This window comes from Chloroflexota bacterium (assembly GCA_026706485.1).
Taxonomy (GTDB): domain Bacteria; phylum Chloroflexota; class UBA11872; order UBA11872; family UBA11872; genus JAJECS01.
Genome location: JAPOYR010000007.1, coordinates 1 through 57,671, shown reverse-complemented (window position 1 = coordinate 57,671; position 57,671 = coordinate 1). Strand labels below are relative to the sequence as shown.

Genomic DNA, 57,671 nt, shown 5'->3' with positions numbered 1-57,671 from the left:
CCATGGACGTGGAGTACTTCGGCCCCAACCCCGAGATCGGCGGCTGGTACCTGGCCGCGCTGCGTGCCGGGGAGGAGATGGCGGCGCACCTCGGCGAGACCGAGTTCGCCGCCGAGTGCCGCCGCCTGTTCGAACAGGGCCACGCCTGGATCGACGGCAACCTCTTCAACGGCGACTACTACGAGCACCAGATCCGGCCGCAGTCCGACCGCTCGCGCATCGCCCCCGGGCTGCGGCGACCCGAGAAGTACGCTGCCCAAAACCTCGAGGCCCCCGAGCACCAGGTCGGCAGCGGCTGCCTCGTGGGCCAGCTCGTCGGTCAGGCCGCCGCCCGCCTCAGCGGACTCGGCCCCCTGCTCGATCCCGACCACGTGGCCGCGACGCTGTGTTCCATCATGCGCCAAAACTTCCGCCCGTCGATGCGGGGCCACGTCAACCACTTCCGCAGCTACGCCCTCGCCGACGAAGCCGGTCTCGTTATCGCCGCCTATCCGCGCGGCGATCGCCCCGAGCGCCCGTTCCCCTACTGCAACGAGGTCTGGTCCGGCCTCGAGTACACCGCCGCCGTCGGCATGTTGCAGGAGGGCCAGCCGGACGCCGCGCTGCGGGTGATCGAGGCCGTGCGCGCCCGGCATGACGGCGCCCGGCGCAATCCCTTCGACGAACCGGAGTACGGCCATCACTACGCCCGCGCCATGGCCGCCTGGGGAGCGGTCGTCGCCGTCGCTGGTTTTAGCCATTCCGCGGTCCGCGGCGAGATGCGCTTCGCCGCCGCCCCCGGCACGGTCTTCTGGTCCAACGGCTCCGCCTGGGGCACCTGCACGCGCACCAGGGACGACCAAGGCTGGAATGTGCGCCTCGACGTCCTCGGCGGCGAGGTCAACCTGCGCGCCTTCGAGCTCACCAACGTGGGACGGGCGGAGTTTGTCCCCGCGCGCCTAGTCGGCGCGGGCGATCACCTGTCGCTGCACATCGAGGCCTAGTGTCGAAGGGAATTCTGGTTGCTGGTAGCCATTGTTGATCGCACCTTTAGGTGCGATAATCCGTCGTGACCAGCCGCGAGTTCATCAGGCGGGCACGGCGGTATGCCCGCGCCACGGGACAGGAATCCCATTTCGATCCGGCTCACGGTAAGGGCAGCCACGGCCGTCTCTACATTGGTTCCCGATTCACCACGGTGAAACAAGGCGAGCTGTCGAAGGGTCTGGTGGCCGCCATGCTGCGGCAACTGAACATTGACCGGGAGGAATTCTGAACCATGACCTATGCCTACCCCTGCGAGCTCACGCCGGTGGACGACGGCAGCTTGATCGCCACCTTCCCCGATGTGCCCGAAGCAATCACTGGCGGCGCGGACCGTTCCGAAGCCCTGGCGATGGCCGAGGACGCCCTCGCCGCCGCCCTGGCCGGCTACGTGCATCAAAAGCAGGAGATCCCCGCGCCCAGCGAAGCGGTAGATGGTCAGGCGTTGGTCCCCGTGTCTCCGGTCGTCGCCGCCAAGCTTGCCCTGTATTCGGCCATGCGAGCTCAGCGCATCACAAAGGTGGAACTTGCCCGCAGGCTGGGCATCAGCGAGTCGGCGGCGCGCAAGCTCACCAACCCAGACCACCGCTCCCACGTCAGCCAGGTCCACAAGGCTCTTCGAGCCGTTGGGCGCAGCCTACGAGTCGAGGTGACCACCGCCTGAGAGCGAGGGAGAGTAGGCGGCGCTAAGAGCCCTTGTATCCAACGCCGGTCGGAGTTTCGGCAAGAGCGCCAATCGGCGTGTTACGCCATGTGCAACTGCTACTGCGCTCGGTCCAGCGTCGCTAGCAGGTCATCCAAGCGATTCGGAGGAATGTTGAAGTACTTGCGCGCAACGCCTCGCCCGACGACAAGTGTCATTCCAGTCCGCGTGCCACGAATTCGCAGAGCGTGTGAGTGCTCCGGAATCCAACCGTGACTCAGGTCGCACTGGATACGTCCTGGCACTTCGTCAAGCAACTCCCACTCTTCAGCAGCCGCACGCCTTCTTGCCTCATCAGTCCAGAGCGCCATTACCAACTCCTACTAGCGAAGCCTCACCTCACTCCGGCACCGGCATCTCCGCCAGCATCTCGTCCGTGATGTAGCGGCCCAGCCCGAAGACCTTGCGGTCCGAGTACCAAAAAATCCGCTCGCCGTTCAGCTCCGTCAGGCTGGCGTACATCGAGAGCCACCATTTGTAGAACGGTGGCACGCCCACGCAGTTGGTGTCGAAGAGCAGTACCGGGTCGCTGAACCAGATCGGCTGGTGCGCGTCGGGGCGGTACTCGCCCAGCGAAATGAACTGCGGCCGGCGGCTGCTGTTCGAGTCGCCGATGCCCACCGCACCGTAGCCGTACCCGTCGTGATTCTGGAGCAGTTGGAGATAGCGTCCGTCGTTGAGGCGGTAGAGCGGCGTCGGCGACACCGGGTTCTCCATCGGCTCGCCGCCGTCCTTGTAGCGCAGCATCTCGGTGGGCCGCCACGAGTGGCCGTGGTCGTCCGAAACCGTGTACCAGATCTGTCCGTTTCGCGTGCGCATCACCGTGAACAGCCGGTCGTCGGGCAGCAGCACCGGCGCCGGTTCCTGGCAGAACGACGAGCCTTCTGGGGCCTCCGGGTCGCTTTCGAGCGGCACCGTGATCAGCTCTTCGTCGTCCGGCAGCCACGTGATTTTCACGTCGCGCGGCTCGGGGTCCTCGTCGATGTTGTCGAAGCGCATGAACTGGCAGCGGCAGTCACTGCGGTAGTACTGCACCTTGCCGTCCGGCCGGCGCACTCCGGTCACCTGCCGCGCCGCCGGCGAGGCCCACTCGGTGTAGCCCACCAGCACCCGGTCCAGCGCGTCCCGGATCGGCTTCTGCCACACGATCGAGTTCGTGCCAATGCTCGGGTCGGGATGGCTCAGGATCGTGCGTCGGTAGGAAATGTCCACGCCGCCCGGCGTCCAGGTGCGACCGTCGTCGTCGGAATAGCTGCAGCGCAGGAAGCTGGTCTGATAGCTCAGCCCGATGCCTGTCCCCTTGTTGTAGAAGGCATAGATGCGGCCCGTGCGGCTGATCACCGGAAACCCGAAGCACGACGCCTGGCCGGGTTTGGGTCCCGGCGGGTCGAACTCACCCGGCTCGGACCAGATGCGCCCGCCGTCCTCGCTGCGCGCATAGAGCACCGTGTGGTCCGAGGCGTCCGCCTTGGTGCCATAGGTCCAGATGGCCAGCAGATCGCCGCCCGGCGTCTCGGACACCAGCACGTGATCTACCGCCTCCACCCACTCGGGCGGCTGCTTGGGCAGGAAGAAGACCAGGTCAGGATTCGTGCGGCGCCAATCGTCGCTGAAGCACTCGTAGTCGCCCTCGACCGGCATGACACACCCCGCTCGCCATCACCCCGGACGCGCACCGCCCAGGTAGCCGCAGCCTAGTCCGTCCCAAGCAGCGGCGCGAACGGACTGCCATGACCTTCCAATGTCAAACGCTGCGAGCTGTGACGTCCGGATCGGCTAGAAAGACTCTGGCCGATGCTCCTCACCGCCGCAGGAACAGACCGCCTATGGCCGCTGCTGCGTCTCCCTTGAGTGCGTTGTAGTACTTCACTTGATTCGTTAGAGACTCCTGCATTCGACGAAAGTCGCCGCCCACAGGAAGTGGAACCGGTTTCTCCCCTTGCTTATGCATGAGTTTATTGATATTGACGTGCGCAGCTTGTGACTTCATATCGGCATGATATGCACACCGAAAGATCTCTCTTTGTAAGGACTGGTTGGTAATGTCAGGAAAAACTGCGCGGGCAATTGAGATTGCGGCGATTGGGATCAATAGAATCAGCCCATATCGCTCCTCAACACTTTGCAGATATATACCGGCGATTGAGAAAATGTAGAGGAGCGCAATTGGCCCATACAGTCTTCGAGCCCAGACCATCGTTACGAACCTACACCCTGTCCCCATATACAATATGGTTTGGTCGATCCGTGCCAACAGGAACCAGCTCTTTGCGAGGTGGTATAGCGTCACGATCAGCCGCAAGCTAAACCCTCGTGCAGATTGCAGTAGATGACGACTGTCGTGATTGCGCGTGCCTTACTCGACCAGATGATTGATCGGATAGATCTGGTGCCAGCTGCCCTGTTCGGGTCATGTCTGCCGCACGAACACCAGGCGCTCCCCGCCCAGATCGACATCGACGGTCTTCCACCCCGCTGCAAGCCAGCCGGAACGCGCCTCAGGATGGCTGGTGCTGTTTGCCCACCACGCAGGGTGCTTTCGGGCGGAATCACACAGCGTGAATCCAAGAACCCCTTCGACGTCGGCGAAGGTCGCTCGCCACTCGCTGTCGCGGCGGTCCGCCAGAAACTGGCGCAAGGGATCGTACTTGCTCACGGCGGCCACACCAGGAATCCGCACTCGGCACAGCCTAACCCAGACCGCCTCCTCACCATGGCTGTTTGACTGACCAGGAATCCTGCCGGCGGGTACCATGCGCGGCACGTGGTGACGGTGGCGTGGGGGTGGCGTGATGGCCCAGGACAATCGATTCGGCATCCCCGGCGTGCCGTTTCCCGTGGGGGTGGAGTACTACCGCCCGCCCACGCCCAAGCCCGAGGTCTGGGACGAAGACTTTGCGCGTCTGAGCGCCGCCGGGCTGCGCATCGTGCGCTCGTTTCCCTACTGGCAGTGGTTCGAGCCGAGCCCGGGCCACTACGAGATGGACGACATCGACCTGCTCTTCGACACCGCCGAAAAGCACGGGCTCTATGTCTGGCTCGACGTGCCCACGGCCACCCACGGCGCCGGTCCCGACTGGCTGCTGCGCCACTACCCCGACATGCAAGTCGTCAACTATCGCAACGAGCTCGTCGTCCAGGACGCGCACCCGGCCTATGCCCAGGGCGCCCAGGTCCATTGCTTCGACCACCCCGAGTTTCGCCGTCTGGCCGGCGACTTCCTGCGGCACGCCATCAACCGCTACAAGGACCGGCCCAATCTGCTCATTTGGGGCATCTGGGACGGGCCAAACCTGTCGTCGGCCTGGGCGGCCCAGGGTGAAGGCTTCCCCTGCTACTGCGTGCACACGCTCGCGCTGTACAAGGCGTGGCTGCGGGAGCAGTTCACCCTTGACGAGCTCAACGCCGTGTTCGACCGCCGCTTCCGCCGCTGGGAAGACGTCGAGCCGCCGCGATCCAACCGCAACGTCGTCGAAATGCGCTGGTACCGGCGCTTCCATCACGAGAACATCGCCAACTACCTGAAGTGGATGATGGACCTGGCGAACTCCATCGATCCGGTGCACGAAAAGCGCGCTCACGGCGGCTGGCGCCCGCAGCCCAAGGACGAATATTGCGCGCCCCTGGTGGACAGCTGGGGCATGTCCATGGCGTCCAACCACCTGCTCACGGTGGACGATCCGAACCTCATCGCCGACCGGGCGCTGGGCTTCGACTGGTCGCGCCAGGTGGGCCGCAACGGGCGGTGGTGGAACGAGGAGATCTACGCTGGCATGTCCCGCGGGGGCGTGACCTGGAACAAGCAGTCGCACCCCTGTGAGCAGACCATGCTGCTCTGGATGACGCTGATTGGCGGCGCGGCCGGCGCCATGTTCTGGCAATACCGGCCGGAGTACCTGAGCTTCGAGTCGCCCGGCTACAACATGGTGGCCCTGGACGGCGAGCCGACACCCCGCTTCCGCGCGGTGGTCGAGGCGCTGGAACAGATCGAGGGGCTGAGCGACCACCTGCCGCTGGAGGCGCCGCGCGCCGACGTGGCCATCGTCTACGACGCCCACTCGCACGAGCTGTTCCAGTTCGGCCAGCAGGACGAGCGCTTCCTGGCCGACTTTCGTGGCGTCTACCGCACGCTCTGGCTGCGGGGCATCCCGGCTGACCCGGTGACGCCCAAAATGGACTGGTCGGGCTACCGGCTGCTGGTGCTGCCGAACGTGGCGCTGATGGACGACGCGACGCGAGACCACCTGGTGCGCGCGCTGGACGAAAACCCGGAGATGCAGGTGCTCATCGAGGGCAGCTTCGGGACCTACTCGCACAACGGTCAGTCCAGCTACAACCCGCCGGAGGGCTTTGCCGACCGGATCGGCGTGCGTGTGGCAGACTTCTCGGCGGTGACCGAGAGCGACATCGCGAACGGGCGGAACGTCCTGGAGACCCCCCACGGCCCGGTGCCCATCACCACCACCTGCGGCTACGCCCTCCTCGAGCCGCAGGGCTCGACCGAAGCCGTCGCGCGAATCGGTGATCACACCGTGGCCGTGCGCAGCGGTGACGGCCGCATCACCTGGTATGGCCTGACCCTGTCGGCCGGATTCGACGACGTCGCCATTCCGGCGGTCGTGCAAGCGGCCGCTGACGCCGCGGGCGTCAGCGCCCCCGTCGCGGTTGACGGCGACCCCATCGTGCCGGTCCGCCGACGATCGAAGCAGGGCGGCTGGCTCGTCTTTGTGCAGAACCTGTCGCGGCAGGCGGCCTCGGCCACGCTGCGCCCGGCTTGGGCGGTATCGGAGGTCACGGACCTCATCGCCCACGCCCCGGTCGCCATCGTGGACAACGGCTTCCCGGTCACGATGAAGCCCTGGAGCGTCGGCGTGTTCCACTGCGACGAGGCCTAGCCCGAAACTCCGATGAGTCTGGGGCGCATGCGCGAGCCTCAGGGACGCGCACCAAGCAGGCGACTACAGTTCCGTTCGCCCTGAGCCCGTCGAAGGGCGTGGTTCGACAGGCTCACCACGAACGGGGAGGCGCTCGCGCATACCCTAGGCCCGTCGCACGAAGCTACCGAATGGAGGGCGCCAATGCCGGTTGAAGGCGACTACGCCTGCTACAGCAAGGACTGGCGGCGCACGGACCCGGACCTGGTGCTGCACCTGCCCACGCGGGTGCCCGAACACCCCGAGCACCAGGACCACGTGCTGGTCGACTACACGCCGGGCGGCGATCTGCTCGCGATCTGGACCCTGGCCTACGAGCCGGACGCCCGCGACTACGGCGTCTACTTCGCCCGCAGCTCGGACCACGGTCACACCTGGACCGAGCCCGCGCAGATTCACCCGGCCGGGCCGGCCGGCCAGGTGAGCAGCTTCGGCTTTCCCGTCATCGCGTCCAGCGGGCGCATCTACTGCTACTACAACCGCTCCGTCGGCTACGGCGAAAACGCCCTCAACGCCCACTTGCGCTGCCGCTACTCGGACGACGACGGCCACACCTGGATCGACGGCGGGGTCGACATCGAGTACCGCCGCACGCCCATCGACCACCCGGACCCCGCGGTGCCGCCGATGGGGATCGTGTGGCAGAAGCCCATTCGCGACGCCAAGGGCCGTCACGTCGTGGCGCTCACCCGCTGGGCGGCGCAGTACATCACGCCCAAGCCCTACGTGCCGCACATGGGCGACAGGCCCAACGGCATGTTTCGCGAGTTTCGCTGCGAGTTCCTGCGCTTCGAGAATATCGACGACGGCCCGCATCCCAAGGACGTGCGGATCACCTGGCTGCCCGAGGACGAGAACCTCATCCAGGTGCCGGTCAGCTTCGAGCCGCAGGCGTCCGACGGTTACACCTTCTGCGAGGAGCCGGGGCTGGTGCTGCTGCCGGATGGCCGGCTCTTCGCCGAGATGCGCACCGCCAACGGCGAGCTTTGGTACACGGTGTCCGACGATGCCGAGGCCCTCACCTGGCGCCCCACCGAGGTGCTGCGCTTCACGGACGGCGGCGAGCCGATGCTCAACCCCAATTCGCCCTCGCCGATGTACAGGCTGGAGGACGGGCGCTACCTGCTGCTGTTTCAGAACCACGACGGCTGGGGCTACGGCGGCAAGGGCCCGCTCGCGCTGGAGAGCCGCCGCCCGCAGTTCCTGGCCGTCGGCGAGTACCGCCCCGACGCCTATCAGCCCGTGTGGTTCAGCGAGCCGCTGCTGCTGTTCGACACGCAAAAGGTGGGCGTGTTCCCGCTCTACATGTGGTGGCTGTCCATGTACTCCAGCCTCACCGAGCGCGACGGGCGCCGCATCCTCTGGTACACCGACCGCAAGCTCTTCTCGCTGGGCAAGTTCATCACCGACGAGATGCTGGCGCCGCTGACAGTTCCGGAGTGACACGCCCGCGGGATTGACAGGGAGCGGCTCGGCCGGTACGCCGTAGACGCACCAACGCAGAGATCAGCGCCTGATGTATAGCCGGATCAAGCGTCGCGCCTACGAGATCGTCGAGCCGACGCCCGAAGGCGACCGCCCGAGCCACCTGTTCGACACCGCCCTTATCACGCTCATCGGCCTCAACCTGCTGGCGATCGCCCTCGAGACGATCGCGCCCTTGGGCGAGCAGGCCAGCGGCGCCTTTCTGGTGTTCGAGATCGTGTCCGTGGCGATCTTCACCGGGGAATACCTCGTGCGCGTGTGGGCGTGCACGGAAGACCCCGACTATGCGCATCCGGTGAAGGGACGGCTACGGTTCGCGGTCCAACCGTTGGTGCTGATGGACCTGATCGCCATCCTGCCGTTCTACATCCCGCTGCTGGTGACGGCCGACCTGCGCTTCGTGCGCTCGCTGCGGTTGCTGCGGGTGTTCCGGCTGGTCAAGATCACGCGCTACTCCGAGTCTGTGGAGATCATCGGCACGGTCCTCCGCAGCCGGCGGAACGCCCTGCTCTCCACGCTGTTCGTCACGTTCATTCTCCTGTTCATGGCGTCGGTGCTGATGTACCTGGCGGAGCGCGACGCCCAGCCCGAGGGCTTTTCGAGCATCCCGGCCGCCATGTGGTGGGGCATGGTGACGCTGACCACGGTGGGCTACGGGGACCTGGCGCCGGCGACGCCGCTTGGGCGAATCCTGGGCGCCGTGGTTGCGCTCTTTGGCATCGGGCTCTTCGCCTTGCCGGCCGGCATCCTGGGCTCGGCGTTCGTGGACGAACTCGAGGCCCGGCGGAGCGCGAGGCGACCGCCGGCATGCCCTCACTGCGGCAAGCCGATAACCGACCACGCAGTGTCGGAGACCTGATGGTGAGCGCGTTGGTACCCTCGGCCATCCCGCGCGTGTGAGAGATCAGCCATGACGCCTGACGCGCCGCTCGTCGTCGACGCCCACAACCACTATTGGGTGATCGGACAGTCCCACTTGCCATGGATGGACGACACGATGCCCGACACGCTGCGCCAGACCTACACCCCGTCCACGCTCAAGCCGCACATGGACGCCGCCGGGGTGCATCGCTCGGTCATCGTCGAGGCGAGCACGGCCTGGGCCGAGCAGCCCTGGTACCTGGACCTCTGCGACGAGTACGACTTTGTCGTCGGCGTGATCGCCAACCTCGATCTCACGGCCTCGGATCTTGAAGCCAAGCTGGATCAACTGGCGCTCAGCCCCTGGTTCAAGGGCCTGCGCGCCGGCGCCGAAAACATGCCCGACACCGCCTGGCTGGCCCGCGACGACGTGCGCCGCGGCATCCGCACCGTGGTCTCGCGCGGCTACATCGTGGAATTGCTGGTGAAAACGCCGCACCTGCCCCATATCCCGGCAATCGCGCGCGAAAACGACGGCGGGAAGCTGATCGTGGATCACATGGCCAAGCCGCCGTTCGAGTCGGGCGACCTCTCGGCGTGGCATGAGGGCATGCGCGCGCTGGCGCCCTATGAGCACCTGCGGGTGAAGGTCTCGGGCCTGCTCACCGAATGCCCCTCGTCGCCGACCACGGAAACCATCCAGCCGGCGGTCGACACGGTTCTCGACGCGTTCGACATCGACCGATTGATCTGGGGCAGCGATTGGCCGGTGGCTCTCATGGCCGCTCCCTACGAGGACACGTTCGAGCGGGTGACGGCCGCGCTGGGCGGGTTGAGTCCGAGCGAACGCGCGGCGCTGTTGGGCGGGAACGCGATGGATTTCTACCAACTGCGTTGAGCGCGCCGGGCACGGCCACCGTATTGGCACGACCATGCGCGCAACGGTAGCGCCGCCGTCGGCCGCGCTTGCCGGGGCGATTGCGTGTGGCATTGCCCTGCTCGCCCTGCTTGGCTTGGTCGCCTGCGGGGAAGGCGCGTCCGCCGTCAAGGCATGCACGGACGACAACCGCACGCTCACCGTTGGCTTCTACGCCTTCTTTGCCCCGGTGAGCTACAGCGCTGACGAGGACCCCAATGCCGCTGGCTTCAATACCCACCGAGGCTACGAAGCCGATCTGCTGACTGCGCTCGAAGCCATGGACGACACGGGGCTGTCGTTTGTCCGCCGCGGCATCGCCGCCTGGGACGATATCTGGCTGCAATCCGCCGGCCCCGACTATGACCTGATCGGCGGCGGGATCACGATTCTCGACTCGCGCACCCGAGACGCTGTCGGCCGGCCGGTCGTCGTCTTCACGTCCGGCCACATCACGTTTCGTCAGTCCCTGCTCGTGCGCGCCGCCGACGCCGAGCGCCTGGCCGTCTATGACGATCTGCACCGCGATGTGCGAGTCGGGGCGCTGGCCGGAACCACGGGCGAGGCCCGCCTGCTCGAGCTCACGGGTCTCGTCGACGCTCAGGGCTTACTGACCGCCGGGACGCGCGTGGAAACCCCGCGTGGCACGTTGGTTGCCGACGGCAGCGCCGCCTATACGGTCACCGCCGCCGGTGCGTCACCGAACCTCGACGGCCGCCGACGGCTCGATCCACCGTCAGACAACCTGCCCCAGGTGATCTACCTCGGCGACGACGCCGGCGAAACCGAGCTGCTCCAGGCCCTGCGTGACGGTCGGATCGATGCCATCGCCCGGGGCGAGGTTGGCAATCGCGACGCCGCCCGCGCATCCGGCGGCGCGTTCGCGGTCACCGCGCTCGACGAGAGGGTCGAGCACGGCGGTTTCACCCTCGCCGTCGAAGACGCCGCGTTGGCGTCCTGCCTCGACGAGCGAATGGCCTGGCTGACGGACAACCGGCGTCTCGGCTACGCCGAATGGCTCGACGACCCTACGGTCTTCATGCGCCGCGCCGAGATGTGGAACGCGCAGGCATAATGCCCCAAAGTCGCAGACAGCGAACCGTCAGCCGTGCTGGGCGGAAACGCCATCGACTTCTACGAACGTGCATGAGTCCTACCAGCCGCACATGACGGGTTAAGGATTGCCAGCGCGCCGGGCGCGATGAAGGCGCGCATAGGGGAGACGAAGCGATGTCATCGATGACGATGCGACTGACGAAGCGGCAGTTCCTGCGCCTGGTCGGTTCGGCCGCGGGCGTGGCGGCCACCTACCACACCATGAACACGCTGGGCCTGTTGGGCCCGGCGAGCGCGAAGGCGGACACGCCGGACCTGCCGGACGGCTCGGGCTTCGGCAAGCGCGTGGTAATCCTGGGCGCCGGCATCTCGGGCATGACGGCGGCCTATGAGCTATCCAAGGCGGGCTATCACTGCACCATCCTGGAAGCCACCAACCGCGCCGGAGGTCGCAACCTGACCGCCCGCGCCGGCGACGTGATCCACGAGGTCGACAGCCGGCAGTGGGTCGACTTCGACCACGAGGACCATCTCTACGCCAACCTCGGACCGGCGCGCATTCCCTACCACCACCGGATCATTCTTGGTTATTGCAAGGAGTTCGGCGTCGAGCTCGAGATGTTCACCAACGACAACCGCGCCGCCTTCTTTCACAACGCCGAGCGATTCGGCGGGCAGCCCGTGGTGGGGCGGCGGGTGATGACCGATCAGCGCGGCTACATCGCGGAGTTGCTGGCCAAGGCCATCAACCGCAACGCGCTCGACGACGCGCTGACCGCCGACGACAAGGAGCGCCTGCTGCCCATGCTCGTCGAGTTCGGCGGCCTGGATCCCGACTATCTCTACGCCGGCTCGAACCGCGGCGGCTACCAGGGCGAAACCGTCAACGCGGGACTCGCGCCGGGGGACGTCAACGATCCGCTGGACTTCAGCGAGCTGCTTCGCTCGGAGTTCTGGGAGTACAAGCTCCACTTCAGCCAATTCCTCGACCAGAATCCAACCCTCTTCCAGCCCGTGGGCGGCATGGACGCCATCGCCAAGGCGTTCGAGACGCGGGTCCGGCGGCTCATCCGCTACAACAGCGTCGTCGAAGAAATCCGCAAGACCGCCGACGGCGCCCGCGTGGTCCACCGGAATCAACGCAGCGGCGTCACCGAAGCCCTCGACGCCGACTTCGTGATTTGCACCATCCCCGCGCCGGTTCTGAAGGACATCCCCAACGATTTCACCTCCGAGACCCAGGCCGCCATCGAGTCCGTCGCCTTCGTGCCCGCGGTCAAGATCGGCTTCCAGGCACGCCGCCGGTTCTGGGAGGATGACCACGCCATCTATGGCGGCATCTCCTGGACCGACCAGGACATCACCCAAATCTGGTATCCGGCCAACGGGTACCACCGCGAGAAGGGCGTCGTCATGGGCGCCTACATCTGGGACGACTTCCCGGGCCAGGGCGAGCGCTGGGCGAACATGACCCCACCGGAGCGCCTGCGGACTGCCATCGCCGAGGGCGAGCACCTGCACCCCGGCTACGCGCAGGAGATCGAGGCGGGCGTCAGCCGCGCCTGGCTCAAGGCGCCCTATCAGCTCGGCGCCTGGCCCGAGAGCTATCAGCCGCCCGCTGAGATCCTCGCCCCCGACGGCGCCATCTACTTTGCCGGCGACCAGATAACCGCGCTCCCCGGCTGGCAGGAAGGCGCCGCCCTGGCGGCCCACACGGTGGTGAACTCGATCCACGCGCGAGTCATGGCGGGCTAGGTCCAGGATCAGGCCCGCCTTGGCGACAATTCAAGCGCAAGCCAGCTCTCGCCACCCGGAAGGCGCACGTGGCCCGTTCGCCCTGAGCCTGTCGAAGGGCGTGGTTCGACAAGCTCACCACGAACGGAAGTTTGGCGACCGAGTAGACGGGATTTGGCTACTAGTTCCCTGGACTGAAAACGCGAGCGATCCGCGCTCGGCGAGGGCCTGATGAGCCGCCGGCCAGTCTGGATCGGAGCCGATCCGGGCGGAACAAGCAACTTCGGCATCGCGGAGCTCTTCGCCGACGGCGCCACGAGGACCGGCTGCGTGTCATCCGCCCACGAAGCCGCCGAGTGGATCCAGGGCACGCCACAGGGCGCAGGCATCGACGCTCCCATGTGGCTGTCGTCGGCCAAGCGAGGCGACCGCAAGGCCGACCGCTGGCTTCGGTGCAAGTACGGCAACGCATCGCCCGGCAAGGTGCTCGCCATCAACTCGCTGTACGGAGCCGTTCTGGCGCAAGGCGCCATGTTCGCCGTCGAGCTGCGTTGTTGCTTTCCCGAGCTGTCCATCACGGAATCCCACCCCGGCCTGTTCCTGCGAGCCTGGGGCTGCCGTTTCGACGAGCCGAAGCGATTCGACGAGCTGAAACGCTGCTTCGGAATCCACGCCAAGCCCGGAATCAGCGATCACGAGCGGGACGCCGTGATCGCGGCGCTGGCCGCGCGAGAAGGATTCAGCGGTTGCTGGCGGCGCGACCTCGCGCTCAAGCGGCTTCCAGAGGAACAGGACCCGGCGACGTATTGGCTCGCGCCGATGCACTACTGGTGGTTCGAGTAGCCGCAGACCGCTCAGGTTGTCCAGTCCGGCCCAATCCCCAAGACGCTGCCTTAACATGCACCTGCCCACGACCCCACCCAGCCCCGGAGACGCCTGATGGAGTTATGGAACACCGTGTGGGACGCCTTCAACGCGCCCATGTTCAGCCTGGGGGAAGAGCCCATCACGCCCCTCAGCATCGTCGTGCTGCTGGTCATCCTGGCGATCACCTGGATCATCGCCGGCCGTGTGCGCTGGCTGATCGAGCGCCGCATTGGCCAGGTCGCCGACATCCAGGAAAGCACGCTGCACATCATCGGCAACCTTGGCCGGTACCTCATCATTCTCGTCGGCCTCTTCATCGGCTTTCAGTCGATCGGTCTGCAGCTGGACTCCGTCCTCATCATCTTCGGCGCCCTGGGCGTGGGCATCGGCTTCGGCCTGCAGAACATCGCTAACAACTTCGTCTCCGGCGTGATCCTGCTGGTTGAGCGGCCCGTGAAGGTTGGAGACATCATCGACGTGGGCGGTGAGCTGGGCACCGTGGAGCGCATCAGCATTCGCGCCACGACGCTGCGCAAGTTCGACCAGACCCAGGCCATAGTGCCCAACGGCGATCTCATCTCCACCACCGTCACCAACTGGACCCACGACGACCGCCGCGTGCGGGTGGACTTCATCGTGGGCGTGGCCTACGGCTCCGACACGCGCCTGGTCGAGCGCCTCATCCGCGAGGCCGTCAACGGCCACGAGAACGTGCTCGACGACCCCGAGCCGCGCATCTTCTTCTTCGAGTTCGGCGACTCGTCGCTCAATTTCCGCATCCTGTGCTACGTCGCCGACATCAGCGAGCGGTTTGCGACGCTCAGCGATTTGCACTTCCAGATCGACGAGGCGTTCCGGGAGCACGACGTCGAGATCCCGTTCCCGCAGCGCGATCTGCACCTGCGTTCGATCGACTCCGACGCAGTGATGCGGCACGCGCCCACCCCCACGAACGGCTCGCCGAAGGCGTAGGCACAACGGGCGGCTCAGGCCGGGAAGTCTGGTAGGGGCGGTTTGCGAACCGCCCCCACAGGTGTACCGACGCGCGGCCATGCCCGACCGTTGGTTGGCCCGCCTTCGGAGGCCCACGCTGCGAGTCCGGTGGCTCCCGCTGCCTGCAGCGTGGGATCGGCCGACCCCCTCACCCTAACCCTCTCCCACGGTGGGGAGAGGGGACTCGATCCGCCTGCGATGGTGTCGCCCAGGCCACGGCTGAATCTCCCAGACCGCCCGCGGCCTGGGCCACCGGAGGACTTAGTGCGGAATGCCGAGCGCGTGCATCCGCCGGTGGATGGCCTCGCGGGCCTCGTGGAACGGGCGTTCGAGAAATCCCACGTGATCGGCCTCGCCGTGGTGGTGGCTGGCGTGGCCGGCCGGATATTGGGTGCTGCGGTGGCGAATGTAGTCCAGGCTGCCGTCGATCAGCGTGAGCATGTATTGCGCCGTGGCGTCGCTCCACATGGACCACTCGGCGTCACCGTCGGCCACGTAGACCGGCGACGTGTGGGCGAACCGCTGACGGTGCCAGACGTCATGGTGCTCGGGGGCGTCGAAGTAGGACGGCCCGCCGCAGCGCGCCGTGAGCCAGGTGGGCGCGGAGACTTCAAGCGTTTCGGACAGCCGCAGTTTCCGTGCGCCGCCTGACGCCTGCGCCTCGGCCACCACCTGCCCCTCCCGCACGATCTGGAGGCTGTGTACCGGCAGAATCGACTCGACCGACGCCTCCACCGTGACGCTGCCGCCGTTCGCGTCCAGATGCAGCGTGTCGCCGGGCTCATGGCCGTCCACGCGCAAAGTGATGATCGGCCCCCCGCTGAGGAACGTGCGCCCCGCCGCCATGTTCGCGCACCACGACTCATAGCTGAACGGCTCGTCGGACGGGAGCCGCACGTAGGTGCGATACAACCCGACCGGCACCTCGGACGACATCTTGTCCGTGCCCCCGACCAGCGGCAGGCGGTAGCCGCCGTTGAGATAGCGGTAGTACTCGGTGTGCGCGAAGGGCCCTTGCGTCAGCATCTCCACCGCGTCGGCGCGCCCCGTGGCGATCAGGGCGGCCGGCTCGCCGTTGGGAAACGGCAAATGCGGGATCACCACCGTGCCCCCCTGCGCATGGCAGGCGTCGGCCCAGTGGGACAGGGTGGTCTCCATCGATCCGCCCGGCTCCGCTTCCGTCGGCCCATCGGAGCACCAGGGCATCACCGGGTCCGTAAGCCCCAGCAGCGTGAGGTGACCCAGGAAGTGCTGCCGGTTCTCCTGCGAGACGTAGACGATGGTGCGGCCGTCGTCGGACACGCGCGGCCGGCCGATGAAGTCCTCGGTGTTGGTGAAGAGCGAGCCCCACTGCGACTGCAAGACATTGACCACATTCAGGTCTTCGCCGGCGGCTTCGACGTTAGCCCCATCGCCTGACAGAAAGTGGACGTGGGTGTCGCCGCTGTACCAGCCCTGGGCGTTCATGTCGGTCCAGCGGTCGAGCTTCAGCTCGAGCTCACGCTGGCCGGGCTTGATCTCGATTGCAGCGCGAAACGGCTCGTACTCGAACCCGCGGGCCACGTCCACCAGCACGCGGCCGGTGGGCAGCCAGCCCTGACAGCGACCGTCGATGTAGGCGTAGGTGGCCTGGTCCAGCCGCAGGTCGCCGCCCACGTCGACGTGCCAGGTGTCGTGCTCAGCATTCAGGTGAGCGTGATGGCCGTGGGGCTGATAGGGCACGCCCTCGGGCGAGCGGAAGTGGATGCGGCAGGGCACGGGGCGTCCGGTGGCCGCGTCCACGACACGCGTGTGCACCCAGGCGCGACCGGTTTCGGACGCCCGCACGGTGAGCCGCTCGGATGGCGTCAGCTCGCCCTTCGCCGTCAGCTCGCCAAAGCGCACCTGTCCCAGCTCCTCGCCCTCCAGCTCCACGCGCACGGTTGCCGACGGCGTGGCCGCGATTTCGCTATAGGCGGGGCTGCTGCCCGGGTTCTTCGCCTCGCCCCAGCCGGCCGTGTCCGAGGTCAAGAAGGCGTCCGGGTCGCGCGGCAGCGGGTGCGCGTGCGTCGCGGTGCCGCGGTCGACGGCAATCTCGACGGCGAAGGGCCGGTCGGCGTCCTCCGGCTGCGGCAGCTCGACCACGACCGCCCGGCGCGCGTCCGCGCGCAGCGGATCCTCATCGACCATTCCCACGCACACGCCGCAGAGGACGACGGCACGTTCGGTGGGACGCACTTCGACCGCCGCGATCTCAACGTCCGGCCGCGGGTTGCGCCAGGGAAACAGCGAGAACGCGGGCAGCGGCGGCGTGCCGACGTCCGTCAGCGCGCGGCCCATGCCCTCGCGCTCGACCACGTCGCGCGGCGCGGCGGGCGGGTCGGCTTGGGGAAGCGCCAGGAACGGGGCGCCGACCCGGAACAAGTCGGTGGAGTGCGCGGTCACTCCAATTTCGAAGCGCTCTCGAATCTGGAGATCCTGCGTCTCGCCGTCGGCGAAGTGCACCCGGTAGACGGCAACCGTATCGCCCGGCAGGTCGCCTTCGGGGAGCCGTGACGACGCCAGCGAGTGCGCGAAGGTGAGCGTGACGGCCGCCCGACCAATTTCGACGCGCTGCGGCTCGGTGTGGCCGTCAGGACCGAACAACGCCACCAGCGAGCCCTCCGCGTCGCCGATGTCGAAGGGCAGTCCGCGCACGTCCCGGCGGCCGAGCCACTCACGGCCCTCGTCGCCGATCAAGCCGGCGTCGGCATTGCAAAGGGGAGCAATCGTCAGCGCCTCGTAGTCGGACATCGGGAACCTCGCGCGGCCGGCCGGCGTGCGGTGATGGTGGCGGTCCGGCGCGCGGGCGTCAACGCGCCCCGGCCGTGGCGGATCTCTGGCCCCTCCGGGCGGCAACACGGGCCGCCCCTACAGGAACCCCTATCCGGTGGCCCAGGCTGCGTGCAACCTGGGAGACTCACACGCAGCCGGTCCGGTCCCCTCTCCCACGGGGAGAGGGATAGGGTGAGGGGCCGGCCCCTCCCACGCTGCACGCAGCGCGGGCCACCGAATGCCCCTGGATCCCGTCAGCGCTTGAGCGGGTGGTCCTCGCCGAGCATGGCCTGGATCGGCTCCTCGTCCATGTGGCTGGCATCCGTGCGGATGTAGTGGCAGGCGTAGGCCCTTCGCCAGGCGTCGCTCGTGTTGGGAGCGGACATGTGGAACGTCAGCAGGTGATGGAAGATCACGCCTCCGGCGCGCACCGGCGCGTGCACGGGCGCGGGCAGCTCGAGGCGCTCCGGTATCAGATGCGTCGTGCCGCCTTCCCACACGTGCGGCACGGCGCCCTCCAGGTGCGAGCCCGCAAAGTACTGCATACAGCCGTTGGCCTCGGTGGCGTCGTCCAGCGCGCACCACACCGTCACGCCCCAGTCGGCCGGGTCTATGCCGAAGTGGGCGTTGTCCTGGTGCGGGGGCTTGGCGCTGCCCTGGCGCGGCGGCTTGAGGAACGCCTGATCGGAGTACAGGCGCAACGGTTCGCCGATGAGCTGGCCCACCATCTCCAGCAACTCCGGCGACTCGGCGTGCCGCTCGAACACGACGTCATGCGGCGCCAGCTCGTTCAGCTTGCGGGGCAAGGCGCCATCGGCGGGGGCGTCGGGCTCGAGCTGCACTCCCATGCGGTCGGCGTCGGCGCTGCCGGCGGGGGAGGTCACCGCGTCGATGCGCCGGCGCATTGCTTCCACGTGCTCCAGAGGCACGACGTCTTCCACGACGAGGTAGCCGTCGGCGCGGAACTGGGCGACTTGGGCGTCGGTCAGCGGCATCGGCTCAACCACCACGCAGGACGAATCGCCCTTACTCTAACGTTTCTTCGAGGATTTCCGCCGCCTGCGCCTCGCGCCGCTGTCGCAGCGTCTCGCGCAGCGCGGGATCGGCCGTGGCGAGGATCTGCGTGGCCAGGATCCCGGCGTTGACCGCGCCGGCCTTGCCGATGGCGACCGTGGCGACGGGAATGCCGCGCGGCATCTGCACCGTCGAGAGCAGCGAGTCCAAGCCATCCAGCGACCACGCCTGCATGGGCACGCCGATCACGGGCAGCATGGTATGCGCGGCCACCACACCGGCCAGGTGCGCTGCGCCGCCGGCGGCGGCGATGATCACGCCCAGCCCGCGCGACTCCGCCGAGCTGGCGTACTCCATCGTCTCGGCCGGCGTGCGATGAGCCGAGAGCACCCGCGCCTCGTGCGGAATGCCCAAGTCTTTCAGGGTGTCGGCGGCGGACTTCATCGTGCCCCAGTCGGAGGCGCTGCCCATCAGGATGCCGACCTTCGGGTCGGAGGATTCGTTGCTCATAGGTCCGTCACTCGCCTTGCGCCAGGGAATATGCGCGCGCGCCGTCAAACGTACACAAGTGCTCGGTTTTGGTGAAATCCAGCCCCGTCGCGGCGATGCGCCCTAGAAGCGCGACGATCTGCCCATGGTCGACGGCCGCGCCGTCGTCGCCCATGAACCTGGCGCGCCACTGGTCCACCAAGAGCCCGTCGGCCACGTTCTCGGGCCAGACCTGGGCGCCCCGGTTGCTGATCATCCGCAGGGTCAAGCCCGCGCCATTGGTCTCCTCTAGCCGGCGCGCAAGGCCCGCGGGCTCCGTGCCGTTCCAGTCAAAGAAGACATCCACGCCCACGGTCTCCTTGGCAGGTTTGCTGCTCGGCACCGACGCCGGGTGCACCGGGGTTCGGCCGCCAACTCCGTACACGGCGACGGGCAACGTCTGGGGCAATTCACCGATGCGGTCGGCCACGGCCTGTCCGAACTCCCGCGTGCCGACCTTGGCCTTGCTGTATTCCGGCGTGTGGATGTCGTAGGTGTGGATGCCGTCTTCCAGGGTTCGCAGCCAGGCGTTCTGCACGCGGCCGGCCACCTCGGCTTGGCCGATGTGATCCAGCATCAGCACCGCGGCGTTAAGCAGGCCCGACGGATTGGCCAGGTTCTGCCCCGCGCGGCGCGGCGCGGACCCATGGATGGCCTCGAACATTGCCGCGTTCTCGCCGATATTGGCGGCTCCGGCAAGTCCCACCGAGCCGGCGATCTGCGCCGCCACGTCCGACAGGATGTCGCCGTAGAGGTTCGGCAGCACCACCACGTCGAACATCTCCGGCGTGTCGGCCAGCTTCGCCGCGCCGATGTCCACGATCCAGTACTCGGCTTCGATGTCCGGATACTCCGCCGCGATCTCGTCGAAGACCTCATGAAAGAGGCCGTCCGACAGCTTCATGATGTTGTCCTTGGCGAAGGCGGTGACCTTGGACCGCCCGTGATGGCGGGCGTACTCGAAGGCGTAGCGAATGATGCGCTCGCTGCCCGGGCGGGAGATGAGCTTGAGCGACTGCATCACGTCGGCGGACTGGCGGTATTCGATGCCGGCGTAGAGGTCTTCCTCGTTCTCGCGGATCAGCACTACGTTCATGTCGGGGTGGTGCTTGGTCTGAATGTAGGGATGGAACGTGGCGGCGGGCCGCACGTTGGCGAAGAGGCCGAGCGCGACGCGCGTGGTGACGTTGAGGCTCTTGAATCCGCCGCCCTGCGGTGTGGTGATGGGCGCCTTGAGGAAGACGCGCGTGCGCCGGATGGACTCCCACGCAGCGTCGTCGATGCCGGTGGTGATACCGCGCTGGTAGACCCTTTCGCCGATCTCGATGACTTCGGGCTCGATGCGCGCCCCGGCAGTCTCGAGAATGTGCATGACCGCCGGCATGATCTCGGGTCCGATGCCGTCGCCATAGGCCACGGTGATCGGGGTCTTGTCCGTCATTCGGGTCTCCTGCGCCAGGCAACGGCGCCTAGCATATCGCCGCCGTCACCGGGCGTCTCCGGCTCGGGTCACCCCGCTCACGCCCAGCGCAGCGTGGGGTCGCCGGGGACGTAGCGGACGAACTCGCGAAACGCCGCCATGAGCTGCCGGACGCGCTCGCGTAGGCGTTCGTCGGTGAGCTGGCCCTGGTCGTCGAACGCGCCCCAGGCGCCGGCCACGAACACCTCCGGGTCGATCATCACCCGCATGCTGTTGTGCAGCGCGATCTCGCGCAGGTGCATCTGCGCCCGCACCGTACCGAAGCGGCCGCCCGCGCCCATAATGGCCATGGGCTTCCCGTCCAGCGGCGAGTCGGGCCCCCGCGAGGCCCAGTCGATGGCGTTCTTGAGCACGCCGGGGATGGAGTAGTTGTATTCCGGCGTCGCGACCACCAGGCCGTCGGCGGCGGCAAGGGCCTGGCGGAACTCCGCGACCGGCGCGGGGAGGCCGTCGTCCTCGAGGTCGCGGTTGTAGAGCGGAAGCGACGCCAGGTCCACGATGTCAAGGCGCGTATCGGCGGGCGCCAGAGCCTGGGCCTCGCGCAACAGCGCCGCGTTGAACGAGCCGCGGCGCAAGCTTCCGGCGATTCCCGCCAGCACTACTTCATCGCCCATCGTGCAACCTGTTTCTGTCCGCCGCAGTCCCGGCGATCGGGGGTTCCTTCACCATGATCGGGGCATGATGCCGAGCGGCCAAGAGGATTCTTGCTCGTCCGAGTTTTGCTCGGACGATAGGCATCGCTTGTGGCAGCGGTCGCAGATTTCTCGCTGCGCTTCGAACTGACAAGTGGGTGCTCATGACGACCGGGCGGACACTCCGAGGACGGGAGATGGCCTCCCTGTCATTCCGAGCCGCAGGCGAGGAATCTAAGGGGCGGGAAGCATGCACAGCGTCCTTAGATTCCTCACTTCGTTTCGGAATGACAATTCGGTGGGCATTCCGCAGTCCACTCGCAGGCCGAGGCGCCGTTATTCAATTACGGTCGATCTACACCGGCATCGCGCGCTGGGTATAGCCCCGCCCGAAGGCCGCGTGGGCCTCGCCACCGCCGATGATAAGGGCGCCAACCTCGTCGATGAGATGCCGCACCTGCTCTTCCATCGTCATGGCCGGGTCCGCCCAGCTGCACAGGAACGGGAGGCCCGCCGCGGCGCAGGCGGCGCGAACGGCCGTGCGGGCGGCGTCCATCTCGGGCGGGTAGGGCGGATCGTGCCGCGAGGCATGGCCGAACGACATGGCCATGTCGCCCGGACCCCACTCGGCGAATCCGACCCCGGGCACGGCGGTCGTCTCACGTGCGCGTTGCAAAGCGTGGCGGTCCTCGATCTTGAGTCCGAGCAGCAGCTCCCCATGCGGGTTGAGGGGCCATGGATCGGCGACGCGCAGGTATGCCTCAGGGTCGAGCCTCCAGATCTCGGCCGCGGCCGACTGCCCGCCCGCGCCGCGGGTGCCCTCACCCAGGCCCGACCCGACGCCGATGGTCTGAAACGGAAAGCGACAGGCCTCCACGAACGCGCGCACGGCCGCCGGGTCCCGCGCGTGGCACAGCAGCAGCCCGTGAACACCCGCGGTGAGGATGTGCCGAATCTGCCACGCGTTGGCGTGGATCTCCGCTGCGGATGCGCCGTGGGCCGGGAGCGTGCAAATCACCGTCGGCGTGGGATGGCCGCTGCGCGTCGGCCCCGCATCGCGCAGGCCGCGCATGAAGGCGGCTAGACCAACGGTATTGAGCGGAAAGTGCTCGAATTCGACCGTGAGGTAGTCCGCCCAAGTGCCGGACTGCTCGCGCCCGGCGTCATAGCTCAGCTCGGGCACGCCGTCCATGTAGATCGGCTGGCCGGACTCAAGCAGCTCGATGCAACGGTTGACGCGAGTCACGCGCACTCCTTTCACCAAAGCGGGCTCTGTCGCCGACATCCTACGCCTCGGCGGCGACGAGCTTGCGGGCCGCCGTCAGCATGATTTGCGCCAGGTCCGCGCAGTTGGCCGCGTACTCGTCCGTTCCGAAGATGTTGCCCCAGCCGGGATCGAACACATGGTCGCTGACGGTGAGGATGAGCCCAATGTCGACGCCCCGCACGGCGGCCAGCGTCATCGCCGCGGAGGATTCCATCTCGACGCCCAGGTCGCCTTCGGCGGCGTAGCGCGCCACCTTGCCGCGAAACTCGCGGTAGGGCGCGTCGGTGGTCCAGACGCGGCCCTCGTGAGCCGGCCGCGAGCCTTCGCGGGTGGCCTCCAGCAGCGCCCGCGTGGCGGGGCCTGAAGCGGCGGCCGCATGCTCCGGCCCGGCATAGTGAAACGAGGTGCCCTCCTCGCGCCGCGCGCCGGTGGGGACCACGTGGTGGCCAATGTGGATGTGCGGCTGCAAGCTGCCCACCGCGCCGCCGATGAGAATCGTCCGCGCACCGCCCGCGATCAACTCTTCGAGCGTCATCACCGTCCACGACGCCCCCGCGGACAGCTTGGCGACTGCCGCCCGCGTCCCATCCAGCTCGCCGACGCGCACGCCACGCCATGCGGACCGCGCCCCAATCGTTTCCGCAATGACCTCAACGGTCGGCGGCATGAACGAGGCAAGCACCAGCGGGGCGCTGGCGGCGCGCTCAGCCTCCCCGGCGCGCTCAGCCATCTCGCGCATATGGCGGCCGGGATCGATGACCGGCTCGTCGTCGCCGAACGCGTCGAGCCAGTCGAGGGGCGAGGTGGATGGCATGCGGAGTCGTGGCGTTGAGGGGGCGGAAAACGAGCCTAGCAGCCCACGGCCGGCGCCCATGCGTGGCGGGCCCACGGGCCGCCGCCGCTAGAATGCCGCATGGCAGACGGTCCGATCCTGGTCATTGCCGGGGGCGCGGGATTCATCGGCGCGAACTTCGCGCGCTATGTCGCCGCCGCCCGCCCGGAGTGGCGGCTGCGCGTGCTGGACAAGCTCACCTATGCGGGCGACCGGGCGCGCCTGGCGGGCGTTGACGCCGAGTTCATCGCGGGCGACATCGCCGACCCCGAGGCCGCGGCCTCGGTCCTCGCCGGGGCGCGCTGGCTGGTGAACTTCGCCGCCGAGACGCACGTGGACCGTTCGTTGCAGGACGCCCAAGCGTTCCTGCGCACCAACGTGACCGGGACCTTCGTCCTGATGAGCGCGGCCGGCGACGCCGGCGTCGAGCGCATCGTGCACGTGAGCACCGACGAGGTCTACGGCGAAAGCCACGGCCAGGCGTTCTACGAGGACGACCTGCTGCGGCCGCGCAGTCCCTATTCGGCCAGCAAGGCCGGCGGCGACTTGCAGGTGCTGGCGCTGCACGCCACCTACGGCCTGCCGGTGTGCATCACGCGCGGCGCGAACACCATCGGCGGCTGGCAGCACCCCGAGAAGGCCGTGCCGCTGTTTACCATCAACGCCTTACTCGACAAGCCGCTGCCGGTCTACGGCCGGGGCGAGCAGCGCCGGGACCGGCTGCACGTGGACGACCACTCCCGCGCCGTCCTCAGCGTGTTGGAACGGGGTGAGGTTGGCACGGTGTACAACGTGGCCGCCGGCAACAATCGGGACAACCTCACCGTCGTCAAAGCGATTCTGGAGCGGCTGGACCGGCCGGAATCGCTGATCCGGTTCGTGGAGGACCGGCCGGGGCACGACTGGGACTACATCATGGACGCCTCGCGCCTGCGCGGCCTCGGCTGGCAGCCCGAGCACGACTTTGCCTCGGCGCTGAACCTCACGGTGGATTGGTACGTCGAGCACCGCGACTGGTGGGAGCCGATCGTGTCCGGGGAGGTTCAGCAGTACTACGACCGCCAGTACGGCCGGCGACTGGCCACTTCCGAGGCCTATCGGCCCTAGAAGTCCGGCGCGGGGTCGCGGCGCGTTGGACGTGTGCCGCTGGCAAGATGTACCAGGCGGATATGCGAATTGCCGTGATGGAGTTGAACGGTCAATGACTTCTGCAACCAGCGGTCCCCTCGTCGCGCGGCGCGGTTGGCGCGACGCCTGGGCCTGGATGCGCTGGGACGTGCCGACGCGCATCGTGCTGCTGATCGCCGCACCGCTGATCTGGATCGCCGTGGCCGGCATCGACCCGCTGGCAATCGGGTTGCGATTCGACTTCTACTTGCGCGACTGGCTGCTCATCGCCCTTCTGGCCGTCGGCGCCGGATTGGTGTCGCTCGCCTACCGCCGCTGGCTGTGGCGGCCCCGGACCGCCCCCGACCGGTCCGCCTTGGCGCTGGAGCTGCCGTTCTTCGTCGTGCTGAACCCGGTCGCCGAGGAGCTGTTCTTCCGCGGCGCCGCGCTGTTCGGTTTGGCCAATTTTGTGGGCATGCCCTGGGCCATCGCGATCACGTCGGTCGTATTCGGCGTGCACCACGCGCTGGCGCGGTTTCCGGTTTCGTTTTTGGTCCTCGGAACTCTAGGCGGGGCGATGTTCGGCATCATGACGGCGTACTACTGGTCCATCGTTCCGGCCATCGTCATGCACGCAGCCGCCGACCTTGCGATCTTCGTGGCCGCAGGGCAAATGGCCCGGCGGGCCTGGGCCAATGACTCTCCGCAGGGGGTCGAGCCACCCCCTGTTGATAGACTTGCCGCACCGACCCCGTAGCTCAGTTGGATAGAGCGTGTGGTTGCGGACCACAAGGTCGGAGGTTCGAGTCCTCTCGGGGTCGCCCGCGATTTTGGGTGTCAGCCGCTGTGCCGTCGGTGCGGTCGCAGCGGCACTTTGAAGTAGATATCGCGCTCTGCCCGAATCCCGCGCCGTCGGAGGCTGCTCAGTGGAACTTGGCCTAGCCGAAGCGAAAGCACGACTCGCTGAGCTTGTCACCGCCGCGCAGCGTGGTGAGCGGGTGGTCATCATCCAGCATGGCGAACCCGCGGCCGAGCTTGTTCGCTGCCGCAAGGCCGGTGGGATCGACTTCGACAAGCTGAATGCGGCCCGACGGCGACTAGGCCTCGAAGGGGCTGCGAGCGAATGGCCCGCCGACTTCGACGATCCGGCGTTCAGTCACCGGGTTCTCGAACTGGAATAGGTCGACCATCGGTCATGAGTGACACGTGCCGCCTGGGCGCTACCGGCATCACCGTCGGTCGAGTCGGCGTGGGCACCTGGCAGTGGGGCGATACGAAGTACTGGAAGTATGGCCGCGTGCACAAGCGCGAGGACGTGGAAGGCGCATTCGCCGCCGCGCGCGACGCCGACTGCAACCTGTTCGATTCCGCCGAGATCTATGGGCGCGGCGAGTCGGAGCGAATTCTTGGCCCGCTGGCCCGCGCGTCCCGCGGAACGGTGGTGGCCACCAAATATTGGCCGTCACCGCGGCGATTCCGGTCCACTTCGGTCGATGACGCGATCGATCGCAGCCTGGCGCGACTCGGCCTAGACACCATTGACCTCTATCAGATTCACTGGCCGATGAGCCTGATTCCCCATCGGCGCCTCGCCCAGGCGCTGGCGCGCGCCGTCCGCGACCGGCGCGTCCGCGCGGTGGGCGTGAGCAACTTCACCGCCCGCGCCATGCGCCGGATGCACGCGCGCCTGGCCGACCTCGGCGTGCCCCTGGCGTCGAACCAGGTCGAGTACAGCCTGCTGCGGCGCGCGCCCGAGACCAACGGTGTGCTCAAGGCGTGCCAGGAGTTGAACGTGACGCTGCTGGCCTATAGCCCACTGGCCCAGGGCATGCTCACGGGCAACTATCACTTCAACAGCCGGCCCGGCGACGGCCGGCGCTGGTCGCCGCGGTTTCGCGACAAGGGCTACGAAGCCGCGGCCCCCGTGGTCGACACGCTGACCAAGGTGGCCGAACGGCACGACTGTTACCAGGCGCAAGTGGCGCTGGCCTGGCTGCTGCGGCACCCCGGCGTCGTGGTCATTCCCGGTGCCAAGTACGCCGAGCAGGCCCGCACCAACGCCGCCGCCCTAGACATCACGCTCACGCCCGAGGACGAGCGCGAGCTCGACGTCAAGACCGAGAAGTTCAAGTACAGCGCCCTGCTCGCGCGACCCTTTATGGGGTAGACGCCGTCCCTGCGGTGGCTACGCCTCCGCCGCCACCGGATTGGACAGCACGCCGCACCCGTCCACGTGCACCTCGACCACGTCGCCCGGCTTGAGCGCGGTGGTGGACTGCGGGGTGCCGGAAAAGATGACGTCGCCCGGCTCCAGCGTCATGTGCTGCGAGATGAAGCTCAAGGTCGTGTCGATGTCGTGCACCATGTCGTCCTTGGTGTTGGTCGACTGCACCACCTCGCCGTTGACCAGGGTCTTCAGGTTGATGTCGCGATAGTTCAGCCCGGTGGTGATCCACGGTCCGAACGGTGAGAAGGTGTCGCCGCCCTTGGCGCGCCACCACTGCACGTCCTTGTCATCGCCGTTTTGCCAATCGCGCTCGCTGACGTCGTTGGCAGGGCAGATGCCGAGGATGTAGTTGGGCGCGTCGTCCACCGAGACCTTGCGCGCCCGCTTGCCGATGATGACGGCGATCTCTCCCTCGTAGTCGACGTTGACGCTGCCCGCCGGAATCACGATGTCGTCTCCCGGGTCGATCACCGACGACGGCGGGGCCAGGAAGGGCTGCGGCCGCGTGAACGGCGGGCTGTCGCCCAGGTGGCTGTAGAAGTTTCCGGCGATATTGAGGATCTTGCTTGGCATCGTCGGCGACTTGAGCTTGACGTCGCTGAGCGCCGCGATCGCGCCGGTGCGCTGCAAATCGCCGAAGAAGTCGCCCTCGATTTCGGCGACGTTATCGCCCTCGCGGATGCCGTGGCGGATTTCACCCTGGTATTCGTAGCGAACGAGGTCCATGAGCCGTGCCTTTCGCAGATGCGTTGCGTCCCGCGCAGGATACGCGCTCGCCGCCCGGCATTGTCGGCGGGTCAGTCGCGCGGCAGGGCGTCCGCCCGGCGCAGGGCGCCGAATACTTCGAGCTGCTGCCGCTCAAGCTTCGTCCAATAGGCCGCGAAATCAACGTCCGACCAGTCGCAGAAGCCGCGCCCGGTCTTGAGTCCCAGGTGCCCGTCGGCGGCAAGCTCGCGGAGCGAGGCGTGCGGCTCTGAGGCGTTCGAAAGGTCCGGCCAGACGCGCTCGGCGCCCCGGACGGTGATGTCAAGTCCCACGAGGTCGCGGTCGCGGATCACGCCCATGAGCGGCATGCGCGGACCGAAGGAAAAGCCGGCAAGCTCGTCGATGTCCTCGGCGGAAATCACGCCGCGCTCCACCAGATCCAGCGCCTCGCGGAACAGCGCCTGGCGCAGGCGATTGGCCACCTGTCCCGGCAGGTCCACGTTGATGCGCACGGGGCGCAGCCCGGCGCCGCGGAGGAGCGCGAGCACCCGCGTGACGGTGGCCTCGGAGGTCTGCTCGCCCTTGGTCACCTCGACCATCGGAATGATGTAGGCCGGGCGGAAGAAGTGGGTGGTGGTGAAACGGTCGGGGCGGTCGGTGGCGTCGGCGAGGACGCGAATCGGGATGCTAGAGGTGTTGGTCGCCAGGATCGTCTCGGGCCGCAGGTGCGGCGCCAGGTTGCCGTAGACCTCGCGCTTGATCTCGGCGTCCTCGGCCACGGCTTCAATGATGAGATCGGCTGGGGCCAGGGCGGCGAGATCGGTCGAGGTGCTGATTCGCGGCAGGACGGCGTCCGCCTCTGTCGCGTTCAGCCATTCGTACTCGATCAGCAGGTCGAGGTTCTGGCGAATTTTGGCGCGGGCGCGGTCGAACGCCGTGGGGTCGGCGTCGACCATGACCACCGGGTGACCGGCGGCGGCGAAGACCTGGGCGATGCCGTGGCCCATGAGCCCCGCGCCCAGGACGCCAATGGTTTCCGCGCTCATTCGGAGAGTCCGCTCGCTGCGATTTCGCGCGCCATGCTACCAGTTCTCTGGCGGAGCTATTCCCGTTATACGCAAATTATGATAGAACATATCTGGCGACCCTGTTGAGGCAAGGCACTCGACTTGGAACCATATGTAATCGCCATATGGAAGCCCGGATTCCAAGTGCGCAGCCTGACCATTAATATATAGTGCGACCGAACTAGAATCGTAGACAAACCTGATATGAAATGATCCCCCAATCACGATGTCCTCATGACCACCTTCTCGCAGCCTGGAATAAGATCCGACACTATCTCTCAGCCATGTAAGCATGGAGATTCCTCCGCTTGCGGTCCCGAGCGGACCGAAGTAAACGAGGTCGCGATTTCCCAATTCAGGGCTATATGCATCGCGAAATTGAATTAGGCCTACAGGGACTTTGTATGGGCTCAGCTGCACGGTTGCCGTAAACTCGATCTTGGCGCCCCGCACGGTGATGGTTCCATCTGGGCCCGGAGTCCCGGGGCATGGCTCCCAGTCGCGCTCGGCCAGCACATCAGGATCGAAACGCGGCCGATGAGGCAGAGTAGGCGTCCCGCCGCGGCTGACTTCGTCGATCCAAGATTCAACGACTGGCTGTGCGGATGCCGCGGGAACCAAGTCAGCTATCCCTCCGTTGACCGGGTATCTGGGCGTTAGGACTCCCACCACATGCCCGGTGCGTAGTGCTACCGGTCCTCCCATCTGCCCCACGTTGATTCCCGGCTGTACCCCAAGCCACCGGTTAGAGTTCACACCTGATAACGAAGTCGTCGCCGATGTCGGCTCCGCCTGACAACCGATAGCCCCTGCTCTCGCCATCCGCTCGGCCTCGTATCCCAGTGTCACAAGCTCAACTTGTGCGTCCAGCCCGTTCGAGTCGCCCCAAATCACCGGGATGTGGTCGTCGCCTGGGACTCTTATCAGCGCAATGTTGAGGTACGCGTCTCCGGCGATGAGCAGCGCCCCTTCGTCACGTCCCCCTGGGCCTGAGACCTGGATGATTCGGGCGTTGCGCACGAGGTTCCAGGTCGTCACGGCATAGCCGCTCTCCGTCACGAAAAAGCCCGTCCCGCACCCGACGTCCGTGTTCACGCGGAGCAGCGAGACTTGGAGGAAGTCCGCCACGTCCTCAACGGTTGACCCGTGTGTGCCGCGCCGCCGTTCGAGCTTCGTCTCGATGCGCTCACCGACGGCAAACGGGGCCTCGGAGCCAAACACCGCATAGCGCCGCCAGGCGTCGCCGGGATAGCGCGTGTTGCGCAGGGTGTCGCCCAGCAACCCCAGCTTCACGGGCGCATGCGACGACTCTGGGTGGTACTCGAGCACGGCGGCTTGAAAGTACTGACGGATTCGACCGTCGACGAGGCGGGTGGGATCGTGCAGCACGGCCTGCGGGTGGTCGTCACGACGGGCGTCAGTCTTTGGGAAGCCGAACGACGCCACGCCGCCGAGCCGGTGGAAGAAGTCCGCAAAGCCAATGTCGACGCCTTCCACGGAGACGTTCGCAACCTTGTGCCCCCAGGGACCGAACTCGTCGCCGGGGTTGGGATTGGTGAGGCCCAGCTCAACTCCCTGATCCTCCGATCCGCCGAGGCCGCCGCCGACGTAGTCCCACGCCAAGCGGCGTAGGAACGTGTGAGCCTCGCCGCTGGGCGGCGGCCGCCAATCGATGACGCCCCGCTGGTAGTACTGCGTCAGGGTTCCGGGCGTCTCTTCGAATATGGCCGATGTGGGATAACCCCATCGCTCCACGCCGCCGGTCTGCTCGAAGTTCTGAAGGAAGCTCGCCGCAAAGGAAGCGCCGTCACTGAGCGTTCCCACGACATCGGCGACGTTGTGCTCGAGTTGCGGAAAGTAAGTGTTGGCGGCAACTTCCGCGGTTGCGAACGCGGATTCGGCCGCGCGCGCGGCTGACGGTGCAACAAGCGCCGAGCCCACCACCACCACAGCGAGCACGCGAGCGAGACGTCGCACTGCGAATGCCATGGCTGAGACGGCCGGACGCCAAGTCACGCTACATCTTTGGACCAAACGAGTGTTTCCCCAATTGTGGTCCGCTGCGCTAAAAGTGTCGAGCAGCGATGGACCAAATGGGCCTACGCTCGCGGCCGATGCCGGCGGCCATCCGTCTGTGGCGATGTCAGACGAGCCCGACGGCCGCAAACGCGCTCACTCAGCCGAAACGACAGGCGTGGAGTATTCGGCCATGAACCGCCGCAGCATCGGGATGGCCGCGGCGATATCGGCGCGTTCGTCGCCCTGGCCTTCGTATACCAGGCTCACCCAGCCGTTGTAGGACACCCCGCGCAGCGCGCGGAAGATGCGCTCATAGTCCAGGCTGGTCTCGCGACCGTCGCGCATCTCGTAGATCTTGGCGCGCACGTGAGTGGCCAAGGGGGCTGTCTGCTCGATGCTGGCCAGATAGTCGTATGCGGCGCGATCGGGATCTTCGGCATAGCCGCTGGCGCCGGGCGATCCCGCGTACTGGCCGCAGTCCAGCACGTGCCCCATATTCCGGTGGCCGACGTCCGCCAGCATGCGCTGCACGTCGTCTCCCGTGCGCGCGATCTGCCGGTGATTGTGGTTTTGCAGGCTCACCCGCACGCCCAGCTCGGCGCCGAATGCCCCCGACTGCCGCAGCGCCGCGACGCAGCGCGTCCACCCGGCAGACTCGTCGCCGGGCTCCGCCGTTCCGGCGAAGACCCGCACCTGAGGGGCCTTGAGCCGAGCCGCCGCGCGGATCCAGCGGTGGGTCATGGCAATCTGCTTGTGCAGGTGCTCTTCCGGTCCTGCGTATGTATTGCCGATCGAGACGCAGGGGATCGAAAGCCCGCGGTCAAGACAGGCGTCCGCGACCTTGTCGAGCACGCGATCGTCGTCTGACGGAAGCCCAAGCGCGTGCAGGTCCACGCCGTCAAAGCCGAGGTCCCTGGCCACGTCGAGAAACGACCAGATGTCCATCGCGCCCGCCGCGAAGGAGCGCTTGAACGAAAGCGACAGCAGACAGAGTTTCATCATCGGGTCACTCCCTCTCGTACTGGAGCGAAGTTCGTACTGCGCCATCTTGCAGGCACGAAAGCCGGTTGCTCATCCGGGAAGCGGCACGCCGACGATCCGCATGTCCGAGAACACGACGTAGTCGCGACCCGGATCGACCAGTCCCGTGCAACCCAGCGAGAGCTTCGGGTATTCGTACTGCAAGCCGTCTTCGACGTAGCGCTCCTCGTCGTTGACAAAGAGCTGCACCGATCCGGCGTCGTACACGAGAACCAGCGTGTACGACGTTGAATCCGCGGGAATCGCCACGATCTCGTCGGAAGCCACGACCTCGAGGTGGCCGCCGGTCACCCGGACCCATGTGAACTGCGACCGTTCACCATTCCAAATGTGGGGACCAAGATACAGCGTGTCGCGACTTTGGAATTCCTGGTCGAACACGTCGTTGAACGTAATCACCGCCGCGGCGTCGCCAAACGTCTCGATCGTCGTTCCCAGGGCGAAATTGAAGCTCTTGGTACCCAAATCGGATCCGCCGAAACCGTCGCAACGCACCCGCCGGCTCCTGAACAAGATCTCGGGTTCGGCAGCGGGCGGAATCGCCGGCGGCGCTTCGCCAACGCGAATGTCTTCGAGCCACGTATCGACCAACGCGCGCACTTCGGAACCAGGAATGACGAAGTTTGTGTTCTGAAGTTCGGCAAACCCGGCCACGGTCACGCCGATGACTTGGCCCGACGTCGTCGCGACGGGCCCGCCGCTGCTACCGGGATTCAGCGCGGCGTCGGTCTGGAGATAGCTGACCCCTTCATTGACCACGCGATTGGACAGGACACCGGTCGTCACCGTCGGCAGTGGCGGACAGTTGGAGCCGCGCTGGACCAGCGTCACGCTGTAGCCGAGCGCCACCAGGTGGTCGCCGGTCTGAAGGCCGTCGGAGTCGCCCCAGATCACCGGAACGTGGCCCTCGTCCGGGACCTTCAGCAGGGCAATGTCGCGATCGGCGTCGCCTGCCACGATCTCGGCTTCTGCGATGTAGCCCCCTGGGCTCGACACGACGATGCCGACGGCGTCTTGTACGACGTGCCAATTGGTAACCGCATAGCCGTCGGCGGTGACGAAGAAGGCCGACCCGCAGCCTTTGTCGGTCTGCACGCGCAGCAGCGACAGCTGCAGGAACTCTGCCGCGTCGGCCACGGTTGGGCCGCGCGGCCCGCGGCGACTTTCGAGTCCGAGTTCAAGCGCATCGCCGGCCGCCAGCGGCGCTTCGGGGGCAAATGCCAGGTATTGCCGCCAGGCGCCATAGGGATATCGGCTGTCCCGTACGACGTCCCCGAGCAAGCGCAGCTTCACCGGCGACCCCGGCGACTCCGGGTGATACTCGAGCACCGCCGCTTGGAAGTACTGGCGAATACGGTCGTCCGGCGGCCGGGTGGGGTCGTGCAGCACGGCCTGCGGGTGATCGTCGTGTCGCGCGTCGCTCTTGGGGAAGCCAAACGATTCGACGCCGCCGAGCCGGTTGAAAAAACTGGCGAAGCCCGTGCTCGCGCCTTCCACCGAAAAGTCGGAAACCTTGTGGCCCCAGGGACCGAGCGCCTCGCCGGGGTTGGGATTGGTGAGGTCCGGCTCGACGCCCTGATCCTCCGAGCCGCCCAACCCGCCGCCCACGTAGTCCCACGCGAGGCGGCGGAGGAACGTGTGGGCGCCCCCGCCGGGCGGCGGCTGCCAGTCCACCACGCCGCGCTGGTAGTACTGCGTCAGCGTTCCGAGCGTCTCCTCGACAATGGCCGAGGTCGGGAATCCCCAGCGCTCTACGCCGCCGGTTCGCTCGAAGTGCTGGAGAAAACTCGCCGTGTAGCCACGGCCGTCGGCAAACGTTCCCGCAAGGTCGGACACGTTGTGCTCGAGTACCGGGAAGTACTTGGCAGCCGAAACCTGCGCGGTGGCAAACCCCGATTCAGCCGCGAATGCCGGCGGCGGTACGGCAAGAACTGCCACCGCGATGACAATCGCAAGCACCCGTGCCAGCGCCTGTCCCGCGACCGCCCGCGACGTGTCGACCGGACGTGGAATGACGCAGTACCCCGGGGCGCGCAAAGTCGCCGCCTAGCATGGCGTCGTGCAACCACGATGTCGAGCGTCCCGCTGCCGCGTCCGATTGCGCGCGCTGTCAGGGATTCGGTGAGAATGCAACGCCACGGCAATCGCCGGAACCGCCCGAGATCGGTGGACGAGATGCGCGAACGAGCATGACAAACAAGGACGCGGCCGATCTGCTGGAAGCATTCGCGGACGTGCTGGAGCTCCGCGGCGCCAATCAGTTTCGCGTGCGGGCGTTTCGCACGGCTTCGCGCCGGGTGGACGGGCTAACCGTCGACCTGGGCGAGTTGGTCGCGAGCGATTCGCTGGAGTCGGTGCCGGGCATCGGCAAGGGCATTGCGGGATTCCTGCGCGAGCTCGTGACCACCGGCAGCGTCGCGGAATACGAGGAATTGCGGGCCGAGATTCCGCCCGGCGTCTTCGACATGCTGCGAGTGCCCGGCCTCGGCCCCAAGACCGCGGCCACGCTCTACACGAAGCTGGAGATCACCAGCATCGACGAGTTGGAAGCGGCGGCGCGAGCGAACGAGTTGGCGCAGGTGCGCAGCATCGGCGCCAAGCGGCAGGAACGCCTCCTGCGCGAGCTGCAGCGCTTCCGCGAACGCACCGCGCGCCACCTGCTGGGCGACGTGCTGCCGCTGGCGGAGCACCTCGCGGCCCACGTTCGCGCGGCACCCGGCGTATCCGAGGCGACCTGCGCCGGCAGCCTGCGCCGGATGCGGGAGACCATTGGCGACCTGGACATCCTGGCCGCCGCCGACGACCCCGACCCGGTGATGCGCCACTTCCTCGACCACGAGGCCATCGACGAGGTGCTGGCGTCGGGCTCGACCAAATCCAGCGTGCTGGTGGCCAACAATCTCCAGGTCGATCTGCTGGTGGTGCCGCCGAACAGTTACGGCGCGGCGCTGGTCTACTTCACCGGGTCGAAGGAGCACAACATCGAGTTGCGGCACCGCGCGCTGGCATTGGGCCTGTCGCTCAACGAGTGGGGGCTGGATGAGGTCGAGACCCAGGTGCGCCGGCCCGCGCCCAGCGAGGCCGATGTCTACGCGGCCCTCGGATTGCCCGTGATTCCGCCCGAGCTTCGCGAGAGCCGCGGCGAGGTTGCCGCGGCGGCGGACGGCTCGCTGCCCGAGCTCATCGAGCTGTCCGACATCCGCGGTGAGTTCCACGGGCATTCACTCTGGAGCGACGGCGCGGCGTCGATCGCCGATATGGTGCAGGCGGCGCAGGCCGCCGGATACGCCTTCATCGGCATCACGGACCACTCGGGCAGCTTGCAGGTCGCCAACGGCCTGTCGCCGGAGCGAATCACGGCGCAGCGGGACGAAATCGAGCAGGCGAGGGCCAATGTTTCCGGCATTCGGGTGCTGCACGGCAGCGAGGTCGAGATTCTGAGCGACGGCGCTCTTGACTACGACGACGACCTGTTGGCCGAGCTCGACGTCGTGGTGGCGTCGATTCACAGCAACTTCAATCAGCCGCGCGAGGCCATGACGGCGCGGCTGATCGCGGCGATTCGCAACCCCCACGTGGACGTGATCGGCCATCCCACGGGGCGCATGCTCGGCTACCGCGACGGCTACGAGTTCGTTTTTTTTTTTAATGATACGGCGACCACCGAGACCGGCACGGCCATGGAAATCAACGCCTCACCGGAGCGACTCGACCTGGACGACGTGATGGCACGCCGGGCCAAGGAGCTGGGGGTGCCCATTGCCATCAACTCCGACGCTCACCGCCCCGAAAGCCTGGCCTACATGCGCTACGGCGTCGCCACGGCTCGCCGCGCGTGGCTCACCGCCGGCGACGTGCTCAACACCATGGCGCCGGAGGCCCTGACGGCGTGGCTGAGCCAACCAAAGCCGCGGCGCTGGTCGCCACATCGATAGAATCGCCGTAATGGGGACCGTCGCGAACCCCTCCGTCATTCCGGCGAAGGCCGGAATCGAGTTTGGACATCTCACAGTCGGTGGGAGCAGGTCCGGTCCCCTCTCCCTTGATGGGAGAGGGCTAGGGTGAGGGTGATCCGGCGCTCGGGCGTGGGATGTCGACAGTCTGTGCAGAGGTTTCCGACGGCGGGAAGCTAACGATCGCTCAACCGATCGGGACTGAACGGCGCAATCGGGTAGCCGGGATCTTCGCCGGTCAGCAGACGGGCCACGATCTGTCCCGTCAGCCAGCTCATCGTGACGCCGTGGGTGTGATGGCCGGTCGCGAGCATCACCCCGCTCCGAGAATCGCGCCCGATCAACGGCAGGCCGTCCTCGGAGTCCGGACGAAATCCCGTCAGAATCCCCGTGAGCGTTCCGTCCGCCAACCCGGGGACCCCCGCCGAGGCGGCGCGGAGCAGCGACTCGATCGCACCTGCCCGCACCCGCCGGTCGAAACCCGCGCGCTCCTTGGTGGCGCCGAAGATCAAGCGCCCATCCGATCGCTGGCTCAGCGTGCCGGCGGGCCGGTGGATGACGTGGCGCGTGCGGAGATTGGGCGCTTCGAAGGTGATGATGTGCCCCTTGGACGGGACGACGGGAACCCAGGGAAGCAGCTCGCGCGCCCAGGGACCCGTGGCCAGCACGACGTGGTCCGCGCTGACCGTGCCGCGCACGGTTCGCACCGCCGCACTGGCGCCGCCCGAGATCGCCACGACCTCCGCGCCCAGGTGCACGTCCACGCCCGCCGCCAGGACCGCGCGATGCACGATCGGCGCCCATCGATGCGTGTCGACCTGCCCGTCCGGGTAGATGGCCGCGCCGGTGACATCAGGCGCCAGCACAGGCTCGCGACGTCGCGCTTCGTCCGGTTCGAGGAACTCGACGTCGAAACCGGCTTCCCGCTGTGCGGCGACGCGCGCCAAGAGTCGCTCGCGCTCGTCGTCCGTCAGGGCGACGCCCATGGTGGGGCCCGGGAGATAGCCGACCGGAGCGCCGCCGAGCGCTTCCAAGAGCTCTGCGAATTCGGGAAATCCGTCGCGTCCCGCCAATCGCAGCCGGACCAGCGGCGAGTCTCCGTCGGCGTCGTACTGCCCGCAGATGAGCCCCGCCGCCACGGACGACGCCTCGCCGCAGATGCGTCCGCGCTCCAGGATCGCCGCCGTGAGTCCGGCGCGACGCGCGGCCAGCGCCACTGCACAGCCCACGATGCCGCCGCCGACGATCGCGACATCCACGTTCCGCAAGTCGTTGCTCATGCCGCGCAGCCTCCGGGCGGGACCGGCCGAGGGGATCCCATCGCCCACGTCATCGCCACAGAAGGTAGGGCCTTTGCCTCACAAAGGCCAACCGCGCGGCGGCTCGATCACAGACCGTGCAGCGCGGCGAAGGTAAACCCAAACAGGCTCAACATGCCGGGCGCGAAGGTGCCCAGCAGGAAGTCGGGCGAGAGCTGCACCTCATCCAGCAGCGCGTGCTCCAGCACGTCGGTCTGGGTGAGCACCGCCTGCCGCGGGCCGAGTCGACGCAGCAAGCGCTTGGACTCGCTGCTTGGAATGTAGGTGTCGCCGAGGTCGTGGAGCATGCGGACTTTCGCTTGGATCCCGTCGGCCACGCCCACCGGCGAAAGCGCGTCGAGACTGAGCGGCAGGTGCGCCTCCATGCGGCGAATGCGATAGGAGGCCTGCTGCGGATCGCGATTGGCAAAGAGTTCGAAGACGGCCCGACCGGCCGCCGTGAAATCGTCGAGGTCCGTGCGCGCCAGCGCGTCAGGGTCCGGATCGGGCGAAGCGGCGGGAAAAAGGTCGTAGAGCATCCGCTGATCGGTGGCGTCCGGCAGATGGCTGACCAACGTGTTGCGCGCGACGCCCCACACGTAGCGGTGCGGGGTGAACGGTCGAAGGCCGCCGTCGTCGAGGATGGTGCCGGTCGTGGCGGCCTGGAGCAGCGTCGCCAGGCTGTAGTAGGAGCCGACGGTGGCGACGAACGCGACGTCGTCGGCGATGCGCGGATCGGCGGCGGCCACGAGCGACAGCGATCCGCCCGTGGAGACGCCCACGAAGGCGATTCGCTGGGGATCGACCTCCGGTTGCCGCGCCAGGAACTCGAAGCCCGCCACGAGGGCGTCCGGGTCGCGATCGACTAGGCGGTAGGCCGCGTTGCCGAGTTGCTCGGGCGCCAGCACGACGAATCCGGCCCGCGCCAGCGACTCCGCAAACGCCACCAGGACCGGATGCCGCCGTCCGGTCACTTCGACGCCGTTGACCAGGATCAGCGCCGGGCCGGGGCCGTCGGCCGACGCTGCGTAGAGATCGGCCGGGATTTCATCGCCCGCGCGGCTCGTGTAGCCGACGCTCCGCGCGTTGGGTTCGGCAGTCTCCGACTGATCGTCGCTGGGAATCAGCGATGCCAGCGCGTTGCCCACGTCCACCGCCAGCCGCAGCTCGTGGCGCAGCCCAATCACCAGGCCGAGCAGGGCAAGCGCAACGCCAAGCGCCACGAACCCGCCGACGGGGAGCACCGTCCGCGCCGGCGCCGGATTCAGGTGGAGGACTCCGACTCGTCCGCGACGAGCGGCAGGTTCGTCTCGCGAATCGATTGCAGCTCTCGCCGATCCAGGGTCTGGCGAATCACCGTCAGCATCTCTTCCACCCCGCCGGGCTCGACGTAGCTGGAGGCGTAGCGAACCGAGGCGACCTCGTCGAGCGGTTGGAGCCGCTCGAGGACCATTTCGGCCAGCACGGCCGAGCGCACCTCGGTCTGACCGGTGTCCCGTAGCTCGGCCTCGATGCCGTCCGCCAGCACCAGCACGTCCTCGGTCACCACGGGCCGCTTGGAGCACGCCGCGCGCACCGCGCCGAAGAGCTTGCCGCCGCTGAACGGTTCGCGCCGCCCGTCGGCTTTGATCACGGAAATGTCGGGGCGAACCAGGCCTTCGATGGTGTCGAAGATCAGGCCGCAGCGACCACAGCGACGGGTGCGCGCCACGCCGCGCGCGCCGACGTCGGTGCCTTCGACACGCGTTTCGGTGGCGGAGCAGCGCGGGCAGCTAAAGACCTCGCACCGCTCGTAGGTCGTGAACCGATGGCCTTCGCTGCACTCGCGACGCCGGCGCACGGCGTCCGGCGCTTCGCGCGAGTCGACCACTTGCAGGCGATCCGTTCCACATTCCGGGCAGCGCAGCGTCTGTCTCCCATCGCCCCAAGGGCGCCCGAACCTAGCAAAGATGCCGGTCGTGCGGCTCCCCGGCGGCCTAGAATGCGGCGGGGACGATCCGTCGCTCGCCGTAGGGGCAGCCCTGACGGCTGCCCGGGTCGCCAGCGGAATGGGCGCCCGCAAGGGATGTCCCAACAGGTTTCTGTAGATTTCCCGTTAAGGGATCGGTAACGGGAAGATTCCCTGAAAGGACCGGGGAGCAAGAGTCAGCGATGTACGCGGTGCTGATTGCCGGAGGCAAGGGCGAGCGGCTGCGGCCGCTCACGGCGGACCGACCGAAGCCCATGGTGGAGGTCGCGGGGCGACCCATCATGGCGCGTCAAATCGACTGGTTGATCGGCCAGGGGGTCGATCGGTTTGTCGTGTCCTGCGGCGCCATGCACGCGGTCATCCAGGACTACTTCGGCAACGGAGGCTCCCTGGGGGTCGAGATCACGTACGAGGTGGAGGACACGCCCATGGGGCGCGGCGGCGGCTTGCGGCTCGGCTGCGCCCAAATCCCCGCGACCGAGGAGCTGTTCATCGCCACGAATGCCGACATCCTCTCGGCCCAGGAGCTGGCGCCGATGATCGCGCAGCACCGCGAGGACGGAAACACCGCCACCATTCTGCTCACGCCCTACGTCAGCCAGTTCGGCATCGTGGAGATCGAGGGTCGGCAGGTGCGGCAATTCGCCACCAACCCCGTGCTGCCGCATTGGGTCAACGGCGGCGTCTACGTGATGAGCCGTGAGATCGAGCACCAGCTACCCGTCGTCGGCGACCACGAGGACTCGACGTTTCCCGACCTTGCCGCCCAAGGGAAGCTGGGTGCGTTCCCATCGCGCGCCTGGTGGCGCGCCATGGACAGCGTCAAAGACCACGCACGCCTCGAGCAGGAGCTTGACGAGCGGCAGTCGGGGTCCACTGGCGCGGGCTAGGCAAACGCTGACGCTTCCGAATCTCGGCTGGCCATCGGACGCCGCCGGCGCCCGCACATTGCAGGAACAGTTGGCGACGCGCGTCGTCGCGGCGGGGTCGGCGCGGCGCGCCAGCCTTGTGGCCGGGGTCGACGTGCACGTGCGCCACGAGACGGCCATTGCGGTGGCGGCGCTGGTCCACATTCCGACGCTCGAGTTGCGCGAGACGGCCACGGCGGAGGAGCCGGTAGGCTTTCCCTACCTCACCGGCCTGCTGGCGTTTCGCGAGCTGCCGGCGGCGCTGGCCGCCGTGAAGCGTTTGCGCACGACGCCACAGGCGGTGCTGGTGGACGGGCACGGCTTGGCGCACCCGCGGCGCTTCGGCCTGGCCTGCCACCTCGGACTGTCGCTCGATCTGCCCACCGCCGGCTGCGCCAAGACGCGACTCGTGGGTGACCACCCGATGCCCGACGGGCCGCGCGGATCGCAGGCCGCGCTGACGCTGCGAGGCGAGGTGGTGGGCGCCGTGCTGCGCACGCGGGCCGACGTGTCGCCGGTGTTCGTGTCGGTGGGCCACAGGCTCTCGCTGCAAGCGGCGACGGCCCTGGTGTTGCGGTGCACGGGACGTTTTCGCCAGCCGGAGCCGCTGCGACAGGCACACCTCGCCGCGCGCGCCCTTGCCCGCGCATGACCGCGCAGCCGCCGTTCGCCGAAACTGGCTACGACCAGGCCGCGCGCGTCTATGACTTCGAATACCCCGATTGCACCGGCGATGAGCTGGAGTTCCTGGCGGCCAGCGCGGGACCGGCGCCTTCGCGCATCCTCGAGTTGGCCACCGGCACGGGGCGAGTGGCGCTGGCGCTGGCGACGCTCGGTCACGAAGTTACCGGATTGGATATATCGGAGGGCATGCTGGCCCGGGCTCGCGCCAAGCGAGCGACGTTGGAGCCAGAGATCGCTGCCCGCGTTGCGTTTACTCACCGCGACATGGCGCGCTTTCGACTCGACGTGTCGTTCGACGTGGTGGTCGCTGCATTCAACGCGCTCCTGCTACTGCCCGACGCCAAGGCGCGAGCGTCGTGCCTGGCCGCATCGTTCGACCACCTGCGGCCGGGCGGGAGCTTGGTGATCGACGTGTTCGCGGCGAATGCAATCGATCGCACCCCGGACCACGAGACGGTGCAGTTTCTGGAGCGCGACCCGGAAACGGATCGGCTCATCACGCGCGAGCGCTTCTACACCTACGACCCGGAGACTGATCGAGGCCAAAGCCTGCTCATCTACCGGCTCCATGGGGACGGCGGCGAGCCATCCGAGGAGCTGCGGCTCGGATACAGCCTCGCCCTCATGAGCCACGACCAGTTGGTCGACGAGATTCGCGCCGCGGGATTCGCCGAGCTGGCCGTCTATGGCGACTATCGGCGCGGGCCGTGGTCTCCGGACTCGCCGAACCTCATCGTCTGCGCGCGTCGGCGCGCTCGTTGACAGACTCCCGCACCGGTCAACAGAATTGCCACTGACCGCGAGGGTCCCCGCGAGAATCACTGCCCATGTCTGACGCTGCCCGCCGCCACATCCGAGTCTCCGAGCTGCGACTGCGCGTGCCGCGGCGCGAGAGCGAAGGGTATTTCGAGTTCCCCAAGCACATGCTCCATTGGTCGCACGAGCTGCGCGACCCGTCCACTGGCGAGCTGTTCGATCGCACCTACGTGCTGGCCGAACTGGAGAAACAGGGCTGGGATCCGCACGAACTGACCAAGGGCGAGGGCACCTTCCGCCAGCGCGTGCAGCGCCTGCCATTGCCCGAAGGCGGCCAGTTCGCGCCCGGCGGCCCCCTGCACCGGGAGGCGTAGGCCCTCAGTCATTCCGACGGGGAGCCTGCCCCGTACGGGATACGGGGAGACCTTTGCGTAACCCTTCGTCATTCCCGCGAAGGCGGGAATCCACCATTCGTTGAACCTGGGATCGGACAGGATGCGCCCGGTCATCCCCAAGCCCGGCTGGATTCTGCAAAGGTCTCGGAAGGCGGCGATTCAGCGGCCGCTCAACCCGTGACCCCATGCGTAGGGGCGACGCATGCGTCGCCCTCACTCCTGTGTTCAATGGTCTCAGTTGTCGGCGCGGGGGCTAGGACCGGCCGAAGTCGTCGAGGTCGAGTTGGTCGATGAACTTGCGGAAGACCTCGAGCTTCTCCTCCGAGACCGGTTCCGCGTCGCCGTCGGTGGACTCGGTGTCCTCCTGCTCCTGGTCGGCCTCGAACCCGGCCTGGCCGAGGACCTCCTCGTCGACGAGGATCGGCACGCTCACGCGCACCGCGAGCGCAATGGCGTCGCTGGGCCGGCAGTCGACCTCCAGCTGCCGGCCGTTGAAGGTCATGGCGATGTTGGCGTAGTAGATCTGATCGACCATCTTGGTGATCGAGACGTGCTGCACGCCGGCACCAACCGTGTCGACCAGCGAGCGCAGCAGATCATGGGTGAGCGGACGCTGGACCTGCCGATCCTGCAGCTTGACGGCAATGGCGTCCGCCTCGGCGGTGCCGATCATGATGGCCAGGTAGCGAGCGCCGTCGCACTCCTTGAGGACGACCACCCGGCTCGGACTGACCAGGTTGACGCGCACGCTGTCAACCATCATTTCGACCATGTCGCGCCTGTCCCGTAAGCGACCGCGCCGCCTCCCGCGCGAGTCGGCCCGAGTTTACCAATGACCTCCGCGCCGGCTGTGTAGCTCACGCCTCACTGCGCCGAGTCCGCATCCAGCCCAAACGCCGTGTGCAGGGTGCGCGCCGCGTGCTCGACCTCGGTTTCGGCGACGAGGCAGGTGATGCGGATCTCGCTGGTCGTGATGCCCAGGATGTTGATGCCGGCGTCGGCGAGGGCGCCGAAGGCGCGGGCGGCAATTCCGGGCGTGCTCTGAATGCCGACGCCGACAATCCCGACCTTGCCCAGGCTGGCGTCGGCCGAGACGTCCCCCGCCCCAATTTCGGCGGCAATCGGCCGCACCAGGTCAACCGCCGCGGCCATGTCGGCCTTGCTCACGGTGAACGAGATATCGGTCGTCCCGGCCTCGGACAAATTCTGGACGATGACGTCGATGTTGATGCCGTGATCGGCCAGAGGTTGAAAAATGCCGTGCGCCAGTCCCGGTCGGTCGCGCACGGCTCGCACGGTGATGCGCGCCACGTCGGTGTCGTGGGCCACGCCGCGGACCAGCGCGACGCTTTCGATCTCGACAGCTTCAGCCGCCATCATGGACGTCCCCGGTGAATCGACGAAACTGGAACGTACCACGACCGGCAGCCGGAAGCGCTGGGCAATGCCCACCGAGCGGTGCTGCATGACCTTGGCGCCAAGCTGCGCCATCTCCAGCATCTCGCCGTAGCCAATGGCGTCCAGCTTGTGCGCCTGCGGCACGCACCGCGGGTCGGCGGTGTAGACGCCCTCGACGTCGGTGAAGATGTCGCAGCGGTCGGCGCGCAGGGCTGCGGCCAGCGAAACCGCCGTCGTGTCCGACGCTCCGCGACCCAGCGTGACCATGTCGCCGCCCGGTCCGAGTCCCTGAAACCCGGCGATGATCGGAATCCGGCCCGCATCCATCTCGCTCCGCACGCGGGACGGGTCAAGTCGGTCGATGCGGCCGCGGCCATACACGCCGTCGGTGACGACTCCGGCTTGGATTCCGCTCAGCGCCACGGCCTCCGGACCGTGCGCGCTCACCGCCATCGCGACGAGGGCGGCCGAGGCTGTTTCACCGGTGGACATCAGCATGTCCAACTCGCGCGCACGAGGACGCGGGACGGTGTGCTCGGCCTCCTCGATGAGTCTATCGGTGGCGTCGCCGCGAGCCGAGACGACCACGGCCAGGCGGTCCCCGCCCGCCGCGGCGTCGGCCACGCGCTCGGCCACGGCGGCGATGCGCTCACGCGTCGCCACGGACGTTCCGCCGAACTTAAAGACCAGGGTGGCCACTAGCCGACTCCCGCGCGTAGTAGGCAGGCAAGGGTAGCAGCGAGAATAACCGCCCGGCCCGGCCTAGTTCCGGGGCGCCAGCGCGGCGGGCAGTCCGCTGGCGGTGAGTTCCCGCAGGCGGCCGCGCTCGAGCTCGATGCGCCGCCGCGCGTCGTCGATGGCCAGGCTCACCCGGCGCGGCGCGGTGCCGCCCGGCACGTCGCGTCGCGCGACCGAGCTCTCCGCGGTGAGTCGTTTCCGCAGCTCGGGGCCAAGTCGCGGGTCGATCGCGCGAAGCTGGTCATCGGTGAGTTCGTGCAGTTCGACGCCGGCGGTGATCGCCGCGGAGACGACGCGGCCCGCGATCTCGTGGGCCTCGCGAAACGGCGCGCCTTGCTCGACGAGGTAGTCGGCGATCTCGGTCGCCGTGGCATGACCAGCCGTCGCCATCTGCGCCATGCGTTCGCGATTGAACCGCAGCGTGGCGAAGGCCTGGCACATGATCTCCAGCGTGGGGAGCACCAGGTCCTCCATGCGAAACAGGGCCTGCTTGTCCTCCTGGAGGTCCAGGCCATACGTGAGCGGCACCCCCTTGACCGTGGCGGCCATGCCCGACGCAATCCCCAGCGCCGTGCCCGCGCGCCCGCGAACGAGCTCGGCGATATCGGGGTTCTTCTTCTGCGGCATGATGCTGCTGCCGGTGGCGTAGGCGTCGTCGAACTCGACCATCGCGTAGCCGGGCGAGGCCCAAACCACCAGGTCCTCGGCCCATCGCGACAGGTGCAGCAGGATGCCCACGCCGAGATTGAGCAGCCCCAGCAGATAGTCCCGGTCGGCCACGGCGTCCATGCTGTTGCGCGAGATCTGGCTGAAATGCAGGGCATGCGCCGCCTGCTCGCGATCGATGTCATAGGGCACGCCCGCCAGCGCGCCGCTCCCGAGCGGGCAGACATCGGCCAGGGCGAAGACCTGGTAGCAGCCGTCGAGGTCGCGGCTGAGCATCTCGTGAATCGCGAGCAGGTAGTGCCCCAGGGTGACCGGCTGCCCGGATTGAAGATGAGTGAATCCGGGCGCGACCGTGTCCGGCTCGGCGCGGTCGACCAGCGCGGCCATCAGGTCCGCCAGCGCGCGCCCGATCCGAAGCGTCAAGCCCTTCACGTAGAGCCGCATGTCGGTGGCGACCTGGTCGTTGCGGCTGCGGGCGGTGTGCAGACGGCGACCGGGATCCCCGAGCCGCTCGATGAGGACGCGCTCCACGAAGCTGTGAATGTCCTCGTCGCCGGCGTCGACGGGGCCGCCGGCCTCGTCGAGTTCCTGGAGCAGCCGGTCCAGCCCGCCGGTCAGCGCCTCGGCGTCGGACGCATCGATGATGCCCCGCGCGCCGAGCATGGCGGCGTGGGCCCGGCTGGCGACAATGTCCTCGCGGTAGAGCCGCTGGTCCCAGGGAAACGAGCGGGTGAACGCTCGCGCCGCGTCGGCGGGCTCCGACTCGAAGCGCCCGCCCCACATGCCGGCGATCTCAGCCCGCGCGCGGGGTCCGGCGCCCCGCGCTAGGCGCGCAGCGCCGTGCCAATGACTTCAAGGCCCGTGTCCAACTCGGCGTCGCTGATGGTCAACGCCGGCACCAGGCGGATCGTCGCTGCGGCGGCCTTGATCAGCAACACGCCGTGATCGCGCGCGTAGGCAATCACGTGGTCGGCGCGCTCGGGGCCCGTGAGATCGAACCCCACCAGCAGCCCAAGCCCACGCACGTCCGTAATCTCGCCGGTCTCGCGGCCCAGGCGCCGCAACTCGGCGGCGGCATGGTCGCCCTTGCGCGCCACTTCGTCGAGGAATCCCGGAGCCGTGACGTGATCGAACACCACGCGGGCGCCGGCGCAGACGAGCGGGTTGCCGCTGAACGTCGAGCCGTGGTCGCCCGGCCGCAGCACACTGCACCGCTCGGTACTCAGCGCGGCGCCAATGGGCAGCCCGCCGCCTAGCCCTTTGGCCAGGGCCATCAGGTCGGGCGTGACGCCAAAGTGCTCGTAGGCGAACAGCTTGCCGGTGCGCCCGATGCCAGTTTGCACCTCGTCCAGAATCAGCAGGATGCCGTGCTCGTCGCAGAGTTCGCGGAGTCCGGTCACGTACTCCGTGTCCGCCACCCACACGCCGCCCTCGGCCTGAATGAGCTCCAGCATCACCGCGGCGGTGGAGTCGTCGATAGCGTCGCGCACCGCGTCCAGGTCGTTATAGGGCACGTGGGTGAATCCGGCCGGCATCGGCTCGAATGGCTCGTGATAGGCCGGCGTGCCGGTGGCGGCGGTCATGGCCAGCGAGCGGCCGTGAAAGCCGCGCAGCGTCGTGATCACACCGGTCGCGCCGTCGCGGTTTTGCCGGCCCCACTTGCGCGCAATCTTGACGCAGGTCTCGGTGGCCTCGCCGCCGCTGTTGACGAAAAACACCCGATCCAGCGCCGAGTGACCGGTCAGCCGCTCGCCCAGCTCGACCTGGGGCGTGGTGTAGAAGAGGTTGGACACCTGAACCAGGGTGCGCGCCTGCTCCGCCACGGCATCGGCGATATCGGGATTTGCGTGGCCGAGGGCGTTCACCGCGATGCCAGCGGCGAAGTCCAGGTATTCGTTGCCGGCGTCATCCCACACCTGCATGCCGCTGCCCCGCACCAGGGTGACCGGAGCGCGGGCGAACGTCTGGTGATAGACCTGGGCTTCGCGTGCCTGCCAGTCCGTCGCTGATTGGGTCATGGATGAACTCTAGCCGTGCGGGTTGGCAGGAATTATATGGCGCGCCCAACCATGCGCGTCAGGCAACGATGCGCGTGCCCACGGCGCTCTCGACCAGGGTCTGCCGAATGGCGTGGGGCTGCCGGCCGTCGGTGATCCAGACGGCGGCGACCGCGTCCAGCAAGTCCATCGCCGCGCGGACCTTGGGCACCATGCCGTCGCGGATCACTCCGTCGGCGATCAGATCGACGGCGCGACCAGCCGGCAGGTCGCGGATCGGCTCGCCATCGGCATCGAGAACCGCCGGCACGTCGGTCAGGAACAGCAGGGCGTCCGCTCGAACCGCACGCGCCACGGCCCCGGCGATCTCGTCGCCGTTCACGTTGAAAAGCTCGCCGTCCGGCCCCAGCCCCAGCGGCGCGATCGTCGGCACGTGTCCGCGCGCGGTGAGGTCGTCCAGCAATCCGCGCCGCACCTCGCGCACCCTGCCCACGTAGCCCAGCGCGGGAAGCTGCTGCTCGACTCGGATCACATCGCCGTCATTGCCGGCGATGCCGACGGCCGACACGCCGTTGGCCACAAGCTCACCGATCAGCGCCGGGGCCACCATGCCGCGAAAGACCGTCACGGCGGCGTCGCGGGTGGCCGCGGATGTCACCCGCAAGCCGTCGATCCAGGTCGCGGTTTCTCCCCGTTTCGCCAAGTAGTCGCTCAACGCGTCGCCGCCGCCGTGGGCAATCGCGACCCGCGCGCCCGCCGCGACCAGGTCCCGGACGTCGGCGCCAATCCGCCCACGTTCAACGTCCGCCGTGCCGCCGACCTTGAGCACGACGTAGCGTCCCCGGAAATCGTCCATGCCTGAGTCCGAGGATGCGGCCACGAGCTAGGTCATGTACTCCGCGTTGATGGTGACGTAGTCGTGCGAGAGATCGCCGGTCCAGGCCGTGGCGCTGGCCGGTCCCGCGTGCAGATCGACCGCAATGCGGCATTCCGACTGGCGCAGGTGCGCGGCAACGTCCGGCTCGTGGTAGTCCTGGATGCGCCCATCCTCGACGGTGCAGGTGTCCCCGATCCAAATGTCCAGGGCTTCGGGATCGAACTCGGCCCCGCTATTCCCGAGCGCGGCGACGACGCGTCCCCAGTTGGGGTCGCCGCCGAACACCGCCGTCTTGACCAGCAGCGAGGTGGAAATCCCGCGCCCGGCGCGCCGCGCGTCGGTGGCGTCCACCGCGCCCCGGACCTCGATCGTGACCAGCTTGGTGACTCCCTCGCCGTTCCGCACGATTTCCCGCGCCAGATGCTGGCAAACCGCCCGAAGCGCGCGACCGAACGTCTCGGCGTCGGCCCCCTCTGGCTTGGGCGTTTCGCTCGCGCCGTTGGCGAACATCAGCACGGTGTCGCTCGTGGACTGATCGCCGTCGATGGAAATCACGTTGAAGGAATCGTCAACCGCCGCGCGCAGGGCGCTGAGGGCGAACGAGGCGTCCAGGGCGGCGTCGGTCGTGACGAACGAGTGCATGGTGGCCATGTTGGGGTGGATCATGCCGGCGCCCTTGGCGGCGCCGCCGATGCGCACGGTCCCGATCGAGAGCGGCACCTCCACCGCGATCGTCTTGGGGTAGGCGTCGGTGGTCATCATCGCCGTGGCGACGTCGATCCCGTCGACCGAGGTCAGCTCGAGCCGCCGGATGCCGTCGGCCACGCGATCCATCGGCAGTCGAAATCCAATGACGCCGGTGGACGCCATCAGGATTTCCTCGGGTGCAACGTCCTGACGCTCGGCGAACAGCTCCGCCATGCGCATCGCGTCGGCGCGCCCCTCGGCGCCCGTGTAGGTGTTGGCGTTGCCGCTGTTGAACACCACGCCCCGCGCCTGGCCGCCGGCGACCCGGGCGCGGTTGATCTCCACGTTGGCGGCCGTCACGCGGTTGGTGGTGAACGTGGCGGCCACCGTGCAGGGGGCGACGGTGCTGAAGATGCCCCCAAGATCCAGAGCGCCGCTGGCCTTGATGCCGGCGGCGATCGACCCGGCCTTGAATCCGCGCGACGCCACCACGCCGCCGGGAATCACCGCGAATCCGTCAAGCGTTTCGGGATTGGCGCCCATCTACGGATAGCCCGCCGGGATGCCGAGTCCCACCTGCTCGTCGAGGCCCAGCATCAGGTTGGCGTTCTGCAGCGCGGCGCCGGCCGCGCCCTTGCCCAGGTTGTCGATGGCGCTCATCGCGATCAGGGTGCCCGTGGCCTCGTCGGCCACCGCCTGCACGAAGCAATGGTTCGTGCCGGTGGTCCACTTGGTGCGGGGCGGCTCGTCGGCCAGGTGCACGAACGGCTCGCCGCCGTATCGGTCCTCGTACGCCGCATCGACATCCGCGCCCGTCGCCCCGTCACGCAGCCGCGCGTAGCTCGTCGAGAGAATCCCGCGCGTCATGGGCACCAGGTGCGGAACGAACGTGACCTGCACCGGCGTCCCCGCGAGCGTGGTCAGCTCCTGCGCGATCTCCGGGCCGTGGCGGTGGGCGGCGACGTTATAGGGCGCCGCACTCTCGTTGATCTCGGAGTAGGTGAACTTGGTTCCGGCGCTACGGCCGGCGCCCGAGATGCCGGTCTTCGAGTCCACGATCACGGACGGCTCGACAAGGCCCGCCGCCAATGCCGGACCGACGGCCAGCTCCGCCGCGATGGCGTGGCACCCAGGATTGGCCACCAGCTTGGTGTGCCGCAGTTCGTCACGCCGGAACTCGGTGAGGCCGTAGACCGCGTCGGCGATCCACTCCGCCGCCGGGTGCTCGCCATACCACTGGCGATAGACCGCCAGGTCATGCAGTCGGAAGTCGGCGCTGACGTCCACCACCGGCACCCCGTCGTCGAGCAGCGGCGCCAGCTGCGCCGCGGACGCGCTGTGCGGCAGGCACGACACGACGGCATCCACCGACCCGTCCAGCTCCGGCGTGAGCCGCAGGTCGGCGTAGTCGGGCCGCGCCGTGGCCCGGACCCAGGGCAACACGTCGCCCACGGTGCTGCCGGCCTGACTGCGTGCCGTCAGGCTCGTCAGTTCCAGGTCGGGGTGGCTGGCCAGATAGCGGATCATCTCGCCGCCGGTATAGCCGGTGGCGTTGAGAAGTCCCAGGCGCATCACGCGGTGCCTCAGGTGGCTAAACGCGATTATACGGGCGCATTCACGGCTGCACGGCAAGAACCACCAGCGCGGCCACGCCAAGTGCAACCCGATATGCGCCGAAGACAAGCAGGCTGTGGGTGGCCACGAACCAGAGCAAGACCCGGATGACGGCCACCCCGACTAATCCCGCCGCGAGCGCACCGATCGCCAGCGCGCCCGCAACCGACTCGAAGGCCTCCGTACCGGCGGCGGCGGAGAGTTCCGCGATTCCGATAGCGAGCACGATGGGCGTCAGCAGCAGCAGCGAGAAGCGCGCGCCGGCGCGCCGCCTCACACCCAGGGCACGCGCTACGGTCATGGTGATCCCGGAACGCGAGACGCCGGGAATCAGCGCCACGACCTGGCTCAGACCGACGAGCAGCCATATGGGCAGGCGGGTGCTCTCGAAGGTGGTGCGAGTGGGCGCCCAGCGATCGATGGCCGCCAGCAGCACGCCGAACGCGATGAGCATGATCGACGCGAACAGCAGCGTTCGTGTCTCCGTCAGCGCGCCGTGCAGCGGATAGGCCACCGCGCCGACGAGCACCGTCGACCCCGCGATGCCCGCCGCCACACGGCGCGACACGGCCGGGTCGTCGCCGCGACCGACGACACCGAGCGTCAGCCGCCACCAGTCGCGCCACAGCGCCACGGCCAGCGCCAGCGCGGTGCCCAGATGCAAAGCCACGCTGAGCATCAGGCCCGACAGAAACGGGTCGGTCCACCCGGCGAACTCGGGCACCAGCAACAGGTGCGCCGAACTGCTCACGGGCAGAAACTCCGTGAGCGCCTGCACGGCGCCCAACAGAGCCGCCTCGAACAGCACCGCCCCGGTTTAGGCGGTCACGACAAAGACCGGCGCCAGAACCAGGGTGATCGTGCTGAGCAGCTTCACCAGCACGTGCAGCGATGGACCCGCCGTGTCCTTGAACGGGTCGCCAACGGTGTCGCCGACCACGGACGCGGCGTGCTCCTCGGTTCCCTTGCCAATCGGGTTGCCGTCCTCGTCCTTGAGATTTCCGGCCTCGATGAACTTCTTCGCGTTGTCCCAGGCGCCGCCGCCGTTGTTCATCACCGTGGCCAGCAGCACGCCCGCGATGGTTCCCACCATCAGAAACGCGGCTTCGGCCTCGGCGCGCAGCACCAGGCCCACGACGACCGGCATCAGGACGGCCAGCAGGCCCGGCAGAATCATCTCCCGCAGCGCCGAGCGCGTGCTGATGTCAACCGCCTGGCTGTAGCTGGGCTCGACGGTCCCCTCGAGGATGCCCGGGTTCTCGCGCCACTGCCGCCGGACTTCCTGGATCATCGTGCTCGCGGCGCGACCGACGGCGCGGATGGCCAACGAGCTGAACAGGAACACCAGCATGGCGCCCAGCATGGCGCCGATGAAGACTTCGACTTTGGCCAGGTCGACGCTGTGGAGGTCGGCCGTTTCCAGGTAGGCGCTGAACAGTAGGAACGCGGCCAGCGCCGCCGAGGCGATGGCGTAGCCCTTGGTCAGCGCCTTGGTCGTGTTGCCGACCGCGTCCAGGCCGTCGGTGATGTCCCGCACGTCCTCGGGTGCCTCGGCCATCTCGGTAATGCCGCCCGCGTTGTCCGAGATCGGACCAAAGGTGTCCATGGCCAGAATGTAGGCCGCGCTCATGAGCATGCCCATGGTGGCGACAGCGGTACCGAAAACGCCGGCCTCGAAGGTGCCGATCGGGATTCCAAGCGCTGCGAAGCCCTCGACGCCCGTGTGGAACGAGGTCCAAAGGGCAATCGAGATGACGATGATCGGCGCGGCCGTGTTCTCCAAGCCGAGCGCCATTCCCGAAATGATGTTGGTGGCGGGACCGGTGCGAGACGCCTCGGCAATCTCACGGACCGGGCGCCACGTGCCCGCGGTGTAGTACTGCGTGATGTAGACGAATGCCACGCTCGTCAGAATGCCGATGACTCCCGACAGGAAGAACCAGGCGGATTCCAGCATCACGAACACCGCAATCGCCATTCCAACAACCGAAAACAGCGCGGTGGTCCAATAGCCGATGTCGAGCGCTTTCTGCGCGTCGCGCACTTGCTCGGGCCGGATCACGAGCAGACCGATGACCGAAGCGATGGTGCCGAATGAGCGCACCACCAGCGGAAACAGGATCCACTCGACGCCCGCTGTGCCCGGAGCCGCGGCCTCGATGGCCTTGAACACGGCCACACCCAGGATCATCGCGCCGATGCTCTCGGCGGCGGTCGATTCGAACAGGTCCGCGCCACGTCCGGCGCAGTCGCCCACGTTGTCCCCGACCAGGTCGGCCACCACTGCGGGGTTTCGCGGGTCGTCCTCGGGCAGACCGGCCTCGACCTTGCCCACCAGATCCGCGCCCACGTCGGCGGCCTTGGTGTAGATGCCGCCGCCCAGCTGCGCGAACAGCGCCACGAAGCTGGCGCCGAACCCGAAGCCGACGATCAGCTCAGGGGCCCGTGTGGGATTGCCGAAGCCATCGAACAGGGCGAAGAGCACGAACACGCCCAGCAGGCTCAGGCCGACGATGAGAATTCCGGAAACGGCGCCGCCCCGAAGGGCCACCGTCAGGGCGTCGCCCAGCGACTTGGTGGCCGCACTGGCGGTCCGCACGTTGGACTTGACCGCCACGATCATGCCGATGATGCCGGAGAGCGCGGAGGCGGCGGCGCCCACTAGGAACGAAACCCCGGTGCGCCAGGCAATGTCGCCCGCCTCGATGCCCTTCGCCTCGTTGGCGCCAAAGAAGAACAGCAGCACCGACAACCCGGCAGCCGCGAAGAGCGCGAGGAACGCGATGGTGCGGTACTGCCGCCGCAGGAAGGCCGTCGCGCCTTCATAGATGCGGTCGCCGTTGAGCTGCATGGACGCGAACAGACGGCTCCGCTCCGCGTCGTCCAACCCCTGGACCGCCGGAATCAATTCGGCGCTGCGACCGCTCCGGTCGATCGGCCGCGTCAAAACATCACGGACGAGGTATCCGACCACGGCGACGGAAACCACGATGGCCGCCGGGACGACCCACACTAGACCTTCCAAGACCTAAACCCCCCTCGACGCCCACCGGCGGTGGGCCATGTCACCCTGGATCGGTGTCACAAGATTGCGCCGCGCCGGCCTCGTGCCCGAGCACGTCGCCGAACGCGGCCATGAACAACTGCATGTCTTCCGCCGAGCCGATGGAGATCCGAAGCGCATTCGCGATGCGCGGATCGCCGGCAAAACGCCGGACCACAATGCGGCGATCTTCGAGCTGGCGCTGAACATCCGCGGCATCGTACCCGTCAAGCTCGACAAATACGAAGTTTGCCTGGGACGGGTGGCACTTGAGCCCGAATCGCTCCTGTAACGTCGCCGCCAGCGCGTCGCGGCGGCAACGGATCGCGGACCAGTGACGCTCCGCCCAATCGAGGTCGCCCAGGGCCGCCAGCCCGGCGGCCTGCGCCAGGCGGCTGACGTTGTAGGAGTCCTTCACCCGCAGCAGCGCGTCGGCAAGCTCCGGGCTCGCCACCGCGTAGCCAAGCCGCAATCCCGCCAGGCCGAAGCTCTTGGAGAACGAGCGCGTGACGCAGACGTTGTCGCACTCGCGCAGCAGGTCCACGTTGTCCCGGTCGGCGAACTCGACGTACGCCTCGTCGATCACGAGCAGATTGACGCGGGACGCCAGCCAGCGCAGGTCGTCCGCCTCGTAGTGGGTGCCGGCGGGGTTGTTGGGACTGGCGACGAAGGTGATCTTGCCGCGCGCGGCGGCCAGCTGGCGCACCGGCAACGCGAAGTCGTCGCCCAGCGGCACCTCGCGAATGTCGCAGCCGCCAATCGCGGCCAGCACCGGATAGAGCGAATAGCTCGGCGTCGCCGCGACGACCCGGTCGCCCGGATCGCACGCCACGCGGATCAGCAGGTTGAGCAGATCGTCCGAGCCGTTCCCGAAGACCACCTGCTCGGGCTGCACGCCATGGCGGCGCGCGGCGGCATCCCGCAGCTCGCGGCTGATCGGATCGGGGTAAAGCCGGATCGACGCGCCGGCCGCCTCGCGCAGGGCGGCCACCGCCGCCGGCGAGGCCTCGGGACTCTCATTCGTATTGAGCTTGATCCAGCCGCCGTCGCCAGGCTGCAAGCCCGGCACGTATCCGTGAATCGCCGCCATATCGCGTCGCAGCCGCACGAGTTAGCTCACCGAGAAAGAAATCAGGCCGCAGACACGGGCCCCGAACGCCCATGCTACCGATTCGCCCCGCCCCCCACCACGCCAGGCGCGCCCGGAGCCGTCCGGTGGAGGGGCGACGCATGCGTCGCCCCTCCGCGGGCCAGCCCTCTCCCTCGACTCCGGCCCCCTCCACCTGGAAAGGGGAGGGGGTCAGAGTCTGCCCCGTACCCGATACGGAGGTGAGGGCGCCCACACCTGTCACCCCGAGCGCCCACCCTGTCACTCCGAGCGCAGCGAGGAGTCTCAGATGCCCGACCCCGGCCGCGTTCGCCATGAGCCCGCCATCGTTCGTGGTGAGCCCGTCGAACCATGAACGGCCCCCGGCTTCCGGATCGGGCCCGAAACGGCGACCGCCGACCTTGTCGCCGCGACAACGCGGCCCGGTTCGACGCCCGGTAGGGCCCAAACACCCTATCCTTGCCTACATGAACGCCCTGGCAAACGGGATCATCGACACCCGAAGGGCCACTTAGCCACCCATGCGCATCGTTGAAGACCCTCTGAACCGCGAAACCATCGAGGCCATCACGCGGCTGATCGTGGAGCGCTTCGAGCCGGAGCAAATCATCATGTTCGGCAGTTGCGCCCGTGGCGAAGTCGACGAGAACAGCGACCTGGACCTGCTGGTCGTCCTGCGCCCTGGCGTCGAACCACCCCGCCGCGGCAACCCCATCCGCCTCGCCATCGCCGACCACTTCGTTCTGCCGGTCGATGTCCTGATCCGCTCGGCCGACGTGATCGCCAAATACCGCCGGGACCCCAACTCCATGATCAGCCGCATGCTGGAAGACTCCGAAGTCCTCTATGACCGCCACGCCGCCTGAACAGGCCTGGTTCGCCAAAGCCGACGAGGACTTGGAGATTGCTCGCCGTGCACTCGGGCCCGACCGGCCGCTGCGGGCCGCGGCCTGCTTCCACGCCCAGCAATGCGCGGAGAAGTACCTCAAGGGCTATCTGGTCGCTCACGACGTCCCGTTTCGCCTTGTCCACGACCTGCCCTACCTCATCCGGCTGTGCACTGGCCTGAATCCGGCCTTTGCGGACCTCAGGCCGGCGGCCGAAATCTTGAACGAATATTCGGCGATCACGCGCTATCCAACCGAGGGCGCTCACGAGCCGAACGTCAACGACGCGAAACACGCAATTGAACTCGCCAAGCAGATTGCTGCCGCTGTAGCACAGGCGTAGCCCTCGCCACGCCTACACCGCGCGTCTCGACCCACTCGCGCATGCGCTCGTTTGCTACGAGCCCACCCCCGTTCGTGGTGAGCCTGTCGAACCATGAACGGGGGTACCGAGCCCGCCCCTCCACCGCCCACCCCGTGCCACACTGACCAACTGACGTGCAAGGCCAACTCTTTACCCAGTACTTCCTCACCGACGGCATCAAGGCCACCGGGGACTGGGACGCCACATTCGCCCATCCGGATGCCTTCCACAGATTTCGGGACGGCGCCCGCCGCCTGTTCGCCGATTTCAGTCGCTTCGACCAACCCAACGAATCCGAGACCGAACAGGAGCTGATCCGACCTCTCCTGGAGCTCCTGGGCTGGGCCGATTACCTACCGCAGCAGGGCACGACGCGAAACGAAGACATTCCCGATCACTTGCTGTTCGCTGATGCGGACGCAAAGGCGCGCGCCGCGGCTCGCGTAATCCCCGACGAACGCTTCCTCGATGCCGCGGTCGTGGCCGAGAGCAAGCGCTTCGGACGACAGCTCGACGCGCGCGAGGTAAGCGGCCGTGCGCGCACCGGCACGCCCCACGGGCAGATACTCCGCTATCTGCGCACCGCCAACGACATCACGGACGGTCGACTGCGCTGGGGCATCCTCACCGACGGCGGCGTCTGGCGGCTCTACGACCAGCGGGCGCGTCCCCGCGCCACCGGCTACTTCGAAGCCGACCTCGCCGCGCTCATCGCCGGCAGCGGTCCGCCCTCCCCCGTTCGTGGTGAGCCTGTCGAACCACACCCTTCGACAAGCTCAGGGCGAACGGACGCGACTTCGGCCCCCTCCACCTGGAAGGGGGAGGGCTGGGGAGGGGGTCCTCCGGCTCCCTCTCCTGGGGGAGAGGGTTGGGGTGAGGGGGTCCCCTCCGCCGCCGACAGCCTCCGCACCTTCTTCCTGCTGTTCCGGCGCCGGTCCTTCGTGCTCCGACCCGGCGCCACCACCACCTTCCTCGAAACCGCGCTGGCCGAAGGACGGCGCTACGAGCAGCAGGTGGCGCAGGACCTGTCGGGCGTGGTGTTCGAGCGCGCCTTTCCCAACCTCATCGCGGCGTTGTTGGACGCTGGCGGCGCGAGCCTGCCCGACGCGCGGCAGGCGGCGCTGGTGCTGCTCTATCGGCTGCTCTTCGTGCTCTACGCCGAGGACCGCGGCCTGTTGCCGGTCAACGACTCGCGCTACGACGACTACGGGCTGCGCAAGCGCGTCCGCGACGACATCGCCCGCCGCATGGATGACGGCGATACCTTCTCGTCCCGCGCCGGCAACTACTACGACCGCGTAATGACGCTGGCCGGGCTGATCGACACCGGCGACGACTCCATCGGACTCCCGCCCTACAACGGCGGCCTGTTCGCCGCCGACGCCGCGCCGTTGCTGGACGCCGTGCGGCTGTCCGACGCGGCCTTCGCCCCCATCGTCCACGACCTGAGTCACGCCGAGATCGACGGACGCCGGCAGTTCGTCAACTACCGCGACATGTCGGTGCAGCAGCTCGGCTCGATCTATGAGCGCCTTCTGGAGCGGGAGCCGGTGCGCAACAGCCGGGGCGAAATCGAGACCCGCCTCAATCCCTACGCGCGCAAGGACAGCGGCAGCTTCTACACGCCGCAGGAGTTGGTCGACCTGATCCTGGACCAGACGCTCAAGCCGCTGGCGGAAGAGCGGCTCTCGGCGTTCGAGCACAGGGCGCGCGAGCTCGCGAGCGACCGCCGTCCCAAGTGCCAGCGGCTGGCCGAGCTTCAGCGGCTGGACCCGGCCCAGGCGGTGCTGGAGCTAAAGGTGCTCGACCCGGCCATGGGCAGCGGACACTTCCTCGTCACCGCCGTCGACTTTCTGGCCGACTACGTCGCGGACCTCATCGAGTACGCCCCGGCGGTGCCGGAATGGCTGGACGGCGACGACGCCTACGAGTCGCCGTTGCTGGAGCGCGTAGCGCGGATTCGGGACGACCTCCTGCAGCGCGCGCGGGACGCCAACTGGGTCATGGACGAGGCGCAGCTGAGCGACCAGACCATCATCCGCCGCATGGTGCTCAAGCGCTGCATCTACGGCGTGGACAAGAACCCGCTGACCGTCGAGCTAGCCAAGGTGTCGCTCTGGCTGCACAGCTTCACCGTCGGCGCGCCGCTATCGTTCCTGGACCACCATCTGCGCTGCGGCGACTCGCTGCTGGGCCTGCGGGTGCTGGACGCGCGCCAGGACTTCGACCAGCTGGGCGGACTCAGCGCCAGCAGCGCCATCGCCGGGGCCGAGGCCGCCACGGCCGGCATGCAGCGCATCGAGCGGCTCTCCGACGCCGACGTGGCCGAGGTGAAGCAATCGGCCGGGTTGTTCGAGGGCGTCGAGCAAGCCACGGCGAAACTGCGCGGCGTGCTGGACTTCCTCGCCGGCCTGCGCTGGCAGACGGCAGGTCTGAGGCGGTGCGCCCAGGCCTCCCTCGAGGGCGCGGTGGTCGAGACCCTGGGGCGCGAGTCGAGCATCGCCTTCGACCTGCTGGCCCGCGGTCCGGACGCCGCGGACGGGTCCATCACCCAGGACGAAATCTGGCGCGAGTTCACGGACCGCTGGACGCAGTCTCGGGCCATCGCCGACCGCGAGGACTTTCTGCACTGGGAGGCCGCCTTCCCCGGCGTCTGGAGCAACTGGCAGAGCCTTCGCCCCGAAGGCGGATTCGACGCCGTGATCGGCAATCCCCCCTGGGATCGCATCAAGCTGCAAGAAGTCGAGTGGTTCGCCACCCGCGACCCCGCCATCGCCCGCGCCCCCACCGCCGCCGCCCGCAAAGCCGCCATCCAGCACCTCCGCGACCAGGCCAGTTCGGCCCCCTCCACCTCGATTCCGGCTCCCTCCACCTGGAAGGGGGAGGGCTGGGGAGGGGGTCATCCGCCCGCCACCCTCGTCGCTGCCTACGACGCCGCCAAGCACCGCGCCGACACCCTGGGCAAGCTGATCCGCGCCTCCGGTCAATACCCCCTGCTCGGCGGCGGCGACATCAACCTCTACTCCCTCTTCGTCGAGCGGGCCA

Annotated in this window: 51 protein-coding genes and 1 tRNA gene (1 of these 52 running past the window's edge); 24 read left to right on the top strand and 28 right to left on the bottom strand. The window is 67.8% G+C overall.

What is annotated here, in order from left to right; all coding sequences use genetic code 11:
• The 3 genes from OXG79_05900 to OXG79_05890 all read left to right on the top strand — a co-directional run.
• On the top strand, window positions 1–983 hold the 3' portion of the coding sequence (locus OXG79_05900; GenBank protein MCY3783301.1) for a GH116 family glycosyl-hydrolase. It extends 1,576 nt beyond the left edge of the window; 983 of the gene's 2,559 nt are visible here — the last part of the coding sequence; the start codon falls outside the window, past its left edge; it ends in the stop codon at window positions 981–983.
• A 65-nt stretch (window positions 984–1,048) separates the two neighbouring features.
• On the top strand, window positions 1,049–1,255 hold the full coding sequence (locus tag OXG79_05895) for a hypothetical protein (protein MCY3783300.1): 207 nt from the start codon (window positions 1,049–1,051) through the stop codon (window positions 1,253–1,255).
• Between the two features lie 3 nt (window positions 1,256–1,258).
• Window positions 1,259–1,687 (top strand): hypothetical protein, encoded by a 429-nt coding sequence (locus OXG79_05890; GenBank protein ID MCY3783299.1) that lies wholly within the window; start codon window positions 1,259–1,261, stop codon window positions 1,685–1,687.
• Window positions 1,688–2,065: 378 nt separating this feature from the next.
• Here the strand turns inward: OXG79_05890 and OXG79_05885 are convergent, their stop codons facing one another.
• The 3 genes from OXG79_05885 to OXG79_05875 all read right to left on the bottom strand — a co-directional run bounded on the left by OXG79_05885 (window position 2,066) and on the right by OXG79_05875 (window position 4,382).
• Entirely contained in the window at window positions 2,066–3,367 is a 1,302-nt protein-coding gene (locus tag OXG79_05885) for an exo-alpha-sialidase (GenBank protein ID MCY3783298.1), read from the bottom strand.
• A 160-nt stretch (window positions 3,368–3,527) separates the two neighbouring features.
• Window positions 3,528–4,028, bottom strand: a complete 501-nt coding sequence (locus OXG79_05880; GenBank protein MCY3783297.1) for a hypothetical protein — start codon at window positions 4,026–4,028, stop codon at window positions 3,528–3,530.
• Window positions 4,029–4,136: 108 nt separating this feature from the next.
• A complete protein-coding gene (locus OXG79_05875) occupies window positions 4,137–4,382 on the bottom strand; it encodes a hypothetical protein (GenBank protein ID MCY3783296.1) in 246 nt (81 codons plus the stop codon).
• A gap of 136 nt (window positions 4,383–4,518) precedes the next feature.
• Here OXG79_05875 and OXG79_05870 point away from each other — a divergent pair, with 136 nt between their 5' ends.
• The 8 genes from OXG79_05870 (at window position 4,519) to OXG79_05835 (ending at window position 14,551) form a co-directional block, all read left to right on the top strand.
• Window positions 4,519–6,621 carry a beta-galactosidase gene (locus OXG79_05870; protein ID MCY3783295.1) on the top strand — a complete coding sequence of 701 codons (2,103 nt, stop codon included), beginning with the start codon at window positions 4,519–4,521 and terminating at the stop codon, window positions 6,619–6,621.
• A gap of 183 nt (window positions 6,622–6,804) precedes the next feature.
• On the top strand, window positions 6,805–8,103 hold the full coding sequence (locus OXG79_05865; protein ID MCY3783294.1) for an exo-alpha-sialidase: 1,299 nt from the start codon (window positions 6,805–6,807) through the stop codon (window positions 8,101–8,103).
• Window positions 8,104–8,176: 73 nt separating this feature from the next.
• A complete protein-coding gene (locus tag OXG79_05860; GenBank protein MCY3783293.1) occupies window positions 8,177–9,004 on the top strand; it encodes an ion transporter in 828 nt (275 codons plus the stop codon).
• Between the two features lie 51 nt (window positions 9,005–9,055).
• On the top strand, window positions 9,056–9,904 hold the full coding sequence (locus tag OXG79_05855) for an amidohydrolase family protein (protein ID MCY3783292.1): 849 nt from the start codon (window positions 9,056–9,058) through the stop codon (window positions 9,902–9,904).
• A gap of 34 nt (window positions 9,905–9,938) precedes the next feature.
• Complete coding sequence (locus tag OXG79_05850; protein ID MCY3783291.1) at window positions 9,939–10,997, top strand: transporter substrate-binding domain-containing protein; 1,059 nt, start codon at window positions 9,939–9,941, stop codon at window positions 10,995–10,997.
• Window positions 10,998–11,152: 155 nt separating this feature from the next.
• Window positions 11,153–12,733, top strand: a complete 1,581-nt coding sequence (locus OXG79_05845) for a flavin monoamine oxidase family protein (protein ID MCY3783290.1) — start codon at window positions 11,153–11,155, stop codon at window positions 12,731–12,733.
• Between the two features lie 210 nt (window positions 12,734–12,943).
• Window positions 12,944–13,555: a hypothetical protein gene (locus tag OXG79_05840; protein MCY3783289.1), complete on the top strand. Its 612-nt coding sequence runs from the start codon at window positions 12,944–12,946 to the stop codon at window positions 13,553–13,555.
• A 96-nt stretch (window positions 13,556–13,651) separates the two neighbouring features.
• Window positions 13,652–14,551, top strand: coding sequence for a mechanosensitive ion channel (locus OXG79_05835; GenBank protein ID MCY3783288.1), 900 nt, complete (start codon window positions 13,652–13,654; stop codon window positions 14,549–14,551).
• A gap of 282 nt (window positions 14,552–14,833) precedes the next feature.
• Here OXG79_05835 and OXG79_05830 read toward each other — a convergent pair whose 3' ends face one another.
• The 7 genes from OXG79_05830 to OXG79_05800 form a co-directional block, all read right to left on the bottom strand.
• Complete coding sequence (locus OXG79_05830; GenBank protein ID MCY3783287.1) at window positions 14,834–17,344, bottom strand: CehA/McbA family metallohydrolase; 2,511 nt, start codon at window positions 17,342–17,344, stop codon at window positions 14,834–14,836.
• 275 nt (window positions 17,345–17,619) lie between these two features.
• On the bottom strand, window positions 17,620–18,360 hold the full coding sequence (locus OXG79_05825) for a phytanoyl-CoA dioxygenase family protein (protein MCY3783286.1): 741 nt from the start codon (window positions 18,358–18,360) through the stop codon (window positions 17,620–17,622).
• A gap of 31 nt (window positions 18,361–18,391) precedes the next feature.
• On the bottom strand, window positions 18,392–18,889 hold the full coding sequence (purE, locus tag OXG79_05820; GenBank protein MCY3783285.1) for a 5-(carboxyamino)imidazole ribonucleotide mutase: 498 nt from the start codon (window positions 18,887–18,889) through the stop codon (window positions 18,392–18,394).
• Window positions 18,890–18,896: 7 nt separating this feature from the next.
• On the bottom strand, window positions 18,897–20,348 hold the full coding sequence (locus tag OXG79_05815; protein MCY3783284.1) for an NADP-dependent isocitrate dehydrogenase: 1,452 nt from the start codon (window positions 20,346–20,348) through the stop codon (window positions 18,897–18,899).
• 77 nt (window positions 20,349–20,425) lie between these two features.
• Window positions 20,426–21,001 (bottom strand): NAD(P)H-dependent oxidoreductase, encoded by a 576-nt coding sequence (locus tag OXG79_05810; protein MCY3783283.1) that lies wholly within the window; start codon window positions 20,999–21,001, stop codon window positions 20,426–20,428.
• A gap of 373 nt (window positions 21,002–21,374) precedes the next feature.
• Entirely contained in the window at window positions 21,375–22,265 is an 891-nt protein-coding gene (locus OXG79_05805; protein MCY3783282.1) for an aldolase/citrate lyase family protein, read from the bottom strand.
• A gap of 40 nt (window positions 22,266–22,305) precedes the next feature.
• Window positions 22,306–23,100 (bottom strand): nucleoside phosphorylase, encoded by a 795-nt coding sequence (locus OXG79_05800; GenBank protein MCY3783281.1) that lies wholly within the window; start codon window positions 23,098–23,100, stop codon window positions 22,306–22,308.
• Between the two features lie 99 nt (window positions 23,101–23,199).
• On the opposite strand from OXG79_05800, the gene rfbB reads away from it, so the two are divergent.
• The 5 genes from rfbB (at window position 23,200) to OXG79_05775 (ending at window position 26,392) form a co-directional block, all read left to right on the top strand.
• Window positions 23,200–24,225 (top strand): dTDP-glucose 4,6-dehydratase, encoded by a 1,026-nt coding sequence (gene rfbB / locus OXG79_05795; GenBank protein ID MCY3783280.1) that lies wholly within the window; start codon window positions 23,200–23,202, stop codon window positions 24,223–24,225.
• 94 nt (window positions 24,226–24,319) lie between these two features.
• Window positions 24,320–24,982: a CPBP family intramembrane metalloprotease gene (locus tag OXG79_05790; GenBank protein MCY3783279.1), complete on the top strand. Its 663-nt coding sequence runs from the start codon at window positions 24,320–24,322 to the stop codon at window positions 24,980–24,982.
• Window positions 24,973–25,046, top strand: a tRNA-Arg gene (locus tag OXG79_05785). Before OXG79_05790 ends, OXG79_05785 begins: the two co-directional genes overlap by 10 nt.
• Before the next feature lie 105 nt (window positions 25,047–25,151).
• Window positions 25,152–25,406, top strand: a complete 255-nt coding sequence (locus OXG79_05780; protein MCY3783278.1) for a type II toxin-antitoxin system prevent-host-death family antitoxin — start codon at window positions 25,152–25,154, stop codon at window positions 25,404–25,406.
• A 14-nt stretch (window positions 25,407–25,420) separates the two neighbouring features.
• On the top strand, window positions 25,421–26,392 hold the full coding sequence (locus OXG79_05775; protein ID MCY3783277.1) for an aldo/keto reductase: 972 nt from the start codon (window positions 25,421–25,423) through the stop codon (window positions 26,390–26,392).
• Window positions 26,393–26,410: 18 nt separating this feature from the next.
• Here the strand turns inward: OXG79_05775 and OXG79_05770 are convergent, their stop codons facing one another.
• From OXG79_05770 to OXG79_05750, 5 genes are all read right to left on the bottom strand, one after another.
• Entirely contained in the window at window positions 26,411–27,178 is a 768-nt protein-coding gene (locus OXG79_05770) for a fumarylacetoacetate hydrolase family protein (protein ID MCY3783276.1), read from the bottom strand.
• A 71-nt stretch (window positions 27,179–27,249) separates the two neighbouring features.
• Window positions 27,250–28,203 (bottom strand): 3-hydroxyacyl-CoA dehydrogenase family protein, encoded by a 954-nt coding sequence (locus OXG79_05765; protein MCY3783275.1) that lies wholly within the window; start codon window positions 28,201–28,203, stop codon window positions 27,250–27,252.
• A 36-nt stretch (window positions 28,204–28,239) separates the two neighbouring features.
• On the bottom strand, window positions 28,240–30,213 hold the full coding sequence (locus tag OXG79_05760) for a serine protease (protein MCY3783274.1): 1,974 nt from the start codon (window positions 30,211–30,213) through the stop codon (window positions 28,240–28,242).
• 183 nt (window positions 30,214–30,396) lie between these two features.
• Window positions 30,397–31,245: a sugar phosphate isomerase/epimerase gene (locus OXG79_05755; protein ID MCY3783273.1), complete on the bottom strand. Its 849-nt coding sequence runs from the start codon at window positions 31,243–31,245 to the stop codon at window positions 30,397–30,399.
• 69 nt (window positions 31,246–31,314) lie between these two features.
• Window positions 31,315–33,321, bottom strand: coding sequence for a trypsin-like peptidase domain-containing protein (locus OXG79_05750; protein MCY3783272.1), 2,007 nt, complete (start codon window positions 33,319–33,321; stop codon window positions 31,315–31,317).
• A 152-nt stretch (window positions 33,322–33,473) separates the two neighbouring features.
• Here OXG79_05750 and polX point away from each other — a divergent pair, with 152 nt between their 5' ends.
• Window positions 33,474–35,219, top strand: coding sequence for a DNA polymerase/3'-5' exonuclease PolX (gene polX / locus OXG79_05745; GenBank protein ID MCY3783271.1), 1,746 nt, complete (start codon window positions 33,474–33,476; stop codon window positions 35,217–35,219).
• A gap of 194 nt (window positions 35,220–35,413) precedes the next feature.
• On the opposite strand, the gene OXG79_05740 is transcribed toward polX, so the two are convergent.
• The 3 genes from OXG79_05740 to OXG79_05730 form a co-directional block, all read right to left on the bottom strand.
• Window positions 35,414–36,517: an FAD-dependent oxidoreductase gene (locus OXG79_05740; protein MCY3783270.1), complete on the bottom strand. Its 1,104-nt coding sequence runs from the start codon at window positions 36,515–36,517 to the stop codon at window positions 35,414–35,416.
• Between the two features lie 107 nt (window positions 36,518–36,624).
• Window positions 36,625–37,779 carry an acetylxylan esterase gene (locus OXG79_05735; GenBank protein MCY3783269.1) on the bottom strand — a complete coding sequence of 385 codons (1,155 nt, stop codon included), beginning with the start codon at window positions 37,777–37,779 and terminating at the stop codon, window positions 36,625–36,627.
• Between the two features lie 20 nt (window positions 37,780–37,799).
• Window positions 37,800–38,405 (bottom strand): ATP cone domain-containing protein, encoded by a 606-nt coding sequence (locus OXG79_05730; GenBank protein ID MCY3783268.1) that lies wholly within the window; start codon window positions 38,403–38,405, stop codon window positions 37,800–37,802.
• A 281-nt stretch (window positions 38,406–38,686) separates the two neighbouring features.
• Between OXG79_05730 and OXG79_05725 the strand changes: the two genes are divergently transcribed.
• From OXG79_05725 to OXG79_05710, 4 genes are all read left to right on the top strand, one after another.
• A complete protein-coding gene (locus tag OXG79_05725) occupies window positions 38,687–39,394 on the top strand; it encodes a nucleotidyltransferase family protein (GenBank protein MCY3783267.1) in 708 nt (235 codons plus the stop codon).
• Window positions 39,357–40,064, top strand: a complete 708-nt coding sequence (locus OXG79_05720; protein ID MCY3783266.1) for an endonuclease V — start codon at window positions 39,357–39,359, stop codon at window positions 40,062–40,064. Before OXG79_05725 ends, OXG79_05720 begins: the two co-directional genes overlap by 38 nt.
• Window positions 40,061–40,858 carry a class I SAM-dependent methyltransferase gene (locus tag OXG79_05715; GenBank protein MCY3783265.1) on the top strand — a complete coding sequence of 266 codons (798 nt, stop codon included), beginning with the start codon at window positions 40,061–40,063 and terminating at the stop codon, window positions 40,856–40,858. The genes OXG79_05720 and OXG79_05715 overlap by 4 nt, the downstream gene beginning before the upstream one ends.
• Window positions 40,859–40,923: 65 nt before the next feature.
• Window positions 40,924–41,226 carry a hypothetical protein gene (locus tag OXG79_05710; GenBank protein ID MCY3783264.1) on the top strand — a complete coding sequence of 101 codons (303 nt, stop codon included), beginning with the start codon at window positions 40,924–40,926 and terminating at the stop codon, window positions 41,224–41,226.
• 274 nt (window positions 41,227–41,500) lie between these two features.
• Here OXG79_05710 and OXG79_05705 read toward each other — a convergent pair whose 3' ends face one another.
• From OXG79_05705 to hisC, 10 genes are all read right to left on the bottom strand, one after another.
• Complete coding sequence (locus OXG79_05705) at window positions 41,501–42,019, bottom strand: bifunctional nuclease family protein (protein MCY3783263.1); 519 nt, start codon at window positions 42,017–42,019, stop codon at window positions 41,501–41,503.
• A gap of 92 nt (window positions 42,020–42,111) precedes the next feature.
• Window positions 42,112–43,344, bottom strand: coding sequence for an aspartate kinase (locus tag OXG79_05700; GenBank protein MCY3783262.1), 1,233 nt, complete (start codon window positions 43,342–43,344; stop codon window positions 42,112–42,114).
• A 63-nt stretch (window positions 43,345–43,407) separates the two neighbouring features.
• Window positions 43,408–44,832: an argininosuccinate lyase gene (gene argH, locus OXG79_05695; protein ID MCY3783261.1), complete on the bottom strand. Its 1,425-nt coding sequence runs from the start codon at window positions 44,830–44,832 to the stop codon at window positions 43,408–43,410.
• 41 nt (window positions 44,833–44,873) lie between these two features.
• Entirely contained in the window at window positions 44,874–46,067 is a 1,194-nt protein-coding gene (locus OXG79_05690) for an aspartate aminotransferase family protein (GenBank protein MCY3783260.1), read from the bottom strand.
• A gap of 58 nt (window positions 46,068–46,125) precedes the next feature.
• Entirely contained in the window at window positions 46,126–46,926 is an 801-nt protein-coding gene (argB, locus tag OXG79_05685; protein ID MCY3783259.1) for an acetylglutamate kinase, read from the bottom strand.
• 3 nt (window positions 46,927–46,929) lie between these two features.
• The gene (argJ, locus tag OXG79_05680; GenBank protein ID MCY3783258.1) at window positions 46,930–48,153 is read right to left on the bottom strand and encodes a bifunctional glutamate N-acetyltransferase/amino-acid acetyltransferase ArgJ; all 1,224 of its coding nucleotides are present in this window, start codon (window positions 48,151–48,153) and stop codon (window positions 46,930–46,932) included.
• The gene (gene argC / locus OXG79_05675; protein ID MCY3783257.1) at window positions 48,154–49,182 is read right to left on the bottom strand and encodes an N-acetyl-gamma-glutamyl-phosphate reductase; all 1,029 of its coding nucleotides are present in this window, start codon (window positions 49,180–49,182) and stop codon (window positions 48,154–48,156) included.
• A 43-nt stretch (window positions 49,183–49,225) separates the two neighbouring features.
• Entirely contained in the window at window positions 49,226–50,032 is an 807-nt protein-coding gene (locus tag OXG79_05670; protein ID MCY3783256.1) for an undecaprenyl-diphosphate phosphatase, read from the bottom strand.
• Window positions 50,033–50,041: 9 nt separating this feature from the next.
• Entirely contained in the window at window positions 50,042–52,237 is a 2,196-nt protein-coding gene (locus OXG79_05665) for a sodium-translocating pyrophosphatase (GenBank protein MCY3783255.1), read from the bottom strand.
• A 52-nt stretch (window positions 52,238–52,289) separates the two neighbouring features.
• Complete coding sequence (gene hisC / locus OXG79_05660) at window positions 52,290–53,375, bottom strand: histidinol-phosphate transaminase (GenBank protein ID MCY3783254.1); 1,086 nt, start codon at window positions 53,373–53,375, stop codon at window positions 52,290–52,292.
• A gap of 521 nt (window positions 53,376–53,896) precedes the next feature.
• Here hisC and OXG79_05655 point away from each other — a divergent pair.
• From OXG79_05655 to OXG79_05645, 3 genes are all read left to right on the top strand, one after another.
• Entirely contained in the window at window positions 53,897–54,241 is a 345-nt protein-coding gene (locus OXG79_05655; protein MCY3783253.1) for a nucleotidyltransferase domain-containing protein, read from the top strand.
• A complete protein-coding gene (locus tag OXG79_05650; GenBank protein MCY3783252.1) occupies window positions 54,222–54,605 on the top strand; it encodes a HEPN domain-containing protein in 384 nt (127 codons plus the stop codon). The genes OXG79_05655 and OXG79_05650 overlap by 20 nt, the downstream gene beginning before the upstream one ends.
• A gap of 155 nt (window positions 54,606–54,760) precedes the next feature.
• A partial coding sequence (locus OXG79_05645) for a restriction endonuclease (protein MCY3783251.1) occupies window positions 54,761–57,671 on the top strand: 2,911 nt, incomplete at its 3' end.

Excerpts from the sequence above, each read along its gene's own strand:
- OXG79_05890 (MCY3783299.1), top strand. The coding sequence starts at position 1,259 with ATGACCTATGCCTACCCCTGCGAGCTCACGCCGGTGGACGACGGCAGC.
- OXG79_05885 (MCY3783298.1), bottom strand. The coding sequence starts at position 3,367 with ATGCCGGTCGAGGGCGACTACGAGTGCTTCAGCGACGATTGGCGCCGC.
- OXG79_05870 (MCY3783295.1), top strand. The coding sequence starts at position 4,519 with ATGGCCCAGGACAATCGATTCGGCATCCCCGGCGTGCCGTTTCCCGTG.
- OXG79_05865 (MCY3783294.1), top strand. The coding sequence starts at position 6,805 with ATGCCGGTTGAAGGCGACTACGCCTGCTACAGCAAGGACTGGCGGCGC.
- OXG79_05860 (MCY3783293.1), top strand. The coding sequence starts at position 8,177 with ATGTATAGCCGGATCAAGCGTCGCGCCTACGAGATCGTCGAGCCGACG.
- OXG79_05855 (MCY3783292.1), top strand. The coding sequence starts at position 9,056 with ATGACGCCTGACGCGCCGCTCGTCGTCGACGCCCACAACCACTATTGG.
- OXG79_05850 (MCY3783291.1), top strand. The coding sequence starts at position 9,939 with ATGCGCGCAACGGTAGCGCCGCCGTCGGCCGCGCTTGCCGGGGCGATT.
- OXG79_05845 (MCY3783290.1), top strand. The coding sequence starts at position 11,153 with ATGTCATCGATGACGATGCGACTGACGAAGCGGCAGTTCCTGCGCCTG.
- OXG79_05840 (MCY3783289.1), top strand. The coding sequence starts at position 12,944 with ATGAGCCGCCGGCCAGTCTGGATCGGAGCCGATCCGGGCGGAACAAGC.
- OXG79_05835 (MCY3783288.1), top strand. The coding sequence starts at position 13,652 with ATGGAGTTATGGAACACCGTGTGGGACGCCTTCAACGCGCCCATGTTC.
- OXG79_05830 (MCY3783287.1), bottom strand. The coding sequence starts at position 17,344 with ATGTCCGACTACGAGGCGCTGACGATTGCTCCCCTTTGCAATGCCGAC.
- OXG79_05825 (MCY3783286.1), bottom strand. The coding sequence starts at position 18,360 with ATGCCGCTGACCGACGCCCAAGTCGCCCAGTTCCGCGCCGACGGCTAC.
- purE (MCY3783285.1), bottom strand. The coding sequence starts at position 18,889 with ATGAGCAACGAATCCTCCGACCCGAAGGTCGGCATCCTGATGGGCAGC.
- OXG79_05815 (MCY3783284.1), bottom strand. The coding sequence starts at position 20,348 with ATGACGGACAAGACCCCGATCACCGTGGCCTATGGCGACGGCATCGGA.
- OXG79_05810 (MCY3783283.1), bottom strand. The coding sequence starts at position 21,001 with ATGGGCGATGAAGTAGTGCTGGCGGGAATCGCCGGAAGCTTGCGCCGC.
- OXG79_05800 (MCY3783281.1), bottom strand. The coding sequence starts at position 23,100 with ATGCCATCCACCTCGCCCCTCGACTGGCTCGACGCGTTCGGCGACGAC.
- rfbB (MCY3783280.1), top strand. The coding sequence starts at position 23,200 with ATGGCAGACGGTCCGATCCTGGTCATTGCCGGGGGCGCGGGATTCATC.
- OXG79_05790 (MCY3783279.1), top strand. The coding sequence starts at position 24,320 with ATGACTTCTGCAACCAGCGGTCCCCTCGTCGCGCGGCGCGGTTGGCGC.
- OXG79_05775 (MCY3783277.1), top strand. The coding sequence starts at position 25,421 with ATGAGTGACACGTGCCGCCTGGGCGCTACCGGCATCACCGTCGGTCGA.
- OXG79_05770 (MCY3783276.1), bottom strand. The coding sequence starts at position 27,178 with ATGGACCTCGTTCGCTACGAATACCAGGGTGAAATCCGCCACGGCATC.
- OXG79_05765 (MCY3783275.1), bottom strand. The coding sequence starts at position 28,203 with ATGAGCGCGGAAACCATTGGCGTCCTGGGCGCGGGGCTCATGGGCCAC.
- OXG79_05760 (MCY3783274.1), bottom strand. The coding sequence starts at position 30,213 with ATGGCATTCGCAGTGCGACGTCTCGCTCGCGTGCTCGCTGTGGTGGTG.
- OXG79_05755 (MCY3783273.1), bottom strand. The coding sequence starts at position 31,245 with ATGATGAAACTCTGTCTGCTGTCGCTTTCGTTCAAGCGCTCCTTCGCG.
- polX (MCY3783271.1), top strand. The coding sequence starts at position 33,474 with ATGACAAACAAGGACGCGGCCGATCTGCTGGAAGCATTCGCGGACGTG.
- OXG79_05740 (MCY3783270.1), bottom strand. The coding sequence starts at position 36,517 with ATGAGCAACGACTTGCGGAACGTGGATGTCGCGATCGTCGGCGGCGGC.
- OXG79_05725 (MCY3783267.1), top strand. The coding sequence starts at position 38,687 with ATGTACGCGGTGCTGATTGCCGGAGGCAAGGGCGAGCGGCTGCGGCCG.
- OXG79_05715 (MCY3783265.1), top strand. The coding sequence starts at position 40,061 with ATGACCGCGCAGCCGCCGTTCGCCGAAACTGGCTACGACCAGGCCGCG.
- OXG79_05710 (MCY3783264.1), top strand. The coding sequence starts at position 40,924 with ATGTCTGACGCTGCCCGCCGCCACATCCGAGTCTCCGAGCTGCGACTG.
- OXG79_05705 (MCY3783263.1), bottom strand. The coding sequence starts at position 42,019 with ATGGTCGAAATGATGGTTGACAGCGTGCGCGTCAACCTGGTCAGTCCG.
- argH (MCY3783261.1), bottom strand. The coding sequence starts at position 44,832 with ATGTGGGGCGGGCGCTTCGAGTCGGAGCCCGCCGACGCGGCGCGAGCG.
- OXG79_05690 (MCY3783260.1), bottom strand. The coding sequence starts at position 46,067 with ATGACCCAATCAGCGACGGACTGGCAGGCACGCGAAGCCCAGGTCTAT.
- argJ (MCY3783258.1), bottom strand. The coding sequence starts at position 48,153 with ATGGGCGCCAATCCCGAAACGCTTGACGGATTCGCGGTGATTCCCGGC.
- argC (MCY3783257.1), bottom strand. The coding sequence starts at position 49,182 with ATGCGCCTGGGACTTCTCAACGCCACCGGCTATACCGGCGGCGAGATG.
- OXG79_05655 (MCY3783253.1), top strand. The coding sequence starts at position 53,897 with ATGCGCATCGTTGAAGACCCTCTGAACCGCGAAACCATCGAGGCCATC.
- OXG79_05650 (MCY3783252.1), top strand. The coding sequence starts at position 54,222 with ATGACCGCCACGCCGCCTGAACAGGCCTGGTTCGCCAAAGCCGACGAG.